64 protein-coding genes and 1 tRNA gene (2 of these 65 only partly in view) are annotated in these 54,066 nt (G+C 65.6%); 48 read left to right on the top strand and 17 right to left on the bottom strand.

Annotated features, from left to right (window positions below):
* The 20 genes from U1839_RS06200 to U1839_RS06105 form a co-directional block, all read left to right on the top strand.
* Positions 1 to 421, top strand: partial view of a replicative DNA helicase gene (locus U1839_RS06200; RefSeq protein WP_332802786.1) — the final stretch only. The gene continues 1,019 nt to the left of window position 1, outside the view; the window shows 421 of its 1,440 coding nt (coding positions 1,020–1,440); its start codon lies off the left edge, out of view; its stop codon occupies positions 419 to 421.
* Positions 414 to 1,187: a YdaU family protein gene (locus U1839_RS06195; RefSeq protein ID WP_332802785.1), complete on the top strand. Its 774-nt coding sequence runs from the start codon at positions 414 to 416 to the stop codon at positions 1,185 to 1,187. Before U1839_RS06200 ends, U1839_RS06195 begins: the two co-directional genes overlap by 8 nt.
* Before the next feature lie 185 nt (positions 1,188 to 1,372).
* Positions 1,373 to 2,170, top strand: coding sequence for a hypothetical protein (locus U1839_RS06190; RefSeq protein ID WP_332802784.1), 798 nt, complete (start codon positions 1,373 to 1,375; stop codon positions 2,168 to 2,170).
* Complete coding sequence (locus U1839_RS06185; protein ID WP_332802783.1) at positions 2,167 to 2,739, top strand: hypothetical protein; 573 nt, start codon at positions 2,167 to 2,169, stop codon at positions 2,737 to 2,739. Before U1839_RS06190 ends, U1839_RS06185 begins: the two co-directional genes overlap by 4 nt.
* 137 nt (positions 2,740 to 2,876) lie before the next feature.
* Positions 2,877 to 3,050 carry a hypothetical protein gene (locus U1839_RS06180; protein WP_332802782.1) on the top strand — a complete coding sequence of 58 codons (174 nt, stop codon included), beginning with the start codon at positions 2,877 to 2,879 and terminating at the stop codon, positions 3,048 to 3,050.
* A 15-nt stretch (positions 3,051 to 3,065) separates the two neighbouring features.
* Positions 3,066 to 3,353 (top strand): hypothetical protein, encoded by a 288-nt coding sequence (locus tag U1839_RS06175; protein WP_332802781.1) that lies wholly within the window; start codon positions 3,066 to 3,068, stop codon positions 3,351 to 3,353.
* A 119-nt stretch (positions 3,354 to 3,472) separates the two neighbouring features.
* On the top strand, positions 3,473 to 3,739 hold the full coding sequence (locus U1839_RS06170; RefSeq protein WP_332802780.1) for an HNH endonuclease signature motif containing protein: 267 nt from the start codon (positions 3,473 to 3,475) through the stop codon (positions 3,737 to 3,739).
* Positions 3,740 to 3,833: 94 nt separating this feature from the next.
* Complete coding sequence (locus U1839_RS06165) at positions 3,834 to 4,211, top strand: hypothetical protein (protein ID WP_332802779.1); 378 nt, start codon at positions 3,834 to 3,836, stop codon at positions 4,209 to 4,211.
* Positions 4,174 to 6,042 carry a terminase large subunit gene (locus U1839_RS06160; RefSeq protein WP_332802778.1) on the top strand — a complete coding sequence of 623 codons (1,869 nt, stop codon included), beginning with the start codon at positions 4,174 to 4,176 and terminating at the stop codon, positions 6,040 to 6,042. The genes U1839_RS06165 and U1839_RS06160 overlap by 38 nt, the downstream gene beginning before the upstream one ends.
* Positions 6,039 to 7,313, top strand: a complete 1,275-nt coding sequence (locus U1839_RS06155; RefSeq protein WP_332802777.1) for a phage portal protein — start codon at positions 6,039 to 6,041, stop codon at positions 7,311 to 7,313. The genes U1839_RS06160 and U1839_RS06155 overlap by 4 nt, the downstream gene beginning before the upstream one ends.
* Positions 7,310 to 7,909, top strand: a complete 600-nt coding sequence (locus U1839_RS06150; RefSeq protein WP_332802776.1) for an HK97 family phage prohead protease — start codon at positions 7,310 to 7,312, stop codon at positions 7,907 to 7,909. Before U1839_RS06155 ends, U1839_RS06150 begins: the two co-directional genes overlap by 4 nt.
* A 65-nt stretch (positions 7,910 to 7,974) precedes the next feature.
* Positions 7,975 to 9,258, top strand: a complete 1,284-nt coding sequence (locus U1839_RS06145) for a phage major capsid protein (protein ID WP_332802775.1) — start codon at positions 7,975 to 7,977, stop codon at positions 9,256 to 9,258.
* A gap of 64 nt (positions 9,259 to 9,322) precedes the next feature.
* Entirely contained in the window at positions 9,323 to 9,592 is a 270-nt protein-coding gene (locus U1839_RS06140; RefSeq protein WP_332802774.1) for a hypothetical protein, read from the top strand.
* Complete coding sequence (locus U1839_RS06135) at positions 9,592 to 10,170, top strand: head-tail connector protein (protein ID WP_332802773.1); 579 nt, start codon at positions 9,592 to 9,594, stop codon at positions 10,168 to 10,170. The genes U1839_RS06140 and U1839_RS06135 overlap by 1 nt, the downstream gene beginning before the upstream one ends.
* Positions 10,171 to 10,172: 2 nt before the next feature.
* Complete coding sequence (locus tag U1839_RS06130) at positions 10,173 to 10,502, top strand: phage head closure protein (RefSeq protein WP_443030578.1); 330 nt, start codon at positions 10,173 to 10,175, stop codon at positions 10,500 to 10,502.
* Entirely contained in the window at positions 10,499 to 10,981 is a 483-nt protein-coding gene (locus U1839_RS06125) for a hypothetical protein (protein WP_332802771.1), read from the top strand. Before U1839_RS06130 ends, U1839_RS06125 begins: the two co-directional genes overlap by 4 nt.
* Entirely contained in the window at positions 10,974 to 11,378 is a 405-nt protein-coding gene (locus U1839_RS06120; protein ID WP_332802770.1) for a DUF3168 domain-containing protein, read from the top strand. The genes U1839_RS06125 and U1839_RS06120 overlap by 8 nt, the downstream gene beginning before the upstream one ends.
* Before the next feature lie 66 nt (positions 11,379 to 11,444).
* Entirely contained in the window at positions 11,445 to 11,885 is a 441-nt protein-coding gene (locus tag U1839_RS06115) for a phage tail protein (RefSeq protein ID WP_332802769.1), read from the top strand.
* Positions 11,885 to 12,178, top strand: a complete 294-nt coding sequence (locus U1839_RS06110; RefSeq protein WP_332802768.1) for a hypothetical protein — start codon at positions 11,885 to 11,887, stop codon at positions 12,176 to 12,178. The genes U1839_RS06115 and U1839_RS06110 overlap by 1 nt, the downstream gene beginning before the upstream one ends.
* Positions 12,162 to 12,572 (top strand): hypothetical protein, encoded by a 411-nt coding sequence (locus U1839_RS06105; protein WP_332802767.1) that lies wholly within the window; start codon positions 12,162 to 12,164, stop codon positions 12,570 to 12,572. Before U1839_RS06110 ends, U1839_RS06105 begins: the two co-directional genes overlap by 17 nt.
* A 115-nt stretch (positions 12,573 to 12,687) precedes the next feature.
* On the opposite strand, the gene U1839_RS06100 is transcribed toward U1839_RS06105, so the two are convergent.
* Positions 12,688 to 12,981, bottom strand: coding sequence for a hypothetical protein (locus U1839_RS06100; RefSeq protein WP_332802766.1), 294 nt, complete (start codon positions 12,979 to 12,981; stop codon positions 12,688 to 12,690).
* A 27-nt stretch (positions 12,982 to 13,008) separates the two neighbouring features.
* Between U1839_RS06100 and U1839_RS06095 the strand changes: the two genes are divergently transcribed.
* The 13 genes from U1839_RS06095 (at position 13,009) to U1839_RS06035 (ending at position 26,251) form a co-directional block, all read left to right on the top strand.
* Entirely contained in the window at positions 13,009 to 15,594 is a 2,586-nt protein-coding gene (locus U1839_RS06095; protein ID WP_332802765.1) for a hypothetical protein, read from the top strand.
* Positions 15,591 to 16,244: a hypothetical protein gene (locus U1839_RS06090; protein ID WP_332802764.1), complete on the top strand. Its 654-nt coding sequence runs from the start codon at positions 15,591 to 15,593 to the stop codon at positions 16,242 to 16,244. The genes U1839_RS06095 and U1839_RS06090 overlap by 4 nt, the downstream gene beginning before the upstream one ends.
* Positions 16,241 to 16,870: a hypothetical protein gene (locus tag U1839_RS06085; RefSeq protein WP_332802763.1), complete on the top strand. Its 630-nt coding sequence runs from the start codon at positions 16,241 to 16,243 to the stop codon at positions 16,868 to 16,870. Before U1839_RS06090 ends, U1839_RS06085 begins: the two co-directional genes overlap by 4 nt.
* A complete protein-coding gene (locus U1839_RS06080; RefSeq protein ID WP_332802762.1) occupies positions 16,870 to 17,265 on the top strand; it encodes a DUF6950 family protein in 396 nt (131 codons plus the stop codon). Before U1839_RS06085 ends, U1839_RS06080 begins: the two co-directional genes overlap by 1 nt.
* Positions 17,262 to 19,511: a phage tail protein gene (locus U1839_RS06075; protein ID WP_332802761.1), complete on the top strand. Its 2,250-nt coding sequence runs from the start codon at positions 17,262 to 17,264 to the stop codon at positions 19,509 to 19,511. Before U1839_RS06080 ends, U1839_RS06075 begins: the two co-directional genes overlap by 4 nt.
* 12 nt (positions 19,512 to 19,523) lie before the next feature.
* Positions 19,524 to 21,296, top strand: coding sequence for a hypothetical protein (locus U1839_RS06070; protein WP_332802760.1), 1,773 nt, complete (start codon positions 19,524 to 19,526; stop codon positions 21,294 to 21,296).
* 82 nt (positions 21,297 to 21,378) lie between these two features.
* Positions 21,379 to 21,738 (top strand): hypothetical protein, encoded by a 360-nt coding sequence (locus tag U1839_RS06065; protein ID WP_332802759.1) that lies wholly within the window; start codon positions 21,379 to 21,381, stop codon positions 21,736 to 21,738.
* A complete protein-coding gene (locus U1839_RS06060; protein WP_332802758.1) occupies positions 21,735 to 24,386 on the top strand; it encodes a hypothetical protein in 2,652 nt (883 codons plus the stop codon). The genes U1839_RS06065 and U1839_RS06060 overlap by 4 nt, the downstream gene beginning before the upstream one ends.
* Entirely contained in the window at positions 24,383 to 24,709 is a 327-nt protein-coding gene (locus U1839_RS06055; RefSeq protein ID WP_332802757.1) for a vacuolar protein sorting family 37 protein, read from the top strand. Before U1839_RS06060 ends, U1839_RS06055 begins: the two co-directional genes overlap by 4 nt.
* Before the next feature lie 18 nt (positions 24,710 to 24,727).
* Positions 24,728 to 25,294, top strand: coding sequence for a D-Ala-D-Ala carboxypeptidase family metallohydrolase (locus U1839_RS06050; protein ID WP_332802756.1), 567 nt, complete (start codon positions 24,728 to 24,730; stop codon positions 25,292 to 25,294).
* Positions 25,291 to 25,632, top strand: coding sequence for a hypothetical protein (locus tag U1839_RS06045; protein ID WP_332802755.1), 342 nt, complete (start codon positions 25,291 to 25,293; stop codon positions 25,630 to 25,632). Before U1839_RS06050 ends, U1839_RS06045 begins: the two co-directional genes overlap by 4 nt.
* Before the next feature lie 80 nt (positions 25,633 to 25,712).
* Positions 25,713 to 26,027, top strand: a complete 315-nt coding sequence (locus U1839_RS06040) for a hypothetical protein (RefSeq protein WP_332802754.1) — start codon at positions 25,713 to 25,715, stop codon at positions 26,025 to 26,027.
* Positions 26,024 to 26,251 carry a hypothetical protein gene (locus tag U1839_RS06035; protein ID WP_332802753.1) on the top strand — a complete coding sequence of 76 codons (228 nt, stop codon included), beginning with the start codon at positions 26,024 to 26,026 and terminating at the stop codon, positions 26,249 to 26,251. The genes U1839_RS06040 and U1839_RS06035 overlap by 4 nt, the downstream gene beginning before the upstream one ends.
* Before the next feature lie 551 nt (positions 26,252 to 26,802).
* Here the strand turns inward: U1839_RS06035 and U1839_RS06030 are convergent.
* Entirely contained in the window at positions 26,803 to 27,063 is a 261-nt protein-coding gene (locus U1839_RS06030; protein ID WP_332802752.1) for a hypothetical protein, read from the bottom strand.
* Positions 27,064 to 27,436: 373 nt separating this feature from the next.
* Complete coding sequence (locus U1839_RS06025; RefSeq protein WP_332802751.1) at positions 27,437 to 27,649, bottom strand: hypothetical protein; 213 nt, start codon at positions 27,647 to 27,649, stop codon at positions 27,437 to 27,439.
* 286 nt (positions 27,650 to 27,935) lie between these two features.
* Between U1839_RS06025 and U1839_RS26785 the strand changes: the two genes are divergently transcribed.
* Positions 27,936 to 28,190 (top strand): DUF6894 family protein, encoded by a 255-nt coding sequence (locus U1839_RS26785; RefSeq protein ID WP_443030577.1) that lies wholly within the window; start codon positions 27,936 to 27,938, stop codon positions 28,188 to 28,190.
* Between the two features lie 529 nt (positions 28,191 to 28,719).
* On the opposite strand, the gene U1839_RS06020 is transcribed toward U1839_RS26785, so the two are convergent.
* Both U1839_RS06020 and U1839_RS06015 read right to left on the bottom strand, forming a co-directional pair.
* The gene (locus U1839_RS06020; protein WP_332802750.1) at positions 28,720 to 29,124 is read right to left on the bottom strand and encodes a hypothetical protein; all 405 of its coding nucleotides are present in this window, start codon (positions 29,122 to 29,124) and stop codon (positions 28,720 to 28,722) included.
* Positions 29,125 to 29,353: 229 nt separating this feature from the next.
* On the bottom strand, positions 29,354 to 29,638 hold the full coding sequence (locus U1839_RS06015) for a hypothetical protein (RefSeq protein WP_332802749.1): 285 nt from the start codon (positions 29,636 to 29,638) through the stop codon (positions 29,354 to 29,356).
* 61 nt (positions 29,639 to 29,699) lie between these two features.
* Here U1839_RS06015 and U1839_RS06010 point away from each other — a divergent pair, with 61 nt between their 5' ends.
* The gene (locus U1839_RS06010) at positions 29,700 to 30,206 is read left to right on the top strand and encodes a helix-turn-helix domain-containing protein (protein ID WP_332802748.1); all 507 of its coding nucleotides are present in this window, start codon (positions 29,700 to 29,702) and stop codon (positions 30,204 to 30,206) included.
* Here the strand turns inward: U1839_RS06010 and U1839_RS06005 are convergent.
* The gene (locus tag U1839_RS06005) at positions 30,203 to 30,895 is read right to left on the bottom strand and encodes a hypothetical protein (protein WP_332802747.1); all 693 of its coding nucleotides are present in this window, start codon (positions 30,893 to 30,895) and stop codon (positions 30,203 to 30,205) included. The genes U1839_RS06010 and U1839_RS06005 overlap by 4 nt on opposite strands.
* A 355-nt stretch (positions 30,896 to 31,250) precedes the next feature.
* Here U1839_RS06005 and U1839_RS06000 point away from each other — a divergent pair, with 355 nt between their 5' ends.
* From U1839_RS06000 to U1839_RS05985, 4 genes are all read left to right on the top strand, one after another.
* On the top strand, positions 31,251 to 31,583 hold the full coding sequence (locus U1839_RS06000; RefSeq protein WP_332802746.1) for a hypothetical protein: 333 nt from the start codon (positions 31,251 to 31,253) through the stop codon (positions 31,581 to 31,583).
* On the top strand, positions 31,583 to 32,080 hold the full coding sequence (locus tag U1839_RS05995) for a hypothetical protein (protein WP_332802745.1): 498 nt from the start codon (positions 31,583 to 31,585) through the stop codon (positions 32,078 to 32,080). The genes U1839_RS06000 and U1839_RS05995 overlap by 1 nt, the downstream gene beginning before the upstream one ends.
* A complete protein-coding gene (locus U1839_RS05990; RefSeq protein ID WP_332802744.1) occupies positions 32,080 to 32,298 on the top strand; it encodes a hypothetical protein in 219 nt (72 codons plus the stop codon). Before U1839_RS05995 ends, U1839_RS05990 begins: the two co-directional genes overlap by 1 nt.
* Positions 32,299 to 32,446: 148 nt before the next feature.
* Positions 32,447 to 32,695 carry a hypothetical protein gene (locus U1839_RS05985; RefSeq protein ID WP_332802743.1) on the top strand — a complete coding sequence of 83 codons (249 nt, stop codon included), beginning with the start codon at positions 32,447 to 32,449 and terminating at the stop codon, positions 32,693 to 32,695.
* A 58-nt stretch (positions 32,696 to 32,753) separates the two neighbouring features.
* Here U1839_RS05985 and U1839_RS05980 read toward each other — a convergent pair whose 3' ends face one another.
* Together U1839_RS05980 and U1839_RS05975 are read right to left on the bottom strand one after the other, a co-directional pair.
* Entirely contained in the window at positions 32,754 to 33,077 is a 324-nt protein-coding gene (locus U1839_RS05980; protein ID WP_332802742.1) for a hypothetical protein, read from the bottom strand.
* A gap of 292 nt (positions 33,078 to 33,369) precedes the next feature.
* Positions 33,370 to 33,455: transfer RNA gene (locus U1839_RS05975), tRNA-Tyr, on the bottom strand.
* 127 nt (positions 33,456 to 33,582) lie between these two features.
* Between U1839_RS05975 and U1839_RS05970 the strand changes: the two genes are divergently transcribed.
* The 3 genes from U1839_RS05970 to U1839_RS05960 all read left to right on the top strand — a co-directional run bounded on the left by U1839_RS05970 (position 33,583) and on the right by U1839_RS05960 (position 36,929).
* Positions 33,583 to 35,193, top strand: a complete 1,611-nt coding sequence (locus U1839_RS05970; RefSeq protein ID WP_332802741.1) for a M20/M25/M40 family metallo-hydrolase — start codon at positions 33,583 to 33,585, stop codon at positions 35,191 to 35,193.
* Positions 35,194 to 35,433: 240 nt separating this feature from the next.
* Positions 35,434 to 36,180: a 23S rRNA (guanosine(2251)-2'-O)-methyltransferase RlmB gene (rlmB, locus tag U1839_RS05965; RefSeq protein WP_332802740.1), complete on the top strand. Its 747-nt coding sequence runs from the start codon at positions 35,434 to 35,436 to the stop codon at positions 36,178 to 36,180.
* Positions 36,180 to 36,929: a hypothetical protein gene (locus U1839_RS05960; RefSeq protein WP_332802739.1), complete on the top strand. Its 750-nt coding sequence runs from the start codon at positions 36,180 to 36,182 to the stop codon at positions 36,927 to 36,929. The genes rlmB and U1839_RS05960 overlap by 1 nt, the downstream gene beginning before the upstream one ends.
* A gap of 212 nt (positions 36,930 to 37,141) precedes the next feature.
* Here the strand turns inward: U1839_RS05960 and U1839_RS05955 are convergent, their stop codons facing one another.
* Positions 37,142 to 37,459: a 2Fe-2S iron-sulfur cluster-binding protein gene (locus tag U1839_RS05955; protein ID WP_332802738.1), complete on the bottom strand. Its 318-nt coding sequence runs from the start codon at positions 37,457 to 37,459 to the stop codon at positions 37,142 to 37,144.
* A gap of 66 nt (positions 37,460 to 37,525) precedes the next feature.
* Between U1839_RS05955 and U1839_RS05950 the strand changes: the two genes are divergently transcribed.
* A complete protein-coding gene (locus U1839_RS05950; protein ID WP_332802737.1) occupies positions 37,526 to 38,143 on the top strand; it encodes a DNA-3-methyladenine glycosylase family protein in 618 nt (205 codons plus the stop codon).
* Between the two features lie 108 nt (positions 38,144 to 38,251).
* On the opposite strand, the gene U1839_RS05945 is transcribed toward U1839_RS05950, so the two are convergent.
* From U1839_RS05945 to U1839_RS05935, 3 genes are read right to left on the bottom strand one after another with little or no spacing between them, the layout of a single operon-like run.
* Positions 38,252 to 39,115: a lipase family protein gene (locus U1839_RS05945; protein WP_332802736.1), complete on the bottom strand. Its 864-nt coding sequence runs from the start codon at positions 39,113 to 39,115 to the stop codon at positions 38,252 to 38,254.
* Between the two features lie 15 nt (positions 39,116 to 39,130).
* Entirely contained in the window at positions 39,131 to 40,528 is a 1,398-nt protein-coding gene (locus tag U1839_RS05940) for a M20/M25/M40 family metallo-hydrolase (RefSeq protein WP_443030576.1), read from the bottom strand.
* 58 nt (positions 40,529 to 40,586) lie between these two features.
* Positions 40,587 to 41,000, bottom strand: coding sequence for a DUF2147 domain-containing protein (locus U1839_RS05935; protein WP_332802735.1), 414 nt, complete (start codon positions 40,998 to 41,000; stop codon positions 40,587 to 40,589).
* A gap of 65 nt (positions 41,001 to 41,065) precedes the next feature.
* Here U1839_RS05935 and mtnP point away from each other — a divergent pair, with 65 nt between their 5' ends.
* Positions 41,066 to 41,941: an S-methyl-5'-thioadenosine phosphorylase gene (mtnP, locus tag U1839_RS05930; protein WP_332802734.1), complete on the top strand. Its 876-nt coding sequence runs from the start codon at positions 41,066 to 41,068 to the stop codon at positions 41,939 to 41,941.
* Positions 41,942 to 41,946: 5 nt separating this feature from the next.
* Positions 41,947 to 43,248 carry an Nramp family divalent metal transporter gene (locus U1839_RS05925; protein ID WP_332802733.1) on the top strand — a complete coding sequence of 434 codons (1,302 nt, stop codon included), beginning with the start codon at positions 41,947 to 41,949 and terminating at the stop codon, positions 43,246 to 43,248.
* Between the two features lie 131 nt (positions 43,249 to 43,379).
* Here the strand turns inward: U1839_RS05925 and U1839_RS05920 are convergent, their stop codons facing one another.
* The 4 genes from U1839_RS05920 to U1839_RS05905 are packed head-to-tail and all read right to left on the bottom strand — an operon-like array spanning position 43,380 to position 50,035.
* Positions 43,380 to 44,204, bottom strand: a complete 825-nt coding sequence (locus U1839_RS05920) for an HpcH/HpaI aldolase/citrate lyase family protein (RefSeq protein ID WP_332802732.1) — start codon at positions 44,202 to 44,204, stop codon at positions 43,380 to 43,382.
* Positions 44,201 to 45,646 carry an efflux transporter outer membrane subunit gene (locus tag U1839_RS05915; RefSeq protein ID WP_332802731.1) on the bottom strand — a complete coding sequence of 482 codons (1,446 nt, stop codon included), beginning with the start codon at positions 45,644 to 45,646 and terminating at the stop codon, positions 44,201 to 44,203. Before U1839_RS05915 ends, U1839_RS05920 begins: the two co-directional genes overlap by 4 nt.
* Positions 45,643 to 48,822 carry an efflux RND transporter permease subunit gene (locus U1839_RS05910; protein ID WP_332802730.1) on the bottom strand — a complete coding sequence of 1,060 codons (3,180 nt, stop codon included), beginning with the start codon at positions 48,820 to 48,822 and terminating at the stop codon, positions 45,643 to 45,645. Before U1839_RS05910 ends, U1839_RS05915 begins: the two co-directional genes overlap by 4 nt.
* Positions 48,823 to 48,829: 7 nt before the next feature.
* The gene (locus U1839_RS05905) at positions 48,830 to 50,035 is read right to left on the bottom strand and encodes an efflux RND transporter periplasmic adaptor subunit (protein WP_332802729.1); all 1,206 of its coding nucleotides are present in this window, start codon (positions 50,033 to 50,035) and stop codon (positions 48,830 to 48,832) included.
* 267 nt (positions 50,036 to 50,302) lie between these two features.
* Between U1839_RS05905 and U1839_RS05900 the strand changes: the two genes are divergently transcribed.
* Both U1839_RS05900 and U1839_RS05895 read left to right on the top strand, forming a co-directional pair.
* On the top strand, positions 50,303 to 52,027 hold the full coding sequence (locus U1839_RS05900; protein ID WP_332802728.1) for an ATP-binding cassette domain-containing protein: 1,725 nt from the start codon (positions 50,303 to 50,305) through the stop codon (positions 52,025 to 52,027).
* A gap of 70 nt (positions 52,028 to 52,097) precedes the next feature.
* Positions 52,098 to 52,376 carry a PqqD family protein gene (locus U1839_RS05895; protein WP_332802727.1) on the top strand — a complete coding sequence of 93 codons (279 nt, stop codon included), beginning with the start codon at positions 52,098 to 52,100 and terminating at the stop codon, positions 52,374 to 52,376.
* Between the two features lie 32 nt (positions 52,377 to 52,408).
* On the opposite strand, the gene U1839_RS05890 is transcribed toward U1839_RS05895, so the two are convergent.
* A complete protein-coding gene (locus U1839_RS05890; RefSeq protein ID WP_332802726.1) occupies positions 52,409 to 53,170 on the bottom strand; it encodes a putative 2OG-Fe(II) oxygenase in 762 nt (253 codons plus the stop codon).
* A gap of 419 nt (positions 53,171 to 53,589) precedes the next feature.
* Here U1839_RS05890 and U1839_RS05885 point away from each other — a divergent pair, with 419 nt between their 5' ends.
* Positions 53,590 to 54,066, top strand: partial view of a JmjC domain-containing protein gene (locus U1839_RS05885; protein WP_332802725.1) — the 5' portion only. 360 nt of this gene lie beyond the right edge of the window; only the first 477 of its 837 coding nucleotides appear in the window; its start codon is at positions 53,590 to 53,592; its stop codon lies off the right edge, out of view.

Here is a 54,066-nt window from a genome sequence, read left to right as displayed (position 1 = left end):
CATGTCGATGTACGAGCACGCCTCGGAGGTCAGTCGCGGCCTCAAGGTGCTGGCGAAGGATGAAGACCTTGTCGTCATGGCGGTGGCGCAGCTCAACCGCGACGTCGAGAAGCGGCCGGACAAGCGGCCGATCCCCGCCGACCTTCGCGACAGCGGCCAGATTGAGCAAGACGCCGACATTATCCTCTTCGTCTATCGCGAGGAGGAATATCTCAAACTCCAGCAACCCGACGACCCGCACAGCGCCGACTATGCCAAGTGGGACACCGACATGCGGGCGGTGAAAAACAAGATCGAGTTCATCATGCCCAAACGTCGAAGCGGGCGGACAGGCAAGGCCCTGGGCTGGTTCTTCGGCGACTATGCGGCGATCCGCGGCGCCGACTTCTATCGCTCCGGCGGGGGCGAATACCATGGCTGAATTTCCCGCCCTACCATTGTGGACCGACGCCTATCTTGGCGACACCACGCATCTCGATGCGACCGAGCACGGTGCGTATTTGCTACTGCTGATCTGCGCGTGGCGAGCGCCTGACACGACGCTGCCCGACGACGACCGCCTACTTGCCAAGTACGCCCGATGCGGCACCAAATTGTGGAAGCGACTGCGCCCGGTCATCGCGCCGTTTTTTGAGATCAGGGACGGGCGATGGAGCCAGTTGCGTCTCCTGGAGGAGAAACAATTTGTTGTCCGCAGGCGCGACAGTCAGGCGGCTAACGGGCGAGCTAGTGCATTGAAAAGAAAGGCGCGGCATTCAACCAAGCGACCAACCAAGAATCAACCAAGCGAGCAACCAACCGGCAACCACTCGGCAACCCCCACACCCATATTACCATTACCTAACGGTAATGGGCGCGATGCGCCGGTGGTTGATCCGGTGAAAGCGCTCTTTGATGCGGGCGTCGCGCTCCTGACCTCGGCGGGTATCAGCGCGAAAAACGCCCGCTCGATGGTAGGCAAGTGGCGCAAGGATCGCGGCGACGACGCGGCCATGTCAGCTATCGCCGCAGCGACCGCGCGATCGATAACGGACCCGGTCCCGTGGATCGAAGCGCGGCTGCTCTCGGCCGGCGCCACCGCAGACGAAGCGCGGGCGAAGTCGAGCGCCACAGCCGAATGGTATCGTTCCTTGGATATGGGCGGCCCGCCTGATCGGTCGGTCGTTGTCGATAGCGGGACTATTTAACAGCGAGTTGGGGCGGGGTTGAGTGAATGAGTACGTGTGACGAAAAAGCCGGCGGCAAGCCACCGAACCCGCGCAGCGAATGGGCTAGGCGGCGAATCGCCTCGCTGCCGGCGCGAGCGGTCGACCATGACGAACTCGCCGCCGCTCGCGCTGAAACGCGTCGGCGGGCCCAGCGGGCGCGCGACGTGATCGACGTCCGCGACGAGTTCGCCCCGACGCCTGAGCAAGCCGCAAAGGCCGAATATGTGAAGGCGCCCGTGTTTGATCGCGACCCGCTGACCGGGCGGGTCAGCTTGAAAGGCAAAGCGTACCAGCGCCGCGCGCGGTTCGAGACCATCCAAGGCCTTACCGTCGACCAGCTGCGCGCGCTGCGCTTCTATCGCGCTGAGTTCGACAAGTCGGAGCTTTCGGAGATCAAAAGCGGTCTGGATATTGAGGGCAAGGGGGGCGGCGGCAGTGGAGCCGAAGCCGCCATCGCGCGGATCGACGCCATCGTCGCAGCGCGTTTCCTTATCGGTTTGATCGAGGCAGGTATTCCGACCGTGCAGCTGCCGATCCTGCGCGCGGTGGCGCTCGATGATCAGGACTTCAAGACGATCGCCATCGCCATCTATGGCGGCCGCGACGTTCAGCGCATCGATACGAGCCGGCGCAAGCCGACGCTGACGACGTCGCTCGAGCCGCGATCGGGGCGACACCGGGAAAATGTCCGAGAGGAGTTCCTGCTTGCCGCGCGCAACCTCGTCGGCGCGGTCTCACCGTTCATGAGCAACGAGCGCCAGCCATCGACCGATGCGGCGCGGCGTCGCGCCGATGTCGAGTCTGAGACGATGGCCGCGGTGGTGAGTGAAGTCGGTCTACCATCCGTCGATCCGGCATTCCTTGACGAGAATGGCAGGATGCTTCCCTTCCACCAGGTGCGTGTTATTATTCTCGAACGGTTCGCGGCATCGGCGGACGAGCAAAGGCAGGGTCTCGAATGACCGTCGCATCACCCAAAGGTCTGTCGGTTCTGCGCGGTATCAGGCTTCCGCCCCGCAACGGCGCCGCACCACTAATCCTTCGAAACATTGCGATTGTCGTCGAGGTAGAATCATTGGCGCTTTCTCCATCGGGTGAATGGAGCCCGGGTTACGAGAATCGGTGCGACGCCGCGTCCATTGCCGTGTTCGGCATCACCGAGGCTGAAACAAAGCCACAATGTCCGACCCGCGAGAACTATGATTACGACGACAAGACAATCGCTTCCTTTGAGGAAGCGCTCGCCGCTTGGGAGGATTGGGAAAGGACGATCCGGTCTTACGAATACGAAATCGAGGGCGATGGTGCCCGCGCGTATTGGGGAAGTCGCAATGTCGACGTGGCCAACGGGTGCGGAGCAACGTTGCGATGCTTCAGTCGGTTCAAGCGCCAGCTGTTCGTAGCAACCAATCACTTGCTCCCTCGCGCCACTATCTTCGCGGATGCCAACGGCAAGCCTCCACCGCAGTCCGCTGAAGCATGGGGCGCTATTCTTGCAGCTGATGCGGCGAAGCGCCCGCGTAAGGGATAGAGTGGGCCTTGCGCCGGGGCACGGGAACAGGCATAAGGCGCAGCACTTGAGTTGCGCCTAGCGCAAAAAACCATGCCCGCAGGCTGACGCCGCGGGCATCCTCATTTCAGCGATGTCGAGACGGCGAGGAGCATGCGATGCCCGAGCCGTCGCACATCGCCAAGGCACAGAAGCTTCGCGCTCTCGCCGATGAACTCAATACGTTAGCTGACGCGGTCGAGCAGCCATCGCACCACATCGATCGCTCGAACCAGCTGATCGCCGAGGGCGAGCGCATTGCCAAGGCAACATGGTCGGTGTTCCGCGGCTGAGCAAGGATCCTCGCCATGCCAACAATTCTCTCCATTCTCGAAATAGTCGCGATCGGTGCGGTGGCCGTCGCGATCTATCTGCGCACCACCGTCGTCATCATGAAGGACCCAGACATGCCCGGACTCAAGCAACAGATCGCCGCGCTCGCGGCCAAGCAGACCGATCCCTCGACCCTCGTCTCGATCGACTCGTTCAACGGACTGGCCAAGCGCGTCGGTGACGTCGAGCATGCGATCGACAATACCGATCCCGATCCCGTGCCCGCGCAGGATGGCACGGTCATCGCCCAGGCGGCTGGCTAAGGCTGATCGCAATCACCAAGCCGGCGCGGTTTCAATCCTGAGCCGCGTCGGCATTGGATGAGCATATGGCTTGGCAAGGTGTAAGCCCGAATAGATCACGTGGGCGACGCTGGCGTCGATTGCGTGATCTGGTGCTCGCCGAGGAGCCGCTGTGTCGGTGGTGCGTCGAGCGTGACACGGTCACGAAGGATAGCCTCAGCACCATCTGCGACCATATCGTTCCGCTGACTGAGGGCGGCACCGACGACCGGGACAACCTCGCCGGGATGTGCGAGCCGTGCCACGATCAGAAGACCGCCGAGGAGGCAGCCCGGGCGCAGGGGCGCGCGGCGCCGACTGTGCGCCGGTGCCAGCCAGTGGGGGCGGACGGGTGGCCGACCGGGTGACCCGGGCGGGGGTGGGTGAAATCGCTTCCGGCGCGCCTGCCGGACACCGCCCCAACGCCAAATTATCGCATTCACAATTCAGACTTCGGGGGTCGTGATGCCGAAGCCGAGGCTTCCGGCGCTCAAAGCCAAGGTGATCGGCGCTGCGGCGCGCAGCCCAGGCCGGTTCAAGAAGCGCTCAAATCCGAAGACAGCCGCGCTTGGCGGGCCGCCCGTTCACCTCGATGTTTTCGCGAAGCGGGCGTGGAATCGCTTCCGGGCAGAGTTGCCGTGGCTGGTCTCGTCTGACGCCGCCGTCCTCGAGATCGCCGCCATCGTGCGCGGCAAGCTGCTGTCGGGCGACGTGCCCGGCATCACCGCGCTGAACATGTACCAATCGGTGCTCAGCAAGCTCGGAGCGACGCCGGCCGACCGCAGCAAGGTGGACGTACCGGATGACGAAGAAGCCGACGAGTTCTTCGGTACCTGCTGACCGGGCGACGGATTACGCGCTGGCGGTGACAGCCGGCGAGATCATCGCCGGTCCCCATGTCCGCAACGCCTGCCGTCGTCATCTCGACGACCTGGCGCGCGGCGGTGAGCGCGGGTTGCGATTCGACCCCGACGCCGCCGACCGCGCCATCCGGTTCTTCGAGACCCGGTTGAAATTGTCGGAAGGGCAGTTCGAGGGTCAACCGCTGCTGTTGCAGCCCAGCCAGGCGTTCAAGGTCGGCTCGATCTTTGGTTGGAAGAAGCCCGACGGCACGCGTCGCTTCCGCCGTGCCTATGTCGAGGAAGGCAAGGGCAACGGCAAGTCGCCGATCGCCGGCGGCATCGGGCTGTACGGCATGATGGCAGACGGCGAGGCTGGGGCGCAGATCTACGCGGCGGGTGCGACGAAGGATCAGGCCGGCATTCTGTTTCGCGACGCGGTCAACATGGTCGACAAGTCGCCGGAGCTGAAAAAGCGGATCAAGCCGAGCGGCGGCCCGGGGCGCGAGTTCAACCTCGCGCACCTGCCAACGGGCTCTTTTTTCCGTCCGATCAGTCGCGAGGCGAAGAAGACGGGGTCAGGCCCGCGTCCGCATTTCGCGCTGTGCGATGAGGTTCATGAGCACCCTGATCGCGGCGTCATGGAAATGCTCGAGCGCGGCTTCAAGTTCCGGCGCCAGCCGCTGCTCTTCATGATCACGAACAGCGGGTCGGACCGCAATTCAGTTTGTTGGGAGGAGCATGAGCACGCGGTCAAGGTGGCCGCCGGCAACCGGGACGCGAAGGACGACGACGCCCACTACCTGGGCGAACCCGTCGACGACACGACATTCAGCTATGTCTGCGCGCTCGATCAGGGCGACGATCCGCTGAACGACCCGAGCTGCTGGCCGAAGGCGAACCCGCTGCTCGGCATTACGATCACCGAAGAATATCTCGCCGGCGTCGTCAAACAGGCGAAGGACATGCCGGGCAAGTTGAACAACATCTTGCGCCTGCACTTCTGCGTGTGGACCGACGCTGAAACGGCGTGGATGACGCGGGCGGTGCTCGAACCGGCGCTAGTGGAGTTCGATCCGGCGATCCATCACGGCAAGCGCGCCGCTTTCGGCATCGATCTCTCTCAAACGCAGGATCTGAGCGTCAAGGCCGGCGCCGTCGAGGTCGGCAAGGTCGAAGCCGGCGAGCATATCGGCAAGCCGATCGTGGAAGCATGGATTGAAGCATGGACGCCCGGCGATACGCTCGCATCGCGCGCACTGCGCGACAAGGCGCCGTATGACCAGTGGGTCGCTGCCGGCTTCCTTGAGGCTCCGCCCGGCAGGAACATCAGTTTTCGGCATATCGCCGCGGCGATCGCGCGCGATGCCGTCGATTTCGACGTGATCGCGCTCGGCTATGACCGGTACGCCTACAAGGCCAGCCTGGCGCCGGAACTCGAAGATATCGGCGTCTCGATCGAGCAGGTTGAGCATCCGCAGGGCGGCAAAAAAAAGGGCGCCCCATCGCCCGCCATGGTCGAGGCCGCCAAATGTGAAGGCCGCGACCCCGAAGGTTTGTGGATGCCGGCATCCGTCAAGCTGGTCGAGGAAATGTTGCTCGAAGGACGGCTTCGCCTGCGCCGCAACCCGGTGCTGATCTCGGCCATGATGTCGGCCGTCTGCGAACACGACCCGTGGGGCAATTACTGGCTGTCGAAGCGGCGGGCGGTGAACAAGATCGACGCTGCCATTGCCCTCTGCATGGCGGTCGGGGTGCTGATCAGAGGGGGAGGATCCGCTGTGCCATACTCCCCTTGGGACGATCCTGCCTTCACGATGGTGCCGGCGTGAAGCTGTTCGGCATGGAGATCAGTCGCGCGCGCACCGCCGACGTCGAGCAGCGCGCGATCGCGATCACGCAAGACGCGAGCTATGAGCAGATTCTCGCGTTTTTCGGCCTTGATCCGTCGAAAATGCCGGCCGTCACCAGCCGCTCCGCACTTCGCGTACCCGCCGTCCTATCGGCGGTTACATTTCTGTCGCGGACCATGGCCACGCTTTCGCTCGGAGCCTTCCGCTCGACCGCCGACGGCCCGAAGGAGCTTGGCGGCCGACTTCAGACGCTGGTGCGGGACGCGCCGAATCCGGAATGGTCGAGCTGGAACGCGCGAGCCTATTTCTGGCAACAGGTGTTCCTACACGGGCGCGGCCTGTTCGCGATCCTGCGCCAGAATGGCCAGCCCTATGAGCTATGGCCGCTCAACACGTCGGCGGTGCGCGTGTCGATGAACGTCTTTGGCGAGAAATCGTACACGGTTACCGTCTCGACCACCCAGCCGGTGATCAAGACTTTCACCGCCGCCGACATCATCGACGTGCCCTTTATGCTCGCGGAGGACATGTGCAACGTCTTCAGTCCAGTGATGCTGGGCGAAAAGGCGATCCAGCTCGCGCTGGCGATGAACGATTACGGCTCCGCCTTCTTCGCTGGCGGCGGCGTCCCGCCCTTGGCCATGGAAGGGACGATCGCCGGGGGCAAGGAGGCTCAGCAGCGCGCGATGGCGGACGTCAGCCGCGCGATCGACGCGGCGCGCACGAGCGACAAGCCGATTTTCCCGATGCCGCCGGGCTACAAGCTCACCCAGGTCGGATACGACCCGGCAAAGGGGCAGATGACCGAGGCACGGCAGTTCCAGCTGACCGAGATCGCGCGCGTTTTCCAGATGCCGCCGGTGTTTTTGCAGGACCTCACGCACGCGACATTCACGAACGCCGAGCAGCAGGATCTCCACCTCGTCAAGCATCTCATCAGCCAGTGGGCGACGGCGCTTGAGCAGGAAATGAACCTCAAGCTGTTCGGTCAGATGAACGGACGCCGCTACGTGCGACATGATATCGACAGCCTCCTGCGCGGCGACTTCAAGACGCGAATGGATGGTCTCGCAGCCGGCGTTCAGAATGCCCTGCTCACGCCAAACGAGGGCCGGAAATCCGAAGGGCGCCCGGGGCTCCCCGGCGGCGACCATCTCCTTATTCAGGGTGCGACGGTGCCCCTCGGCAGTCAGCCGACGGTCCCCACTCCTACTCCGACGACCATACCCACGAAAGGCGGGGCGAAATGAACCGGGAAAAGCGTGCCAGCGCCCAGCCGCTGAAGGTCGAAGGCGCCGATGGCGGCAGCACGATCGTCGGATATGCCGCCGTGTTCGGCAGCCCCGCCAGCATCGGCGATATGTGGGTGGAAGTCATCGAACGGGGCGCATTTACCGAGACGCTGGCGTCGGGCGACGATGTGCTGGCGCTGTATAGCCACGAGATCGACCGACTGCTCGGCCGTAGCAGCTCCGGCACGCTACGGCTGGCGCAGGACGACAAGGGCCTCGCGGTCGAGATAGACCTCCCCGACACCAGCGACGGGCGCGACGTGGCCGTGCTGGTCAAGCGCGGCGACCTGAAAGGCATGTCGTTCGGCTTCTGCGTCACCAAGCAGGAATGGGACGAAACCATCTCGCCACCGAAGCGCACGATCATGGCTGTTGACCTCTATGAGGTGACGGTCACGGCCGACCCCGCCTATGATGACACCGAGGTGGGTATGCGCTCCCTCGAAGCTGTGCGGCGCAGCCGCCGCAGCCAGAATTTCAGCGCCGCCGCCAAGCGCGTGGCGATGAAGATGACCGTCGATCTGCGAGCCCGCGGGATGACGAGTAAAGCCTAGCGCATCCGCGCACCGGCCCAAGTGAACGCCTGCCCCGGCAGGCCTTTTCTTTGGAGAAAATCAACATGCCGACCCTTCGTGAGCTGCAGGAGCAGCGCGAAACCCTCCTTGCCGGCGCGCGCGAGCGGCTGGATCAGATCAACAACAACACCGACGAGAGCCGCACCCGCGAGCTCGAGCAGCAGCATGACGCCGCGATGGCCGAACTGGACACGCTCGACGCGCGCATCGAGCGCGACATGCGTCTCAGCGACGCCGAGCGCCGCGGCGAGCAGTTCCGCGAACAGGAACTGCGCAATCGTCGCCCGATCGCGCCGGTCAACGGTGCGCCCGGTGGCGGCAGCAATGGTGAGATCACCTATCGCGACGCTTTCCATGCCTATCTTCGCTCCGAGGGCAACATCGCGGTGCTCTCCGAGGAAGAGCGTTCGATCCTGCGCCGCGGCTTTACCGACGTCAGCCAGGAATCGCGCGCGCAGGTCACGGGCACCAATACCGCTGGCGGCTATGCGGTTCCGATCGAGCTGCAAGCCGAGATCATCAAGACGATGAAGATGTGGGGTCCGATGTACGACCCCGGCATCACGCGCGAGATGAACACCACCAGCGGCGTCGCCCTGCCGTTCCCGACCGTGGACGATACCGGCAACACCGCCGCCGGCACCACACAGGGCACCACCCTGCCTGATGATGGCAGCGGCGACGTGACGTTCGGCCAGCGCTCGCTCGGCGCTTATGCGTACGCCACCCCGTGGATCCGCGTCTCGAAGGAGTTCGCCGACGACGCCATTCTCAATGTCGAATCGCTGCTTGGCGATCTGCTCGGCGAGCGCCTGGGCCGTACCGCGAACAGCCAGTTGACCGTCGGCAGCGGCGCGAGTGCCCCGAACGGTATCGTCACCGCCGCCGGCCTCGGCCTCACCGCTGCATCGGCGACCGCGATTGCGGCCGACGAGCTGTTCGCCCTGCAGCACTCGGTCGATCCGGCTTATCGCCAGTCGCCCAAAGCCGGCTGGATGCTCGCCGACCTCACGCTGAAGTCGATCCGACTGCTGAAGGACGGTCAGGGCCGCTACCTCTGGCAGATGGGCAACATTCAGGCCGGCACGCCGAACCTGCTGCTGGATTATGCCTATCACGTGAACCAGGCGGTGCCGCAGATCGCGACGGGCAACCGCGCGCTGCTGTTCGGCGATCTCGGCAAATATATCGTCCGCAAGGTCGGTTCGCCGCTGATCGGCGCCATTCAGGACAAGGATTTCTGGCCGGGCTTCGGCATCGCCGGCTGGATCCGCTTCGACGGCAACCTGATGGACGTCGCTGCCGTCAAGGCTCTGAAGCTCGCCTAATTCTAGGGCGCGCAGGCGGGGCGGGTCGCGAGGCCCGCCCCAAGCTGCTTTCAAGGAGAATATCATGGCCGATGAAACCACGCCGGCGGCGCCCGCCCCGGCATCCGCCGACGCCCCGGTCACCCCGCCGGCCCCGCCGATCGCGGATGGCCCAGCCATGCGCGTGCGGATGCTGACCAGCATGGCCGGCCCGGATATCAGCATGTCGGTTGGCGACATCTACGAATGCGACCAGGCGGAGGCCATTCGCCTGATCGAGGCAGGCTTTGCTGCGCCCGAGGCCGATGCGCCGAAAGAGCGGGCGGTCAAGAAGGGCCCGGCGGAGACCCGCTGATGTGGCTCGCGGCGCAAACCACGGTCCAGCCGTCCGGTGACGTCGTCGCCCTGGCCGAGGCGAAAGCGTTCCTGCGCCTCGACGCCGGCTTCACCGCCGATGATGTGACGGTCGTCGGCCAAGTCGCGGCGGCGATCATGCATATCCAAAAAGAGACCGGCCTGCGCTTCCTCACCCAAACCGTCGTTCTTCGTGCGAGCGACTTCACCGACCTGATTCACTTGCCTGTCGGGCCGGTACAGTCGGTGAGTTCGGTCGAATATCTCGACAGCAACGGCATGGCGCAGATGCTCGATCCGTCGAATTATGAGCATTTCGGCGCCGATCTCGACCAAGGCGTGCGTGCCGCGTTCAATTATCGCTGGCCGGTGGTGCGCCGGGTCGCGGACGCGGTGAAGGTCACCGCGGTGGTCGGCTACGGCGCCCCGGCGGACGTACCGACGCTACTGCATCAGGCGATCATGATGCTGGCGGCCGACTGGTATGAGAACCGCGAAGACACGGTCGCCGAGCGCAGCGTGAAGCCGGAGACCATGCCGAACGGTGTCACGGCGATCCTCTCGAACTTCCGGGTGTAGGGATGCGCGCCGGTCGCATGCGGCAACGGGTCGATATTCAGGCGGCAAGCCAGGTGTCGGATGGCGCTGGCGGCGAATTGAAATCGTGGGCGAATATCGCGTCGAGCGTGGCGGCGGAGATCATCCCGCTCACCGGCGGGGAAGCTTTCCGACACGGCGTCGCGAACAACACGCAGTTCTACCGCGTGACGATGCACCACCGCGATGGCGTGACGCCGGCGAACCGGCTGGTGTGGAACGGGACGCTGCTGAACATCCGGACATGCGGCGACCCCGAGAACCGCCGCCGCAATCTGGTGATGACGGCCGAGAGCGGAGCTGGCGAGCCATGAGCGGCAAGCGATCGACGATCAAGGGAGCGGCGAGCTTCCGGCGGATGCTGAAGGCGCTGCCCGACAGCGCCAATACCCGCCTCGTCGCGTTCCTGAACAATGCCGGGCCGGTGATCGCCACGGCGATGCGCGAGAAAATCCCCGTCCTCGCGTCGCCCCGCCCGCACCGCACCGCCGGCGCCGCGCGCGACAGCATCACGTGGAAAGTCACGCCGAAGACGCTCAATCTGAAGGTCGGCGAGCTGACCAAGAAATCGATCGTGTTTTACGCGCACATTCTCGACGTCGGCCGCAAGGCGCAGACGGTGAATGTCACGCGCGGCAGCAAGGCCCCGTACACCATGCGCGTGCCGGGAATGGCGCCGCTGAACATCGTCCGGGCGACGCGCACCGCGTTCCGGGTCGATACATTGCCGGGCTACCGCACGTTGATGGATTCGATCCTGCTCGATGCGGCGAAGGGTGCGGGCAATGACTGACCTGACCGGTGCGGTGCAAAGGGCCTTGTTCGCGGCGCTGAGCCCCGTGGGTGGCCTGCCGCCTGTGTATTCCGAAGTGCCAATCGGCGCGAATGACCTGCCCGAATATCCGTTCACGCTGCTCGGCGACGATCAAGTGACGGAGGTCGGGGGTAAGGACGCATCGATCGAGGAACACACGGTCGCGATCCATGTGATTTACCAGTCGACGACGAAGCTGACCGTGAGAGCCGCTCAAGACCTCGTGAAAGGCGCGCTGCATCTCCAGCCGATAACCGCTGCCGGCGCGAAGCTATCAAATCCAACCTTCCAGAGCGGCAACCTCGTCCTGATGGACGACGGCGCGACCTACGTCGGCACCCAGAATTTCAAGCTTTTCGCGCAGCCGGCCGGCTGACGCTCCACCCCATCACCAATCACCGCCCGCGCCTCGCCAGCGCGGTTTTTCGCATGGAGAAATGACATGACCAAGGGCATCGGTAACGACTATTTTCTGTGGGTAGAGACCGCCACCCCCGACACGTACGCGATGCCGAAGGGTCAGCAGACCTTCCAGCGCAGCGGCACGCCGGACAAGGTCGACACGACCTCGAAGGACAGCGGCGGCTACAAGACGAGCCGCTTCACCTTCAAGGATTGGAACGGCAAGGTCGATATCCTGCCCGATCTGCCCGACGCGGCCGGGTATACGCGCCTCGAAACGCTGGTGCTCGCCTATCCGCAGGTTCCCTTCAAAATCCAGATCCGCAAGGGCGGCACGGCCGGCACGACCGGCGACGTCGTGTTCCAGGCGCTGGTGACCGGCGCGATGACGCAGCAGGACGCGAGCTTTAACACGCCGCTCAAGTCGTCGTTCGAGTTCATGCTCTCGACGGCGCCGACTGTTGACGCGATGGCCGTCTGATGGCGGAGATCACGCTTGGCGGGAGCGTATACCCGCTCGCGCGCCCCGACGACCTCGCGGCGCGCATCATGGCCAGCAGCGGCATCAGCTTGGCAGAGGCGCGCGTGCTGCTGGTCGGCAGCAAGCTTCCGTCGCTGCTGGCGCGCGCGGTCGTGCCGTTGGTACCGGTCGACGCGCTCGATCCCGCTCAGGTGGGTGAACTGGTCGGCTTGGGCGATATGGCGGTGATCGCCGCGGCCGTCGCTCCGTTCTACGCCGACCCGGTGGAGGTGCCGCATGTCGCTGGCGAATGAGACACGCGGCGAGCTGTCGTTGACGCTGGAAGGTGTCGAATACGGCCTGCGCCCGAGCCACGAGGCGCAGGAGGCGATCGAGACCGCGCTCGGCAAGTCGTGCGAGATGCTGGCGCTGGCGGCTGATAATGGCCGCATGACCTTGCACGAGAACGCGACCGTCGCTGGCGCGTTCCTGCGGGCATGGGGCGTCCAGGTCGGCGACAAGACGGTGGCGGCGTTCAACGACAAGCGGTTGAAGGCGGTGATCGTCGAGGAAGGCTCGATGTTGGTCAGCCGCCGGCTTGGTATCGCACTCTACATGGCGATCTCGGGCGGAGTGACCGCGACGGGGGAAGTGAAGCCGGTGACGACGACGAGCCCGTCACCGGCTCCCGACGTCGCCGCCGCTTAGCCGGCATCGCGGCGGCCGCGTTTCATTGGTCGCCCGATACCTTCTGGCGCAGCACGTCTCACGAGTATTTCGCGGCGCTTGAGGCGTGGCAGGAAATGAACAAGGTACCGACGCCCTAAACCTCCCATGCCGCCGGCAATGGTGCCAATGGCGTCCTCGGCGTGCGGCAATGGGGGCAAACGCTGGCATCGCGGGCAACGGGCTCGCGGCAGGCATCGCACGATACAAGCTCGCCGCTCTTCAAGCGCTGCGCGGTCGGATCGATACGCGGCATAACCAGCACGGCGACAAAGGCAAAGGGGCCGAACAGGAACCCCAATAGAGCCCATATCGGCACCGATCGGTTCTTCCCGGCAGCAATGGCCCCGACGACGAATGCCCAAATTACGCACCACGCTGCGATCGTCATAATACTAACCCTATTGCGGGAGGTCGCATGGCCGACGCTACCGACACCCGCGCTTTATTGCTCACGATTCAGGCGAATACCGAGCTTCTGCGCTCGAACCTGACACAAGCCGAGCGTGCGGTGCAAGAGTTCACCGCAAAGACGCAACAGCACCTCGACAGCAGCGACGCACGGTTCGAATTTTTCGGGCACTCTATCGAGCGGCTGGAGGGGCCGCTCGAGCACCTGAAACGCGTCGGTGAGACAGCGTTTGCCTTCATGCTCGGCGAAAGCCTGATCGAGAAGGGTAAACAGGCACTGGAGTTCGCGGGCAATATCGAATTTGCTTCGCAGAAGATCGGCGTCTCGACCACTTTCCTGCAACAGTTCCGATATGCAGCGAGCCAGTCGGGCGCGACGATCCTCGATACCGATGCTGCGCTCACGAAGTTCTCGCGCTCGATCGGCGAGGCGGCAAACGGCAACAAGAAGGTCATCGAGCTATTCAACCGGCTCGGCGTCCAGGTGCTGGATTCAGGCGGCAAGGTCCGCTCGGTCGAGGCGATCTTCAAGGAAACGTCCACCGCGATTTCAAAGATCCCCGACCCGGCGCAGCGTACGGCCGACACGCTAACGCTGATGGGCCGCGGCGCGAGCAACCTGATCCCGCTCATGGCGCGCGGCGCGCAGGGGTTCAACGAGTTAGCCGACGCGGCTGACCATCTCGGCATCGTGCTCAGCCCTGAGCTGATCGAGCACGCCGAAGAGGTCAACCATAAGCTCGCTGGGTTAAAGCTTATCCTCGATGCACAGATGGCATCGGCAGTCGCTTCGAACGCGTCATCGATCGAGGGCTTGGCGAACTCGCTGATTTCTCTGACGTCGGCGATATTGAAATTCCAGAGTGCGCACCCCGAAGTCGCCTTCGCGATGCTTGGAGCGGCCGGCGGCTCGCGTTTCGGCCCATGGGGCGCGGCCATCGGTGCGGTCGCAGGCGAGGCTGCAGGCCACTTTGCTCGGCAGAATGCCGACGAGCAGAATATGGATCCTCGCTTCCGGGCCCAGCGGCTGCGTGAGGCGAAGGCGAGCTATGACCTGCTGGCGCGCGATCCGAATTATCGACGCGGCGTAGCGAACCCGACGATCGATCATGCGCGTGACGAACTCGTGCACCAGATGGACCTGACCAAGCAGGCCATCGCGCTTTCGAAATCGCCAAAAAAGCCCGAAGGCGGCCTCGGTAGCGATGAAGCGGGTGACTCCAACCCCGATATATCCCACCACAAGAAGGGTAAATCCGCCGAACAGCTTGCCCGCGAAGCCGAGGCCAAACGCCAGCGTGCGCTTGCGGAAGACAGCGCCTTTGACCGCGAACTGCGCTCGGCGCAGGTGGCATATCAGCACGCCGAGGCCGCGCTCGCCGACACCGCGCAGAACCAGCTGCGCGCCGAACTGGCTTCGCTGCAGGATGCGCTGATCACGCGCCGCGACGAGATCGACAACCAGCTATCGGCCGGCAAGATTTCCAAGGTGCGGCGTGACCAGCTTGTCGCGATTCTCGATGCGACCGAGGCTGACCAGGAAGAGCTTGCGCGGCGCAAGGAGCAGGCGCGACTGTTGAGCGAAAAGCTCGCGCATGACCAGCTTGAGGTTCAGGGTCAGGTCGAAATGCTCGGCCTCGACGAGCGGCTTGCGTACACCCGCAAAGAGCGCCTGAAAATCGAGCTAAAAATCTTGGAGCTTCAGGAGGAGCAGGCGCTTCGCGAGCAGCAGAAGATTATTGATGACCCGACCAGCACGGCGGCGCAGCGGCAGGACGCGCAGACGCGGCAAGGCCAGGTCAAGGATCAGTACGGGAAGGCGCAGGAAGACACGCGCCGCCAGAACGCCAGCCCGATCGACTCCTACAAGGATCAGTTGAAGCGCGACGTCGGCGACATGAACGATGCGCTTCAGTCGGTTGAGGTCGACGGGATAAAGGGCATTCAGGACGGCCTCATCGGTATCATCAACGGCACCGAAAGCGTCGGTTCGGCCTTCAAGAAGATGGCCGATCAGATCATCGCCGATCTCATAAGGATTGCCGCCGAAAAGCTGATCCTGTCGGTGCTCGACAATATCGCCGGCCTCGCTGGAGGCGGTTCGGTTGGCGATGGGAGCCACGATATCAGCAATGGGGCAAAGGGCTTCGCGGACGGCGGGATCCCCGGCTATGCTGGCGGTGCGCGGGTGATCAAGGGCGCTGGCAGTGGCACCTCCGACAGCATCTTGGCGCTGCTCGGCGGACGCAAACTAATCCGCGTGTCGAACGGCGAGTCGATCAACACCGCCGAATCGACGCGCCGGAACTGGGCACTGATCGACGCCATGAACCAGGGGCCCCTTCCCGGCTTCGCGTCGGGCGGCATGCCGAGCGCTCCGCGCGCACCGTCGCTGCCGAACATCGCCGGCATGGGTGGCGGTGGGGCGATCCAGTTCAACATGCCGATCAGCATCAACGCGCCTGGCGCCGACCCCGCCGCGCTCAAGCGCGTCGAGGACTCGGTCGACCAGCTGCGCTCCGAGGTGCCCGCGACCGCGATCCAGGCGGTAGCTGAGGCGAAGAGCCGCTTCATGTTTCGAGATGGCCTGTGACGTCGATCGTTTTTCCGCGCCCGATCATCACCGGCGGCATAAAGTCGTCATCGCTCGATCCGAACCGGATCGACTACCTCTCGCCAACCGCAGGGGGCCGCGTTTTCTCGGTGACGGCTGGGCAGCCACTGTGGTCGATTTCGCTCACCTATGCCAACCTGATGAGCGAGGACGCCTTCGCGCTGAAGGCATGGGTCGACAGCCTCGCCGGCTCGCAGCGGCTGATCTTCGCCTTCGATCCCGACCGCCAGATACCGCTGTTCCACCAGGGCGGGCGCCCCTTCGTCGACGCGCCCACATCGTGGGCGCAGACGATCGATGGCAGCGGCCTCGCATTGCTCGCATTGACCGGCCTGCACCCCGGGCAGGTTGTCTCGGTCGGCGATTATGTCGGCTTTGCGTGGGGCGCGAGCAAGTTCACGATGGTGCGCGCGCTTGAAACCGTGACCGCCAATTCGGGCGGGACGGCAGGCTTCGCGATCGAACCACCCGTGCCCACGCTCAGCGTGCCCTCAGACGCGACGACGACGCTACGCCGCGCGGGGTGCCTGATGCGCCAGGACACCAGTCAAACGAAACTGCCCGATATCGACCTCGGCTTCATGCCTGCGGGCGCGCGGATCGTTGCTGTCCAGGACCTTATCTCGTGAAGATTTTCACCGATGCGGCGATGGCGGCTTTCGCCAACGGCACGGCGCAGGTCGGCGGCGCCGTCATCATCACCTGCGATCCGCCCGTCAAGGTTTGGTCGGGCTATGGCCAGTTGACGATCGGCGCCGATACTTACGACGGCATTGGCGACCGCGCGCTGGCGCAGAATAGCAGCGCGTCGCTCGGCGGTACCGCCCAGGCGGTCACGCTGGCGTTATCGGGGGTCGATCCCGATCTTCTTCCGCTGCTCGACGCGGCTGAGCTTCAGTCGGCGCCGGCCGTACTGACGCGGCTCGTGTTCGACGGCAGCGGGACCACGCTGCTCGACCATCACGTATTTACACGCGGCCAGGTCGACCAGTTGAACATCGAGGAGACGCCGAAGGGCGAGGCAACGATCACACTGACGATCGAGGGCGCGGCGCGCGGGCTCGGTCGGCGTGGCGGGCGGATGCGCACCGACGCCGATCAACGGCTGATCTCGGCGACCGATGGCGGCATGAAGCATGTCAGCTATGCGGCGGCGAAGACATTGTATTGGGGCGGGCAAAAGCCATCGACGGTCGGCAGCACCTTCGGCTCGATCTTCTCCACCGTCATCTCGCCGAAGTTCGCGACCGCCTGATGGTCCGCGACTATGAAGCCCTCCACCGCTATCTAGCGGAGCGCTCGCTGATGCCGCTCGCCTGGGGTCGGGACGGCAACGACTGCATCAGCCACGGCGCTGGCGCTGTGCGTGTCCAGAACGGCCGCGAGCTTCTGGATGGGCTCAACTGGACCAGCGCGATCAGCGCCGGCCGGATCATCGCCCGCGAGGGCGGGCTCGAGGCGATGATCTCGACACGGCTCCGCGCCATCGCGCCGGCGCACGCGCATCGCGGCGATATCGGCGCGGTACCGGGTGACCAATATCTCGGCGGGCTGGCGATCGTCGTCGTCGACGGTGCGCTCCTCGTCGGACCTGGCGGAATGCGGCTGGCGCGGCATGCGATGACGCTCGCCTGGGGCATTGATCCGTGAGCAAGCTGGTCAAGATCATCGCCGCCGCGGTGCTGATCGTCGTCGGCGTCGTGACCGGCAATTTCCAGTTGATCCTGGACGGCGTGCTGCTGCTCGGCTCGGCGCTGCTGACACCGGGCAACAAGCAACAGGCGCGCCAAGCCGAGACGACGTCGCTGCAGCTCGGCGAGGTGCCCCGCCAGGCAGTCTTCGGCGAGGCGTTGATCGGCGGCAGCCTCGAAGATGCGTTCAACTATGGCGGCCAATACGGCACCGACTGGGAAGTGTTGCCGATCGTCCTGGCAGACCATTATTGCGAAGAACTGATCGGATTCTACGCCAACGACCAGTTCGTCGCCTTCACCGGCAACGGTATGGTGCCGGGCTACAACAACCAGTTGTCGGTCACCTTCTACCCAGGCACGGAGGGCCAGACGGCCGATCCGACGCTGACCGGCCATGGTGACTGGACCTCGGCCGACCGGCTCACCGGGCTGTGTTACGTCGTCGTCGCCTACAAGGCCGATGACGAAAAGAACAAGAACCCGATCTGGACCGCGGGCCGGCCGCGCTTCAGCTGGTTGCTCAAGGGGAAGCGCTGCTACGATCCGCGCAAGGATTCGACTGTCGCGGGTGGGTCAGGCGCGCACCGGTGGGCTGATCCCTCGACATGGGAGTGGACCGATAACCCGATCGTCATCCGCTACAACTGGGTACGTGGTGTCTATGCGTGCGACCGGGTCGGGCAGCCCGATATGCTGCTAGTCGGCCGTGGCCTGTCGGCGATCGAGGCGCCGCCCGAGAATGTCGCATGGCGCGCCAACATCTGCGACGAGATGGTCGCGCTGGCAGCAGGCGGGAGCGAGAAACGTTACCGCTTCAACGGACTGATCAAGGCCGACGAAGTCTATCTCCAGACCGAGGAGCGCTTCGCCGCGGCATGTGCCGGCGTGATCAAATCGCCGGAAGGTAGCGTCGAGGTCGACCCAGGCCATGCCGTGACGCCGAGCTTCTTCATCACCGATGCCGATTTCGTGACAAAGAAGAAGCGCACCTTCGCGGCCTTTCGCAGCAAGGCCGACACGCAATGGGTCAACACGATCATCCCGCGCTATGTCGAGCCGAACCAGAAATGGCAGGATCATGCCGCGCCGATCCGGCGCGTCTATGCCGATGTCATCGCCGATGGCGGGCCGCGTGAGGCGACTCTATCGCTGCCCGACGTCACCTCGGGCACGCAGGCACAACGCTGCGGTGAGATCGCGCGTCGCATGGGTCGCCTCAAGCGCACCGGAGGCGGTACCTTCGGGCCGCTGTATATCGGGGTCGAGGAGGGCGACTGGGGCGTCCTGACGTCGACCAGGTTGACCAAGGGCCTTCCGGTGGGCGTTCGCGCCGAATCGATGCTGCTCGACCAGAGCTGGCAGAACAGCCTGCAGTTGCGCGAGATGGTGGCGAGTGTGTTCGACTGGTCGACGGCCGACGAGATCGCCGAAGGCGCGGTGGCGACGGCGAACCCGGTGCCGGTGTTCGGCGGCGCGCCCGACGTCGCGGAATGGGCGGTCGCCGGTGGTGTCGTCGCCGGTGAAAATGGCGCGGTGCTGCCGGCGATTTTCCTGACCGGCGGCGCCCTCGACCCGTATGCGACGTCGCTGATCGTCGAATATCGCACTGTGACGGTTGATCTGTACGAGACCGGCCTGCCGGTGCTGACCGTCACCGGCGGCCTGACGCTGGCGGAGGCCGATCCCGGCCCGTGGATTGCGGAGACGCCAATGTCGCCGGCGACGACAGCGTACACGCTACGCGGCCTCGCGGCTGGGCAATTCTACCAGGTCGCGGTCAGCTACCTTGTGCGCGGCACGGTCGGCGACCGCCTGATCCTTGGCCCGGCCCAGGCCGGGGCGATGGCGGTCGCGCGGACCTGTTATGTCATCGTCGGCTATGATGGCGCTATCCCGTTGTCGAGCGACGGCACCAACATCTACGTCACCGCCTTCGACGCGGTGCTCGACGATGCGCGGCCGATCAGCTTCCCGGCCGCGACGGTCGCCGGGCTGACCAACAGCACGAAATATGGCGTGTTCTGGAACCTGACGGCCGGCGCCTACGAGGCCGAGTTATCGCCGGCGCTGATCCGTAAGGCGTCGTCGGATTATGTGTTTCTCGTCTGGCAGGCGACCTCGAATGGCGCCGGCACCTATCCGTCTTCGCCACCCGATCCGCCCGGTTTCGGCGGCTACGGCCCGCGCGAAGCACTGCCCTAAAAGGATTTGACGATGCGAATGATGACCTGGCTCGCCGCGACGATCGCGGCCGGGCTGCTGGCGTGCGCGCCACAGGCCGCACCGGCGCAGAAGATCAGCGACATCCCGGCCGCGACGACGCTCGGCGGTACCGAGCAGCTGCGCGGTATCCAGGGCAGCGGCTGCCTGACCCACACCACGCCGTGCCTCGATGTGCGCGTTTCGGCTGCGCAGATCGCGACCTATGCCAATGCCAGCCTCGACGCGAAGCTGGTCGCGATCGCCGGGCTGTCGCCGTCGGCGGACACCTGCTTCTATTTCACCAGTTCCACAGCGGTTGCGACCTACAGCTGCCCGTCGTTCGGGCGGTCGGTGGTCAATGCGTCGAGCGCGTCGACGGCGCGGACGACGCTTGGTGCAGCGGCATCGGGCGCGAACGGTGACATCACCTCGCTGACCGGCCTGACGACCGCACTGCCGCTCACCGAGGGCGGTACGGCTGCGACGTCGGCAAGCGCGGCGCGCACCAGCCTTGGCCTCGCGATCGGCGCCAACGTCCAGGCGTGGGACGCCGACCTCGACGCCATCGCGGCGCTCACGGGCACGAACACGATCTATTACCGCTCGGCCGCGAACGCATGGTCGCCGGTGACGATCGGCACGAACCTGACCTTCAGCGCGGGTACACTTGCCGCGACGGGTGGCGGAGGTTCCGGCACCGTCACCAGCGTATCAGTTGCCACTGCCAATGGCGTCTCAGGCACCGTGGCGACCTCGACGACGACGCCGGCCATCACGCTCACCCTGGGTGCCATCACGCCGTCGAGCGTTGCAGCCACGGGGACCGTCGCAGGGTCCAATCTGTCCGGCACCAACACGGGCGATCAGACGATCGCATTGACCGGCGATGTGACGGGAACAGGAACAGGCTCGTTCGCTGCGACCATCGCCAGCGGCGCCGTCACGCTCGCCAAGCAGGCGAACATGGCGACGGGCTCGGTCGTCTACCGCAAGACTGCGGGCGGCGGCGCGCCCGAAGTGCAGACGCTCGCGACGATCAAGGCTGACCTCGGCCTGGCGGGGACGAATAGCGGCGACCAGACGGCGATCACCGGCAACGCTGGCACGTCGACCAAATGGGCGACCGCGCGCAATCTGTCGATGACCGGCGATGTCTCATGGACGCTTACCGGTGTCGACGGCTCGGCAAACGTCGGCAGCACGGCGACGCTGGCGACGGTCAATGCCAACATCGGATCGTTCGGCTCGGGCACCTCGATCCCCAACTTCACCGTCAATGCCAAGGGGCTAGTCACAGCGGCGGGCGCCACGACGCTGACGGCGGCAGCGATCTCGTCGTCATCGGTGCCGTGCAAGTCCGCGGTGGCGGCATCGGTCACCGGCACGGTGATCGAGACGACGCTGGTCACCTGCACGATCCCCGCGAACGCGATCGGGCCGAACGGGCAGGTCGAGATCATGACCCTGTGGTCGACCACCAACAGTGCCAACACCAAGACGCTGCGCGTGAAATTCGGCGGGACGGCCTATTACAATTCCCCGGTGACAGCGACGTTGAGCGCGAATGCGGTGACACGGATCGCGAACCGGAACGCGACCAACTCGCAGGTCGGTTTCCAGGCCATTGCCACGGCCGGTGTCGGCAATGGCGGCGCGAACGCCAATACGACGTCGGCGGTCGATACCACGGCCTCGGTCAACATCGATTTTACTGGGCAGCTCACCAACACCGGCGAGACGATCACGCTCGAAAGCTACCTCGTGCGCGTGACCTACGGCGCGTGATTCCTATTCTCACCGAAAGGTCACTCACATGAACGTAGCTCAAGGGGCGGATATCTATGCTTTCCGCGCGGATCCATTTGATTTGCAGATCGCATTCTTCGGTGCTGACCTGACCGGGGTCGCGCTCTCTTTCGCGGTCAAACTCGCTCGCGATGTGCCGAGCAGCGCGCTGATGACCCTGACCAACGGCAGTGGCATCGCAGTAATCGACGTCGCGACCGATGCCGATGGCACGCCGTACAGCACGCTTCAGCTACAGATGACCAAGACTGCCTTCATGGCGGCGTTCGCGGCCTATCCGGCGGCGGTTCCGGGCGGCGCTGCGCTGTTCGCCTATGACCTGCAATGGACACCGCCCACCGGACTCGTCGCACCGGCCACGCCGCTCGAAGAGACGATCCTGACCGGCAACCTCTTCATCCAAGGGAGCGTAAATTCGTGACCGACCTCGAAATCCAGTTCATCGGCCCCGACGCGCGCGCCGCACTGGCGGCAGCCCGCCGCGCTGAAACCGCTGCCGGTACCGTCGGCGGCGCCGTCACGGCGGTCACCAACGCCGAGGCGACCGCGCTCACCGCGATCGGTGGCGCGCAGACGACCGGCGTGGCGGCAGTCAACACGGCCGGGGCGGCGGCGGTCGCCACGCTCACCGGCCTTGGCGGCGGCGCGAACTATGTCGTCGATGGTCTTGGCCGCAAGAACCTGATCGCAGACCCGCGTTTCACCGAAACAACGGCCTCAGGCTATCTGAACTCGCTCGACAGCTATTTCCTGTTCGAATCCGGATGGATCTTCGAAGCACCGACGGGCACCAATCCGTATTCGGACTGCCAGCAGGCGCGCAAGCCGTCGTCGAACTTCACCCTCTACGCAGCCGCGTTGATGGACAACCTCGGTCTCATTACCGGGGACGTGTTCCGCTTCGGCATGGAACTGCAGCAGAGTGGCACGGCGGCCGTCTCGGTTACCGGACAGTGGCGCCAACGCGACGGCACCTATGTTGGCAGCACCGTTACGTTGCTGTCGGCGGTCACGCCAGGCACGGCCGGCGCTGCCTATAATCCAGCCGTCAACCTGACCGTCCCTGCAAAGGGCGCGCGGCTCGATCTTACCTTCCAAACCACAGACGACCTTATCGTTCGCTCGATTTGGTCGCATCGCGGAACCGTCCCCGCCCGCCCGGTCGATGCGCGCCCGATCCCCGATGCAATGGGCCGCATGCAGCGCCTCGAAGCGCAGTCGCTCGGCAAGAACAACATTGCCTTGAAGCGTGTCGATATCACGCAATCGGGCACCCGCACGGTGACGGTGGACACCACTTCGGTGTCGCTGGCGCTGTCGGCGACGACGGGCGGCTACGGTGCAGTTTGCACTGCATCGTCCAGCACGAACCCGTTCAACGCGGTGCAGCTACCGCTTGGCCTGCAATGGTTCACCGGCAGCGGCTACAGCCCACCCTCACGCATCTATGCTATGGTGCGTTCGGCTGGCGCGAGCGAGAACCCGGCGACGGATGGTTCGCTGATCGCCGAGGGTTATATCGACGTCGATCCGTCATCTGGAACCCTCGGGACGGAGCATATCCTGCTCTACAGCCCCGCGACGGGCCTGCCGGTCACCGTGACGCAAGCGATGCTCGGGACGCGCTACTTTATCGCCTATTACGGCGTAACGGCAGCGAAAACCCCGGCGATCGGCATCTACAATTCTCAAGGTGTTATGGCGGCGCGCGACAGCACCTATAACAGCGGGCTTGCCTATCAGTTCGCGGCGACGAACCCGCGCACGAATGGCTGGTCGACGGGCGATCAGCCATGTGCATTGCGGCAGGTTATGCTTACCACGCCGACCGAGGTCTATGTCGCCTCGCCGGCATTTGCAGCTCAGGTCGCCAGCTTCACCGATGAGCCGCCTTTGATCATCGCTTGCCCGCCCAAGGTCTATGCGATCGTCAATCAGCAAGTGAATATCTACTACGACAACTTCATGCAGCGCCCGCTGCGCACGGCGAACATCAAGACGATATTGGGCTTTTCCGCACCGACCACGAACGACGGCCCGCAACAGGAGCGCGTGACGCTCACGCCGACCTCGGCCGGCACGTTCCCGCTGACGATCGCGGCCTATCGCGGCGATATCTTCTCCAGCCAGGTATCAACGTCGTTCGTCGTCTGCGCTGCGAGCGCCACAGCGGCGACGCGCAAGTGCCACTTCATCGGTGACAGCCTCGTCGCCAATGGCGGCATGCTGACGCAGCTTCTTGCCCAGTCGGCGGCCGACGGCGTGACGACCATCACGCTCATGGGAACGCAAGGAACGACGCCGATCAAGTTCGACGCGGAGAGTGGGCAGTCGCTTGGCCAGTTCCTCACCGCGACCTATCGCAGCGGCGCGACCAACCCGTTCTATAATCCGGGAACTAGCCAGTTCGACTATGCCTATTACCTGTCGAGCACCTCACAGACGGCGCCGAGCTACTTTTTCATCGAAGGTGGCCAGGTCGATGTGGGCGCGGCGGCCACGGACAGCGGTGCGCAGATCAGCGCGACCGCCTATGCGGCGACGGTCGAGACGATCATCACGTCCGTTCGCGCGGCTGCACCAAGCTGCAAGATCGTCGTCTATACCGCGACATGTGGCCCGCGTGACGGGCAGGATGGCCAGATGGGCCAGAGTTACGGCCCTGCATGGCGCGCGCGTCGCAACTGGATGATTCTCGCGCAGAAGCAAATCACGCAGTTCTCGGGGCGCGAGGCGAGCGGTATCTATGTCACCGCGACCGGCGTCTCGGTCGATCCGGACACCGGCTGGCCGCTCGGCGCGCCGGGCCCAAAGAACGCGTCGATCGTCGCGGGGGTCACGTTCGCGACCTATGCGGGGATGAACCTCACCCAGGGCGACGGCACGCTCGCCAAAGTGACCGACATCAGCGGTTGGTTCGTGAAGGTCGGGCCGAGCGGCTCCGGATACTGGCGTGCTGCAGGCGATCGCGACGGCATCGTACGCCGCTACACCGATACGATCCACTATGCGAACGGCTGCTATCAGGTAGCAGCGCAGAACCTCGCGCTGGTGAAGAACATCGGATGAGCGCGCCACATGTGCCCGGGCTTTCCGGTGGCGCACTCGCCGGAGTGATCATGGCGTCATGGGGCGCCGCGACGGTGTTCTGGATGGGCATCGGCGCCACGATCTGGCGCATGTTCTTCGAACCGCGCCTGAAGGACATGAAGGCGCAGCTCGCCGACGAACGACGGCGGTGTGATGAAGAACTCAGGGAATTGCGCGACCGGGTGAAGCAGCTCGAGACGATGCTGCTGCTCTATGGCCCGGCCGCGCTACGCCAGCAGATGCAAGCGGCGCTCTCCGAAAAGGAAATGGAGATCCGCGCGATCGGGAAAAGCTCCGAATAGAGCCGGTGCGGGGGCGCCATGGACAAAATCACCGACGAGCCGCTCGATGATCTCGACGCGGGCGTGATCGCGCTCGCCTGGATCTACCGCGCGGCCGCTCAATCAGAAGGAAACCCGACGATGACGACGCAGCTTTCGCGCCACTTCACGCTTGAGGAATTGACGCGCAGCGACACGGCGGACGCGCACCACATCGCCAACACGCCGCTCCCGGCGCACCGCGCCAACATGACCGCCTTTCTCGCGCCCGGCCTCGAACAGGTCCGCGAGATCGTCGGCAACGTGCCGGTCAACGTCCATGACGCCTATCGCTGCCCGGCCGTCAACAAGATGGTCGGGGGCACGCCGACCAGCGCCCACCCGCTCGGATTCGCGGCGGACATCGACGTGCCCGGGCAGACACCGCTCGCCACCGCCCGTCTGATCGCCGCGGCGATGAAGGCCGGAAAGATCAAGATCGACCAGCTCATCCTCGAAAGCGGGCGCGGCACCGTCCACGTCAGCTTCGATCCGCGGGCGCGTGGGATGATGGGGCATCAACCCGGCGTCGCGGGGACGCCGATCGACTGGAGTTTTTTCAAATGACCAGCAACCGCGAACAGCTCATCGCCTACCTCGCCACACTCGCCGCGCTGGTGATCGTCTTCACCATCGCGATCGTCGCCGGAGGCATCTCGCCGGGCGTGGCTGGGCACATCGAGGTCTACGGCCTCGGCACGGTCACCGGCGGCCTGATCGGTCTCCTGCGCCTGCCGTCAGTGCGCAATCCAGTCGGCATCACCGATAGCGGCGATGTGAACGTCACCGCCGCAGTGCCGGCACCAGACGCGGCGCCCGATGCGCCTGCCGATGCTGTCGCACCTGCACCGCATGCTCCGGCCACCGCGACCCCGGTGCCGGTTGCCGCTCCCCCGGGTCAATAATGAAAGACATCACCATGCGATATCGAATGCTCGCGCCATTCCTGGCGCTCGCGGCCCTATCTGCCTGCTCCCTGCCTGGGATGTTCGCCGCGCCCGGCGCGTTGCCCGCGCCGGTGACCGTCGCCAACAAGACGACGCTCGACGAGAATGCCGCCATCGGCTTCGATTCGGCGATTGAGGCAGCGGCCGATCTGGCGACACTCGCGGTAAACGCGCACGTCATCAAGCCATCGCAGCTTCCCGCGTTGCGCGAGTTGAGCCGCAAGGCGCGGCTCGCCGTGGCTGCGGTCCACTCGGCCTATGGGTCGGGCAATGCCGAGACGATCGCCGCAGCGGTGGCCAATGCCCAAAGCGCGATCGACGACATCCGTGCCATGGCGAAAGGACAATCGTGACGAACCTACCGACCCTCACCCAGGCGCTGGACGCCATCGGCTCGCTGACCGGCAATTCCGCCACGATCAAGTCGGCCGAGAGCCTGGTGCACATCGTCACCGGGCTGTTCACGCACCCGACCGATCAGGCAGCGCTCAAGACGAAGTTCGCCGAGGTCGAAGCGTCCGCGCTGTCGGCGCTCGACCGTCTCGACGCGGCGATCGACGTGGCCGAGACGGGGTGACCATATTGCCAACGCCGGCAAGATAGCGACAATCTCCGAGTTATTCAGCGCCGGGGACCTTCGGGTCTCCGGCGTTTTGCGTTCAGCAGATGGTTTTCCTTATTTCCAGTCGGGTTTGGTGGCGATCGCCGGTAGAAGATTGCCGGGGCACGGGCTGCCATCGGTGCCCGTGTGGTTGCGGGGCGTTCTGAATCGCTGGCCATCGACTATCGACCAACAGCCGCTCCCGCATCTCCCGCATACCGAGCATGTCGCCCAGCATCGCATCCATGTGCGCTCGTTATCCGACAGAGGTGTGTGGCTGGTCGTCTTCATCAATCCTCCACCACCGCGCCCAGCTTAGGCTCCGGCAAGCGCGGGAATAGGGCAAGGAGACGCCGCCCATGCACTGACAAAACGATCAAGCCGGCCATCGCGAACGAATTGGTTGAGGTACCGATCGGGCTGGCCGATCATGCGCGACAGCGCCGCGAGCGACGTCGGGCGCGCTGGCGCAAGTTCTTTCAGGCGCTGACATGCGTCACGGGAGCCGGCATCGATCGGCGGCGGCCTCATATAGCCTCGCCGGGATCGCTTCGCGCAGCGTCGATTAGGCGCGGCCACGCTTCCTGTATTGAGACGGGTAGATCGCCGCATTCCGCGATCATCCATGTGGTCGGGGAGCGCATCGCTCTCAACAGTTCGTCGGCATCGCTGGCGAACGCCTGCCACCCGACCCATGTTTCGCCGGCCGCCTTGCCCTCACCGTGGCATAGCTCGTCAGGTTCGCGGCCCTCACGTTCGCAGAGGAAGCGCGCGACGCGCTCGACCATCGTCCCCAAAATGCGCATCCCCACCAAGCCGGGTTGCCGCAGCGCCTATGCGGGAGGCTAAGGCGCTGCGACATGCCTATGCTAATCTGGTACGATCGTGCGACGCAAGGAACTGATTTCGAGACTGATACGCGAGCAGCGAGACCTGCGCGTGCGTCCGAATTGAACCAATGAAAGACTGGCGCGTTACTATCGGACCATGGAACCCCAACTCGCCCCGGCCTGACGGCTGGGGCTTTTTTTGTGTCGCGTTGGAATGATACCCGATGTCGATCAAGCACTAGCGACTTGACCCCTCTTCCCTTCGACGCCAACTTGAGGGGGGCGTCGCGACTCGCAAGCTGGGCAGTTTTGTTTGGCGCAACGCTACCGATCAGCCTGCCACATAGGGATAAGTCGCGCGCGCGATCTCGACCGCCTTGGCGATTGTGTCGAGCTCCTCCGCGCCGCCCGACGGATGCACCGCCCAGTTCGACCTCACATTTTTAGCTACGGGCAATTTCTCCACGGGACCGGTGACCTCGCGCCACCGCGCATCACTGCCGCCCGCCGCGCCAACGATTATGGCGACCAGGATGTCGGTCAACTCGGCCGGCGTCGGGACACTGCTCATGCTCGCACTCATCGCGGCCTCATCCGGACGAGGGTCGCAAGAGCCGCGCCGTCCACCGCACCTAATACCACGCCGATCGCCGGGCTGTGAAATGCCAATCCGACCACCGCGCCAATTGCGGCGCCTGAGGCGATGATAATTGCTGTCTTCACTGGCTTGCAGCACCCCACTCGTTCTGGGATCTGTATACGTGTGTGACCCAACATCGGTATGCAAACCGGGTTAACGACCGATCCGCTGCAATTTCTATAACACGGCGGTGCCAAGATTCTTCTTCCATGTCGTACACGACACGTCGTCGCTCACAGATGAGCATGGGACCATACTGCCAAATCTGGAGGCGGCGCACAAAGAGGCCCGCAAGATTCTTGGCGAGATCCTCGCGGATGAATTGCGGAGCGCGGTAGACCTCATCCGCCTCACGATTACGATCGATGACGCGGGCGGCCATAGGGTCGGTGAGACCAAGACGGTCACGACCGTGACCACGACGACTGGTCCGCTCGCGGGGTGACGAACAAGCCCGGCTGGTTGGGCCGGGTTTGTCACGGGCTGGCCACGCCTGCAAGATTCCGTGAAGAGCGAGCGCGACCAATCAATTCGGCGATGTAGCGTGATGCGTCATCGCCATACTCGCACTCGATCGCGAGCGCTTCAGTCCATCGTGCTTGATCCGGACACATCGGCGATGATGCCGGCACAGATAGGCCCGAAAGTCGCTTGCGCGCATCAGCCGGCGGCATATCATCGCGCCGTTGCGGTGCATGACAGACTCCCCGTACCTCGTCACAGATGTCCGGTCGTCTCCTTAGGCAATCATGCACCGCAGCACCCATGGGCTCGAACCGAAAACGTCTTGGCACGGCAGATCAATCGCTTAAGGTTGGACGGCCGCGCTGGCTTCTACCAGTGCGGCGCCGCAACGATGATCCCTCTCGAGCTATTGTTGCGGGAGCAGGGGCTGGCTTTCGCGACCTCAACGCGCGATCGCCCGGTCCCTGCTCGCTCGGGCTAATCTGAATATTTTGTCATTGGACGGACGCTCACGAGCGAATAGCATCCCCTCGCCGATTAAACGGCTCGAGGGGATGCACGATGAACCGGAAACTGTTGCTCGCGGCCGGGGTCGCAATCTTTTTCGCCACGCCTGCGCTCGCCGCCGCGCCGTGCAAGGACGTCCACGGGAAGTTCGTGAAATGCCCGCCGCGCGCCGTGTTGGTGTCGAAGCCCGCGCCGGCGGCCAAGCCCACCACCGTTCGCTGCAAGGACACGCATGGCAAGTTCATGAAGTGTCCGCCCGCTGCCGCCGCTAAGCCTACGGTGACGCGATGCCGTGATGCGAAGGGGCGATTCAAGAAGTGCTGAGCGCCGCTGACGAGCCCCCGCGCGAGCGAGTCACCATCGACATCGCTTGCGCCATTACCGGCCTGTCGCGTCGATCGCTTCAATCTCTATCGAGCTGCGGCAAGGTGCATGGCGCCGCGAAACTCGGCCATCGCTGGACCTATAATGAGGCGCGCTTGCGTCAATGGGTTGCCGACCAAGAAGCCGCGGCAGCTTTGGGTCGAGCGCCCCGGCGATCGCTGGCCGGGCGTGTGATTACCCGGAACGAGCGCGAAATCTTGCGACGCTACGAGGAGGCTCTTTCGCGACGGCGATAGCATCGCAAGGCGGTAGCTAGAGCAGGTGTTCAAGCCGATCAAAGGCGCGCTCCGCCTCAGTTCGGCGATCACCTTGAGACAAGCTTGGTTGGTCTCTCCGCCAGTCATTCGGCAAACCGGCAATTTGATCTAGGCCCTCATCTATGGCCTTGCGGTCCCAACGATCCTGGCCGCCGAGCTTGACCGGGGCGGGCAATCGGCCGATCGCAACCTCTTGGACGAACTTCGCAGGGGCCAAGCCGCAGTAGACGGCGGCGGTCGAGCGGCGCATCATGCGCGGCCATTGTGCGATGACAGTCATTTTCACTCCATGTTGACTGTCTCACTATACCGCGCGCCAGCGACTGAGCCATAAGCGACCGATGAGACCCGACGAATCAAAGCGCTACATCAGCTTTTCGCCGCATCCACTCGATGCACTGTACGGCCGCATTACACGCAAGCATGAGCAAGGCGGAACGCTTCAGCTCTCACCCGAAGATCTCGATTGGTTCGTGGTGTCAGGTGCATATGCGGCGCTGCTACAGGCCGTCGCACGCGAGCGCTTCGCTGTAGCGGCTGCGCGCATAGAGGCGCGCGGCGGCGACTTGAGCTTCCTTACCAAAGGAGCGACGGATGCGGTCGAGCCGGCGCCCGACGCAAGCAAAATTGAGGACACGGTCGCGCCGGAACCAGCCCCGACACCACCGGTATTTTCCGTGAAGATGCTAGCGGCGCGGTGGGGGGTAAGCACCGGGTCAGTCTACACCCTGATGAAGTCAGGCGAGCTTCCGCACTTCAAGCTGGGCGGTCAACTCTATCGGATCACTCGGGAGGCGGTCGAGGCGCATGAGGAAGCGCAACGTCATCAGGCGATGCGGCGGCGCTAGCCTGCGATCGGCAGATCCATACGTCGCGCTAGCTCAGTGGCCTGAGCGATCGTCAGCCAGCTCGGCGGGATCACCGCGCCGGGCGTATCGCGACACATGCTGACCATCTTGTGGATGTCGGGGATATACTCATCGTGACGTTCCATTTTCGGGCTCATCACGCTCTTGGATGATCGAAAGGCCTTCACCGCCATCACGTCGACCGGCTCGTCGGCGACCCACCAATCTGCAGGATCGTCGCCCGCGTCGACCGCGGATTGATTGAGCGCTGCGCCCTCGGCAGTGTGATAGCCAGCGTGTTCAGGCCAGTACGTGACCGCAATGTCGGACGGGAGGAAACCCAACGCCACGCGGTTCAGCGCGATCACGTGCGACATGCCCTCCGGAAAATCGATATCGATCCGCTCACCCGTCTCTTTATGCACGCCGTAGAAGACCGCCTGGACCAAACACCGCGGGACATCGATCCGCGTCGTGAACCACGCGAGCGGCGGGAAATCTTTCATCGCCCGACGGATCAGAACATCCGAATTGATCCTGCCGAGCTTGGGGTGGAAGACTGACTCCGACGCACCCTCAAGCTGGATGACGCCAGACATCCAGATGAGGTTGGTGCGCAACGTGCTGGTATGGTGCCAGACGATCGGTTCTTCATTGAGCCGCCCTCGTTTCGCCTCACCCATCATCATATCCCCTACGATAGTCCACCATATCGGGCTGGCGCTCGAGGAGGGCAAGGGCGCGCGGAAGCCTCCCCGGGAAGGGATGACTTGCGCTTGATTCTGGATGGGGGCATGTTGCCCAGTGGGTGTGGAAGCCCGGACCGAGATAGGCACTCGTCCCGTTGGCGCGGGATAATTGCCGAAATGTAAGAGCGAGGATTGGCGTCCTTTGCTCACCGACACCTTATGTCGGGAGCGGGCGCCATACAATACCCCTTTTGGGGGAAAACGCTCGAGCGGTCTCTCGGCCGACTTCCACCTCCCGGCACCAGGTCCGTCACCTGGAATTGGCTGTGGAAGGCCAAAACCGAGAGTACAAAACATGCAGACCTTCAGGACGAATTCGCCCGGCACCCCCTCACGTCGCAGCATACTCGGCGCAATAGCCCTCGCGCCCGTCATCGCGGCGCCGGCCGCCGCGCATGTATCGCGCGCCCAGACGCACGCCGAGAAGTTCCTGGATGCCATGGAGGTCCTCCACCCGAACGGCAGACTGGCGGCGCAGCGAGCGATCGACGCCGGAATGTCACCATCGTCGTTCTCTACCGGCATCTTCTTTTTCGCGAAGGACGTGCCGCCTGATTATGTGCCAGCGCTGATCTTCAAGACGGAAGGCGGCTATCGCAGTTTTCGCCCGCGCGGGGAGGACAACTGATGGCCGCCGCGACACGTCGCGCCATGCTCGCCGCGACGGTCACCGCCGCTGCCGCAGCGCCCGTCCTGCCCGAGCGTGCGAAATGGGACCGTCGCCTCAAGTGCTACACCATCCTGAAGGCGCTGGCGGACGCCGACGACAAATTCGGGCTGTTGGCGGAAGCATGTGAGGTAGGCGCGGCGGCGCGGTATCAAATGGAAGCCGATCACGGCACTTGGGCGCGCGCCGTGGCGCATCCGGTCGCGGGCAAGCAGTGCGAAGCGATATGTGAAGCCGAGTACGCGGCCAGCGACGCGCATTATCGCGACTATATCATCCCGGCCGACAAGGCGGCGATCCTGCTGGCACTGACGCCGGCGCCAGACGTCGAGGCGGCGGTGTTCAAGATTGCCATGATCAAGGAGGAATCGCTCGATAACCATGCGTGGTTGAAGCGGCATCCGATGGAGATCGTTCGCGAGGACATGGCGCGGTTGCGCCGCGGGGAGGTGCGGTGATGGCCGAGATCATCCCATTCCCCGCCGCGCGCTATTTCCGGTCGGCCGAGCTCGTCACCGCACTCGGTATGCTCGAGCGGTTTGATAGCGCGGTTCCAACTGGCGACCCCGTCGTGGACAACTTGGCCGAATTTCACCGGCAGATATGGGAGGAAGAGCTTGTCCGCCTCGGCGGCGGCACGATTGCGATCCTGAAGCCTGACACTGGCAAGGTGTGAGCATAGTTCGGGCCTACAAATTCCGCCCGTAATCCTTGATCCGGCCGTCGCGAGACATGGCTCGGTTGCGGGGTGTCTTACAACCCTTCCCGGCCCGGTGCGATCGGGCCGGCTTTTCAGGGGTACCCATAATGCCTATTCCCGAGGGATGTCCGCGCTCGACCGTCTCGCGAATCTTCCCAACTGGCCAGCGCGCATGACGGCCCCAGTCGCCGCCGCTTACATGGGCGTGTCGCCGACAACCTTCCGAAACAGATTTGGCGAGTTCGGCGTGAGGGAGGGAGCGAACCTGCTGTGGGCGAAGCGGCAGCTTGACCACCTCGTCGCCATTCAGTTCGGGCTGCCGGCGGACGGGTCGGCAATCAAGCGCCCGAACAGCTGCGATAACCTCTTGTAGAGAGGCACGTCTCAGCCGGCCGACTTCCGAGTGCCTATCGTCGGCTGCCAGCGCGGCTTCAATCGATGAACTTGCGCTGCTGTATGAGCTCGTTCGTCCAGGAGAGCAGGAGGCAAATCCCGTTGTTCTCGATGCCCCACTTTCTGCGCTCCTGGCCCGCGTACCCGCCGAGGATATCATTCAGGCCATCGTTAATCTCGCGATCGCTGCGGCCGCGATGCAGGCTGAGGTCGAGGCGGGAGAAGCGTTGGGCAAGCCATGGAAAAAGGTCACCGTCAGCGATGTGCTGCTCGACATCGTCGATTGTCGTGCCTTCGTGGGCACCGCTGTCGATCAGGGCGCTCAACTCCAAAATCAGCAACGTCAGATCGACCAGTTTCATCGCACGCCTCCCGCCGCAGCCTTGCGTACACCTATTGCTTCTTCGGGTCCAAGCGTCGGGATCGTCCGTCAGCAAAGGCACTGCGACTCAATCGCCGCCGTGCGGAGCCACGCGGAGTCCCTGACACGCAAACATGTACGATCGTGTACGCGGCATGTACCTAGGACACGCCGAGAGCGCTGGACAATTGGCGGAAAACTGCGGAAATCGGCGGAACTCAACGGAAATGGGGCAACCCAAACATTGAGCCGCGCGCATCCGAAGAAGTCCCGATATTTCGGTAACTTAGAGTTGGTGGACAGGGCTGGATTCGAACCAGCGTACGCTTGCACGGGCAGATTTACAGTCTGCTGCCTTTAACCACTCGGCCACCTGTCCAGATGAGCCGCCAAAAAAGCGAGGCGGTCCCATGCCGAGCGGGGGGCCGCGTGTCAACGGCTTGCGCCGCGCCGCGCGCACGAATAGCGCAGGGACAACGCCACGCCGTCCCCCGGGAGGACCCTCCATGCGCCGTCTGCTGCTCGCTTCTGCTGCCCTTGTCGCGCTCGCCGTCCCGGCGTTTGGCCAGTCGGTCGACCGCAACCAGGTCAACCGCATCATCGATGAGGGCACGACCCGAAGCCAGGTGATGCCGATCGCCGAGCACCTCGCCGACGTGATCGGCCCGCGCCTGACCAACTCGCCGCAGATGCGCCAGGCGGAAGCCTGGACGATGGCGAAGTTCGGCGAATGGGGCCTGAAGGCGGTGCACCGCGAAGGCTTCGACTTCGGCCGCGGCTGGTCGATCGAGCGGTCGAGCGTGCGCATGGTGTCGCCGCGCCCGATCCAGCTGACCGCGATCCCGATCGCCTGGACGCCGTCGACCGGCGGCACGATCTCCGCGCCGGTGATCGTCGCGCCGATCAAGCGCGAGCGCGATTTCGACAAATGGCGCGGCCAGCTGAAGGGCAAGATCGTCATGGTCACGCTGCCCGACACCGGCTCGGAGCCCGGCGAGGGCGCGTTCAAGCGCTATAGCGCCGACGATCTCGGCAAGCTCGACCAGTATCAGCAGCCAACCTACGACCCCGCCGCCGCCGATCGCCGCGTCAAGCGGCTCGACTTCGCCAAGAAGTTCGACGCCTTCCTCAAGGCCGAGGGTGCGCTGGCCTATGCCACGCAGTCGCGCTCCGACGGCAAGCTGGTGCATGGCGAGGGTTATCTGTTCGGCGTCGGCGACACGCCGAGTGTACCGGGGGTCGAGATCGCGGCGGAGGATTATCGCCGCCTCGCCCGACTCGCCAAATCGGGCACCGCGCCGACGGTCGAGATCGATACCGTCGTGCGATACGACGACAGCGACACCCGCGCCTATGACATCATCGCCGAAATCCCCGGCACCGACCCCAAGGCGGGTTATGTCATGGCCGGCGCGCATCTCGACAGCTGGGTCGCCGGCGACGGCGCGGCCGACAATGGCGCCGGTAGCGCGATGGTGATGGAGGCGGCGCGGATCATCGCCGCTACGGGCGTGCGGCCGAAACGCACGATCCGCTTCGCTTTATGGGCCGGCGAGGAGCAGGGCCTGCTCGGCAGCCTCGCTTATGTCGAGAACCACCTCGCGACGCGCGGCAACCCCAATGACCCCAAGCAGACCGGGCTTGCGCTTTACATGGGCTGGTCGAACCGCTGGCCGATCACCCCGCGTCCCGGCTGGGGCGATCTCGCCGCCTATTTCAATCTCGACAACGGTTCGGGCAAGGTGCGCGGCATCTATGTCGAGAACAACCAGGCGGTGGTGCCGATCTTCCGCGAATGGCTCGCGCCGTTCGCCGCGATGGGCGCAAGCAACGTCGTGATCCGCAAGACCGGCGGCACCGACCACGTCTTCATGCAGGCAGTCGGCGTGCCCGGCTTCCAGTTCATCCAGGACCCGCTGGACTATGACAGCCGGGTGCACCACACCTCGATCGACACCTTCGACCATCTGAAAGGTGCCGACATGCGCCAGGCGTCGATCATCCTGGCATCCTTCCTGGTCAATGCGGCCAATGCCGAGCGCGCCCTGCCGCGCCCGCCGCTCCCGACCCAACCCGTGGTAACCGATCCCTATGCGTACAGCGACGACGATGAATAGCAGCGCCCTTAAGCTCCTCCCCGGCACGGGGAGGGTGTTCAAGCTTTGGCTTGCCCCCGGCAAGCCAAGATCATGTTCGGGGAACATGATCTCACTTGAACACGCGCGCTTCTTCAGCGCGTGGTGGAGGGGCTTGGCGCGCGTTTCCGGTGCACCGCGCTCCAAGCCCCTCCACCAGCTTCGCTGGTCCCCCTCCCCGTGCCGGGGAGGAACTGGAAGCTTCGAAAGGTCACCCTTTTAATGGCCCGCCGCGGACACCGCCCATCTCAATCCCAGGCCGGCCGCCCGCGCTTCTGGGGTCGCCACGCCGTCACGGCAGCGCTGGCCAATCCCGAGCGCGTCGTGCGCAAGCTGTGGGCGACGCGCGAGGCGCTGGCGGGGCTCGACATCCCGCCGGTGATCCCGATCACCTTCGCCGATGTCACCGACCTCGCGCGGCTGGTGCCGTCCGACGCGCCGCACCAGGGCCTCGTCGCCGAGGTCGATCCGCTCGAGGATGTGTGGCTCGGCGACCTGCTCGAACAGGGTGCCGGCGACAAGCGCTCGCTGGTCGTGCTCGACCAGGTCACCGACCCGCACAATGTCGGCGCGATCCTGCGCTCGGCCGCTGCGTTCGATGCGCTCGGCATCGTCACGCAGGACCGCCATGCTCCGCCCGAATCCGGCACGATCGCGCGCTCTGCCTCGGGCGCGCTCGAACTCGTGCCCTGGGTGCGCGTGGTCAATCTCGCCCGCGCGCTCGAGGAGATCGCCGAGGCCGGTTTCTGGCGCATCGGCCTGGCCGGCGACACGCAGCAGACGCTGGCCGAGGCGATCGGCGAGGCGCGCATCGCGCTGGTGCTAGGCGCCGAGGGCGAAGGCCTGCGCCACAACACCGCCGAGCATTGCGACCAGCTTGCGCGCCTGCCGATCTCGCCTAAGGTGGAGAGCCTGAACGTGTCGAATGCGGCGGCGATCGCGCTCTATGCGGTGTCGATTCGGGGCTGATGGCCGGGGGTAGCGCGATGGGTCGGTTGTTCAAGGCGGCGATGGCGCTGTTGCTGCCTTTCGCGCTCGCCAGTTGCGTGCTTGCACCGGGCAAGTTCGTCTCCGTGCTGGAGATCGACGCCGATCATCATTTCAGCTTCAGCTATGTCGGTGAGGTCTATGCCATCGACATGGGCGACGAGATGAAGGGCCTGGGCGACACGCCCGCCGACAAGACCGACCCGAGCAGCGACGACGGCACCGACAGCCCGACCGTGCGCCCCGCCGCGCTGCAGCAGGAAGGCAAGGACGATTCTGCGGCCAAGAAGGCGGCGACCGACGCGCGCAACCGCGAGATCGCCGCGGCGCTGTCGAAGGAAGCGGGCTACCGCAAGGTGAGCTATGTCGGCGACGGCAAATTCCAGATCGACTATGCCGTGTCGGGCACGCTCGATCACGCCTTCGTCTTCCCCTATAATCTCGATGCCGAGGCGGTGTTCCCGTTCGTCATCGTCGAGCTGCGCGCCAACGGCACGGTTCGCGTCAAGGCGCCGGGCTTCGCCAATGACAGCAGCACCAAGAACGTGCCCGGCGCAGGCCAGCAGACCAGCAAACTCGACGGCGTCTTCACGCTCGACACCGACGCCGAAATCGTCAGCCAGAACAATGAGGACGGCACGACCGCCGGCACGCCGGGCCGCAAGACGATCGTGTGGAAGGCAACCCCGCTGACCAAGGATGCGCCGACGGCGGTGTTAAGGTTGAAGTGAGCCTTGTTTCCCTCGCCCCTGGACAGGGGAGAGGGATACCGCAGCTTGGCAGCTTGCTGCCTAGCGGAGGTTGGGAGAGGGGTTGAGCGGTCCGCAGGACCGCGCGGCGCAAGTGCGCCGCACACCCCTCTCCCAGCTCCGACTATGCCCGCGTGAAGGACGCGGACCAAGTCTGCGCAACCCTCTCCCCGTCCGGGGAGAGGGAGCAACAATCAATCCTCGGCGGCGACCGTCACCTTCATGCCGTCCAGCGCGTCGCTGAACGCGATCTGGCACGACAGGCGCGAATATTCGTCGCGGTCGCTGGTCGAATCGAGCAGGTCGTTCTCGTCCTCGCTCATTTTCCGCAGTTTGGCCGCAAATTCCGGAGCGACATGGACATGGCAGGTGGCGCACGAGCAGCAGCCGCCGCACAAAGCGAGCACCTCGTCGATTCCGGCGTCGCGGATCACTTCCATCACCGAAAGGCCCACCTCGCCCATGATCTCGCGTTCTTCCCCATCGCGGGTCACGACGATAAGCTTCGGCATCAAATTGCTCCTACATTGTCGCGGCCGCCATGCCGTCCGGCGCGGCATGAATCAAGGAATCTCCACATGGGCCTGAGCGCCGATCAACTGCGCACCGCGCTCGACGACCTTGCGGCACGCGAACCGGCCTTCGCCACGGCGCTGACGCGCGCCGGCTATCCCGAACCGCGCATCCGCGAGCGCGGTTATGCCACGCTGCTGCGCACGATCGTTGGCCAGCAGGTCAGCACCAAGGCCGCCGAGAGCGTGTGGCGCAAGCTGGAGGGCATTGTCGGCCCGCTCACCGACCCCGGCAACATCGCGCGGGCGAGCGACGAGCAGCTGCGCGAGGCGGGGCTGTCGCGGCAAAAGGCGAGCTACGCCCGCAGCCTTGCCGAGGAAGTGACGAGCGGCCGGCTCGACCTCGATCAGTTGCCCGCAGACGACGAGGACGCGATCGCCGCGCTGGTCAGCATCAAGGGCATCGGGCGCTGGTCGGCGGAGATCTACCTGCTGTTCGCCGAAGGTCGCGCCGACATCTGGCCCGCCGGCGACCTCGCGGTGCAGATCGAAATCGGTCGCATCCTCGGCCACGAGGCGCGCCCGTCGGAAAAGCTGACCCGCGAGCTTGCCGAAGCGTGGCGCCCGCACCGCGGCGCGGCGGCGATCTTCGCCTGGCATCATTACAAGATCGAGGTGATCTGAGCGGCCCGGGACGGGTGACATAAGTCGGCGTATGGGCGCCGGCAGCACGGGCGGATTGCCGCGAGTTTCGCGCGCGTCAGTGTTGGATAATATTGTCAGTTGGCGCCCTCACGGCCCGACCCGCTTCCCCAGCACCGCCGCGACATAGTTGATCGGGGCGTGGTCCGCCCCGGTGCGCAGCCAGACATGGCCGCGCCGTGGCCCGGATCGGTGGAGATAGGCGAGGTCGCCGATGAGCCGGTCGACCATCCGGCCGAGCAGGCCGGGCGGCGGCGAGTGTACCGTGCCGTGGCGATCAACATAGTGCATCTTGGCGACGTGTCGAAACCAGATCGGTGGCGGCAGGTTGGTGACGAAATCATAGCAGCCGACATAGCGCCGCACCGCGCGACCGGCGAAGGCGTGCGCGAAAGCGCGGCCGCCGACGCGCGGCGAGCCGAAAGTGACGAGTTCTGCATCGGGATGGAGCCCGGCCATCAAGGTCGCCATCGCCGCACCAAGGCTGTGACCCGTGACAATCAGCGGACCCGCAGGCTGCGCCGCGAGCCAGCCGTCGATCGGGGCGCGCAGGCTGTCATAGGCGCGCCAGAAGCCGCGATGGACGCGGCCGACGCCCGGCCAGGGTCGCGGCAGGAACTGCGCGTCGTCGATCAGATCGCCACGGTCGTCGGCCTGGGTGCCGCGAAAGGCGACGAAGCGGCGCCCGGCAGCGTCGCGCGCGCCAAATGCATAGAGGCCCGGCCCGGGCTTGCCGCTGGTGCGGGGCACGAAGAACAACTGTATGTCGCCGTAACCGGCCGCCGCCAGCGCGATGCGTAGCTCGGCCTCGGCCGCCGGGTCGCTTTCGGCGCGGACATAAGCGAGCCGGGCGAGTTCGGCGCAGCGCGCGTCCACGCTCCAGCTTGCATCGACCGGCAGCGCCGGCCGGCTCTCGGGCCGGAACAGCGCTGCCTCGGTCGAATCATAGTCCACGCCGCGCGTCGCGGCCTATTTCGACAGGTCCGTGAAAAGCGACAGATAATAGGTGATCGCCGGCGCGATGTTGGAGACGGCGGTGCGCTCGTTCAGGCCGTGGCTGAAATCGTCCGAATCCTTGCTGAAGGTCGGGCTGGCGCCATAGCTCGGGATGTTCTTGTTGCGGAAATACATGCTGTCGCTGGCGCCCGATGCCATGCTCGGGAAGATGGGCACGCCGGGGCGGATCTTGCCCATTGCCTTGGTCACGGCGGCGATGAAGTCGGGGCGCATCGGCGAGGCGTCCGACGGCAGCGAGCCTTCGGTGACATCCCTGATCTTGACCGCCGGGTCGGCGGCGACGCGTTGCAGCTCTTCCATGATCTCGGGCAGCTTGTGGCCGGGGAAGATGCGGCAGTTGATGTTGGCGGTGGCGCGCTGCGGCAGCGCGTTGAGCGCATGCCCGCCATTGACCATCGTCACCACGCAGGTCGTGCCGATCTTGCCGACGGTCGCGGGATTGGCAGTGAGCGTGGCAATCGCCGTCTTGTCGGTCGGGTCGGCGGCAAAGGCCTTCATCGCCGCGCCGATCGCCGGATCGCCATAGTTGGCGGCTTGGGCGAAATAGGCGCGGGTCAGCTCGCTGACTTCGGGCTTGAACTGATATTGGCCGATGCGGACGAGCGCGGCGGAAAGCTGGTTGATCGCGTTGACCGGGCGCGGCGCCGAGCTGTGGCCGCCGGGATTGGTGACGCTCAGCTCGAAATCGGCATAGGTCTTCTCGGCGCCCTGCCAGGTGAAATAGAGCGCCGCGCCGGTCTTCTCGTCGAAGGTGCCGCCGCCGCCATCGATGTTGAGCACGAGATCAGCATTGGCGAGCTTGTCGGCGATCATTCCCGAGGTCTTCATCACCGTTTCCTCGTCACCCGAAAATTCGATGACGATGTCGCGGCGCGGCTTGTAGCCCGAGCGGCGCAGCTCGATCAGCGCGGCGATCGCCATCGTGCCGTCGAGCTTCATGTCGGTCGCGCCGCGGCCGTAAAGATAGCCGTTCTCGACCACGGGGGTGAACGGGTCGCGCTGCCAGTCGGCGGGCTTGGCCTCGACCACATCCATATGGCCCGAGATGACCAGCGGCTTGAGCTTGGGGTCCGACCCATGCCAGCGCGCGATGAGATACGCGGTGTCGTCGACCGGGGTGATCTCGACATCGCCATCGGCGAAGCCGCCGGCGACGAGCGCGGCCTTGTAGAGCGCGGCGACCTGCGGCGTCTGGTTGCCGGGGCCGCGCACCGAGCGCAGCGCGATCGCCTGCTTCGCCAGTTCGAGCGCCTGCGCCTCGGCCTGGGGATGACCCGCCGGCGCGGCATGCGCACCCGCCGCCGCCATCACCGCCACCGCCGCGAAACCCGTCATCATCTTGCGCATCATGTCCGCCCCTTGTCGTCAGCCGACGACCGTAGAGCGATTTGCAACTTAGTGAAATGCGTTACGGCGCACGGCGCCACACCTGGTCGCGGCAGATGAAGAGATAGGCGCAACCATGCACCGCGAGCGTCCCATCGGCGTTGCGCGACAGCGTGCCCTTGACGAAGAGGCCGTCTTCCGGGCTGTAGAGCTTGCCCTGCCACTTGTCGCCGCGCTCGGCGAGATTGAAGATCACCGGCAGGCCGACCAGCGGGCGCTGGCGCTGGGCATGGTCGGGGTTGTGGATATCGGTCGTCGGCGGGTTCTTCACCCCCGACAGGATCCTGATGATATGGCCGCACATCGATGCGCCGCACGGCGCGATTTCGACCAGCGCCTTGGCGTCCTTGGTGATCCAGCGCCCGATGATCGGCGCGGCGGCTTGCGCGGGTACGGCAAAGAGAAGCAAGAGCAGGGCGGCAGCTGCGATTCGCATCAACGGTTTATCCTGGTGGGTTCGGGCGATGGAGATTGGCGAGGCGTGTGCTTGGAGGCTCAGCAATGAAGGACAGGTGGACGATCGGCATTATCGGCGGCTCGGGGCTCTATGCGATAGTTACGCTCGAGCGCCCCGAATGGCGCCATATCGCGACGCCATGGGGCGAGCCCTCCGACGCCGTGTTGTGCGGATCGCTGGGCGATGTCGACCTGGTATTTCTCCCCCGGCACGGGCGCGGTCATCGCATATCGCCGTCGGAAATCAACTTCCGCGCCAACATAGATGTGCTCAAACGTGCCGGATGCAGCGACATTCTCGCCATCTCGTCGATCGGGTCGCTGCGCGAGGAGCTGCCCCCGGGGCATTTCGTCGTCGTCGACCAGTTCATCGACCGTACCGTGGCGCGCCCGGCGAGCTTTTTCGGCAGCGGCATGGTGGCACATGTCTCGATGGCCGAGCCGGTCTGCGCGCGGCTGTCGGGCATCGCCGCCGATGCCGTCCGCGCAGCGGGAGGTTCGGTCACGCAGGGGGCGACCTATCTGGCGATGGAAGGTCCGCAATTTTCCAGCCGCGCCGAAAGCCTGCTCTATCGTAGCTGGGGTGCCGATGTGATCGGCATGACGGCGATGCCCGAGGCGAAGCTCGCGCGCGAGGCGGAACTTCCCTACGCGCTGATCGGTATGGTCACCGATTATGATTGCTGGCGCGACGAGGGCGCGCCTGTCGAGGTGAGCGAGGTGATCGCGCAGATGCATGCCAATGGCGAAATCGCCCGCCGCACGGTCGCCGCCTTCGTCGCCGCGCCGCCGGCGGTGCGTGCGCCCTCGCCGCTCGATACCGTACTCGACCATGCGCTGATCACCGCGCCCGAGGCGCGCGACCCGGCGGTGCTGGCGCGGCTCGACGCGGTGGCCGGCCGCGCGCTGGGGACGCGCTGATCGCGATGGCGTCGGTTCCGCGTCCTTCGCTGGCCGAAAGCTATCGCAGCGTCGCGGTGCCGCTGGGTCGCGGGCGTTTCTGGGCCAAGCTCGCGGCCTTTTCCGGCCCCGGCTATATGGTCGCGGTCGGCTATATGGACCCAGGCAACTGGGCGACCGACCTCGCCGGCGGATCGGGCTATGGTTACGCCCTGCTCTCGGTCATCCTGCTGTCGAACATCATGGCGATGGTGCTGCAGTCGCTCGCCGCGCGGCTCGGCATCGGCACCGGACGCGACCTCGCCCAGGCGTGCCGCGCCTGGTATCCGCGGCCGGTCACGATCATCCTCTGGGTGCTGTGCGAGATCGCGATCATCGCCTGCGACCTTGCCGAGGTGCTCGGCACGGCGATCGCGCTCAACCTGCTGTTCGGGCTGTCGCTGGTCGCGGGCGTGTGCCTGACGGGGTTCGACGTGCTGCTGATCCTCGGGCTGCAACGCTTCGGCTTCCGCAAGCTCGAGGCGTTCATCATCGTACTGCTGGTGGTGATCGCGGGCTGCTTCGCCTATGAATTATGGGTCGCGCGGCCCGACCTGGCGGGCATCGCACAGGGGCTGATCCCGCAGGCACGGATCGTCACCGATCCGGCGATGCTGTACATCGCGATCGGCATCCTTGGCGCGACGGTGATGCCGCACAATCTCTATTTGCACAGCGCGATCGTCCAGACGCGGGCGAGCGGCGAGGACGATGCCGGGCGGCGCGACGCGTTGCGTCATGCGACGATCGACAGCAATATCGCGCTGAGCTTCGCGCTGTTCATCAACGCGGCGATCCTGATCCTCGCCGCCGCCGCCTTCCACCGCAGCGGGCACAGCGACATTGCCGAGATCGGCGACGCCTATAAGCTGCTCACCCCGGTGCTCGGCGCCGGTGCGGCGAGCGTGGTGTTCGCCGTCGCGCTGCTCGCATCGGGGCAGAATTCGACCGTGACGGGGACGCTGGCCGGGCAGATCGTCGCCGAGGGTTTTCTCGACCTGCGCTTGCCAGTGTGGCTGCGGCGGATGGCGACACGGCTGCTGGCGATCGTGCCGGCGGTGATCGTCGTCGCGATGTCGGGCGACGTCGGCGCGACGCGGCTGCTGGTGCTGAGCCAGGTGATCCTCAGCCTGCAACTGCCGTTCGCGGTGGTGCCGCTGGTCGCCTTCACCGCGAGCCGCGCCAAGATGGGCGCGCTGGTCAGCCCGGTGTGGCTGCGGATCGCGGCGTGGACGATCGCGGCGGTGGTGATCGCGTTGAACCTGACGCTGCTGGTCGGGTTCTTGTAGGCGCTGCCCCCTCACCTTCCCCGGCGAAGGCCGGGGTCCAGCCGGGGAACGAAAATGATACCCATTGCGTGTCGGCACCGTGACCTTCCCAACTGGGCCCCGACCTTCGTCGGGGAAGGAAAGGGAGTAGGTCAGCCCAAACCGATCACCCGCCGCGCCTGTTCGAGGTGCAGACGCTCGACCATCTCGCCGCCGAGCTGGATCGCGCCCTTGTCGGCATGTTCGGGCAGCGCGAAGGCGGCGATGACGCGTTCGGCCCAGGCGATGCGCTCGGCCGAGGGCGCGAAGGCGGCGTTGGCGATGGCGATCTGGCTGGGGTGGATCAGCGTCTTGCCGTCGAAGCCGAAGCGCGCGCCTTGTGCGCATTCCGCCGTCAGCCGATCATCGTCGCCGATCGCGTTGCACACGCCGTCTAGCGCGATCAGGCCATGGGCGCGCGCGGCCGTCACGATCGCAACGAGATGCGGCTGCAACGGCAGCCGGTCGGCGCCCGGCGTGCAGCGCATGTCCTTGGCGAGATCGTTGGGGCCGACGATCAGGCAGCGCAGATCGTTCGCCCTCGCCGCCGCGACGATCGCCGGCAGCGCGAGCATCGCGGCGCAGCTCTCGATCATCGCCCAGAGCGGCACCGGACCGAGCAGCGCGCGCGCCGCGGCGAGATCGTCGGGGCTCGACACCTTGGGCAGCAGGACGGCATCGAAGCCGGCGCCGGCTGCCGCGCGGCAGTCCTCGGCACCCCAGTCGCCGTCGAGGCCATTGATGCGCAAAACCAGCGGGCGGGCGCCGAATCCGCCCTCGCGCGCGGCGCCTACCGCTTGGTCGCGCGCGCCGGCCTTGGCCTCGGGCGCGACGGCATCCTCGAGATCGAGGATGATCGCATCGGCGGCGAGCGTGCGCGCCTTTTCGATCGCGCGCGCATTCGACGCCGGCATGAACAGCGCCGAGCGCAGGCTCATGGATTCACCGCCGCGCGGGTCGGCGCGGGCGCATCTTCCCACCCGCCGCCCAGCGCCTTGAACAGGCTGATCTGCGCGTCGGCCACCGCTGCATCGGCGGCGGCGCGCGCGGCGCGCGCATCGGCGCGGTCGCGCTCGGCCGAGATCAGCAGCAGGAAGCTGTCGGCGCCATAGTCGAAGCGCAGTTTCGACAGCCGCGCCGCCTCGCTGCTCGACTGTTCGGCGCGCGCCAGCACGGTGTCGCGGTCGAGCGCGCCGGCATAGCGCGCCAGCGCCTGTTCGGTTTCGCGCAGGGCGCCGAGGATGGTGCCGTCGAAGCGTGCGAGCTGCGCATCGGCATCGGCGCGCGCCTCACGCACGCGGGCGCGGGCGACGGTGAGGTTGGGGAAGTTCCACGAGATCAGCGGGCCGACCGAATAGGAAAAGCTCGATCCCTTGAACACGTCGCCGGCCTTGGGCGCGCCGAAGCCGATGCTGCCGAGCAGCTTGATCGACGGGAAGAGATCGGCAGTCGCGACCCCAACGCGTGCTGTGGTTGCGGCCAGCGTACGTTCCGCCGCACTCACATCCGGCCGTCGCGCGAGCAGCGCGGCGCCGTCGCCGACCGGCAGCACGACCTTCAGTCGCGGCGGCGCGGTGCAGGCATCGGCGGCGGGGTCGACCTGCTCAGGCGGCCGGCCGGTCAGCACGGCGAGCGCATAGAGCGAGACGCGGCGCTCGGCCTCGAAGGCCGGGATCTGCGCCTGGGTCTGGGCGAGCAGCACATCGGCGCGCTGGACGTCGCGCAGCGTACCGCGACCAGCGTCGAACAGCGTTTTGGTCAGGTCGAGCGTCTTGTTCTGCAGCGTGACGCTGTCGGTCGCGACCGCCTTTTGCGCGGCATTGCTGCAGGCCGTGACATAGGCACGCGCGGTTTCGGCGGCGACCGACACGCGCGCCGCGTCGAGCTGGGCCTGCGCCGCATCGGCATCGCCGCGCGCCGCCTCGATCGCGCGCGTCACGCCGCCAAACAGATCGACCTCGTAGGAGGCGTCGAAACCGAGCTGGAAGAAGTCCCCTTCGACCGCGCGCGACGCGCCACTCTGCGTCGCGTTGACGCGGCTGCGGCTATATTGCGCGCTGTTGCCCGTGGTCGGCAGCCGCGCGCCGCGCTGTTCCGACAGCACCGCGCGCGCCCGCGCCAGGCTGGCGGCGGCGACGCGGATGTCGGTGTTGTGGGCGAGCGCCTCGCTCACCAGCCGGTCGAGCGCAGGGTCGTCGTACAGCCGCCACCAATGATCGGGCAGCGGCGTCGCGTTCGCGGCGGTCGTCGCGCCGCGATCGACGAAGGCTCCGCTCGCCACGGCGGGGGTCGCGGGACGGCTATAGTTCGGCCCGACGACGCAGCCCGACAGCAGCACGGCCGCGCTCAAGGCCGGAATGTGGGCGATCGCGCGCTTCATGCGGGCACCTCCGCCGTCTCGGGCGCCGGATCGCGCGGCCGACGCTTGATCTTCGCCGCGATCCAGTCGCCGCCCTTACGGCTGAGGACGTAGAAGGTCGGCGTGAACAGCAGGCCGAAGGTCGTCACGCCGATCATGCCGAAGAACACCGCGACGCCGAGCGCGCGGCGCATCTCGGCGCCCGGGCCGGTGCCGATCACCAGCGGCAGCGTGCCGAGGATGAAGGCGATCGAGGTCATGATGATCGGGCGCAGACGCTGTTCGGCGGCGTGTTCGGCGGCGGCATGGAGTTCCATGCCGTCGAGCTCGTTCTGCCGCGCGAACTCCACGATCAGGATCGCGTTCTTGGCGGCGAGACCGATCAACACGACGAGGCCGATCTGGGTCAGGATATTATTGTCCATGCCCATCAGATCGACCCCGACGATCGCCGCCAGCAGGCACATCGGCACGATCAGGATCACCGCGAAGGGCAGCACGAGGCTCTCATAGTTCGCCGCCAGCAGCAGGAACACGAACAGCACCGCGAGCCCGAACACCAGCACGCCGGTATTGCCGGCCTGTTGCTGCTGGAAGGCAAGCTCGGTCCATTCGAAGCTCATCCCCTTGGGCAGGATCTCGCCCGCCAGCTTGGCCATCGTCGCAAGGCTCTGCCCGCTCGAATAACCGCGCAACGTATCGCCCTGCAATTCCGCCGAAGGATAGAGATTGTAGCGCACGACGCGGTACGGCCCGCTGTCGTTCTTCATCGTCAGCACCGCGTCGAGCGGCACCATCTGGCCCGAGGCCGAGCGCGTCTTGAGGTGCCCGATGTCGGAGACCTGGTCGCGGTACGGCGCATCGGCCTGCGCCGTCACGCGATAGGTGCGGCCGAGAAAGTTGAAGTCGTTGATGTAGCTCGAACCGAGATAGGTACCGAGCGTCGAGAAGACGTTGGCCACGGGCACGCCGAGCTGCTCGGCGCGCTCACGGTCGATATCGGCGAACAGCCGCGGGGTACGCGTGTTGAAGGTGGTGAAGGCCGAGGTGATGCCGGGGGCCTGGTTGGCCTTCATCATCATGCCGAACGCCGCGCCTTCGAGCGCCTTGTAGCCGAGGTTGGAACGGTCCTCGATCAGCATCTTCCAGCCGCCGCCCGTGCCGATACCGCGCACCGGTGGCGGCGGGACGACGAGCAGCAGGCCGTCGTTGATCGAACCGAGCGCCTGGCGCAGCTGGTTGGCGACATCGTCGGCGCCCTTGCGGTCGCCATGCGGCTTGAGCGCGACGAACATCGCGCCGGCATTGGGCGCGGTCGAGAAGGTCGCACCGTCGAGCCCGGCAAAGGCGACGGTCTTCGCGACCGCCGGGTTGTTCAGCGCGACCTTGGCGGCGCGCTGGATCACATCGGTGGTGCGCTGGAGCGAGGCACCCGGCGGAAGCTGCGCGACGACGATCAGATAACCCTGATCCTGCGCCGGGATGAACCCGGTCGGGGTCGCGCCGAAGCGCCAGCCGGCCAGCGCGATCAGCGCGAGATAACAGACGCCGACCACCGCGAGCGAGCGCACCGCGCGCTTGGTGAAACGGCCATAACGCGCGCCGAGCCGGGTGAAGCCGGCATTGAAGCCGCGCGCGAACCGCGTCGACAGGCCACGCCAGCCGGGGCGCGGCTCGCCCTCGTGCTTGGGCTTGAGGATCAGTGCGGCGAGCGCCGGCGACAGCGTCAGCGAGACGAATGCCGAGATCGCGGTGGCCGAGACGATGGTCAGCGCGAACTGCTGGTAGAATTGCCCCGAAATGCCGGGGATGAAGCTGGTCGGGATGAAGACGCCGCACAACACCAGCGCGATCGCGATCAGCGCGCCCGACACCTCGTCCATCGTTTCGTGCGCGGCCTCGCGTGGACTGAGACCCATTTCCTCCATCAGCCGCTCGATATTCTCGACCACGACGATCGCGTCGTCGACGACGATGCCGATCGCCAGCACCATGCCGAACAGCGACAGGTTGTTGAGGCTGAAGCCGAACACCGCCAGCACCGCGAGGCTGCCGATAAGCGACACCGGGATGGCGATGATCGGGATCAGCGCGGCGCGCCAGCTCTGCAGGAACAGCAGCACGACCAGCGCGACGAGGATCAGCGCCTCGAACAGGGTATGCTGCACCGCCTCGATCGAGGCCTGGATATAGTCGGTCGGGTTATAGGGGATCGAATAGGTCATCCCCGGCGGGAACGACCCGGAGGCGCGGGCAATCTCGGCCTTGACCGCCTCGGCGGTGGTCAGCGCGTTCGAGCCCGGCAGCTGGGTGATCGCCAGCGCGGTCATCGGCTTGCCGCTGAGCAGCGCGTTGATGCCGTAATCCTGCGCGCCAAGCTCGATCCGCGCGACGTCGCGCAGCCGCGTCAGCCTGCCCTGGTCGTCGCGCTTGATGATGATGTCGCCGAACTGCTCCGGCGTGCTCAGCCGCCCGGTCGCCTGGATGCCGAGCTGGAAGGCGGTGCCGCCCTGGTTGAACGGCGGCTGACCGACCGCGCCGACGGCGGCCTGGGTGTTCTGCGACCGAACCGCGCCGGTGATCTCATCGACGGTGAGGTTGCGCGAGGCGGCGCGATCGGGGTCGATCCACACGCGCATATTATAGTCGCGCCCGCCAAAGATGCGCACGCCGCCGACGCCGGGGATGCGGGCGAGCCGGTCGATCATCTGCGTGGTGGCATAGTTGGAGACATATTGCTGATCGAGCGAGCCGTCGGGCGAGGTCAAGGCGGCGACGAGCAGGATGTCGGGCGAGTTCTTGAGCACCGTCACGCCGATCTGGCGGACCTGGTCGGGCAGACGCGGTTCGGCGGTCGAGACGCGGTTCTGCACCAGCACCTGCGCCTGGTCGATGTTGGTGCCCTGCTTGAAGGTCACCGTGATGGCGAGGCTGCCGTCACCGGTCGCCGAGGAGGACATGTAGATCATGCTCTCGACACCGTTGATCGATTCCTCGAGCGGCGCGGCGACGGTTTCGGCGAGCGTCTCGGCATTGGCGCCGGGATAGGTCGCGCTGACCACGACGGTCGGCGGCGCGATCTCGGGATATTGCGCGACCGGCAGCCCGGGATAGGCGACCACCCCAAACACGACGATCAGGATCGACAACACCGCCGCGAAGATCGGCCGGTCGATGAAGAAATGGGGGAATTTCATCGCCGGCTCAGCGCGCCGTGGCTTCGGACGGCGGCGGCGCGCTTTCCGGCGATGACCCGGGTGCCGTGTCGGGCGCACGCGGCTTGAGCTTCACCAGCGCGGCGACGACCGCCATGCCCGGCTGGAGCGTGGTGATCCCCTCGATCACGACGCGTTCGGTCGGCGCGAGGCCGTTCTTGATGACGCGCAGCCCCTCGACCTGCGGGCCGGTCTGGACCGGGCGCGGGGCGACCTTGCCGTCGCGGCCGACGACATAGACGATCTTGCGCGTCTGGTCGGTCAGGATCGCCTCGTCGGGGATCAGCATCGCATGATAGGTGCCCGAGCCGAGGAGCCTGGCCCGGCCGAACATGCCGGGGGTCAGGAAACCGCCCGGGTTGGCGACGACGGCATGGGCGCGGATCGTTCCCGAATTGGTGTCGATGGCATTGTCGACGAAATCCATATGGCCGTGCCAGCGATAGCCCGACTCATCGGCCAACTGGATCTCGACGGGATTGGGCGTGTTGCGCGACGAGCCGCGCTCGCCGCTGCGATCCTGGCGGAGATATTTGAGGTAGAAGCTTTCGGCGCCTTCGAACGAGAACCAGATCGGGTCGATCGAGACGACGCGGGTCAGGACGGTCGTGCCGTCCTGCGCATAATTGCCCTTGCTGACGCGGCGGTCCGACACCCGCCCGGCGATCGGCGAGCGGACGGTGGTGAAGCCGATATTGAGCGCGGCGGTGCGCGCGGTCGCCTGGGCGGCGGCGAGATCGGCGGCGGCGGTGCGCACCGCTGCCTGCTTGGTCTCATATTCTTCCTTGGCGATCGCCTGTGCCGCCAGCAGCTTTTCGGCGCGGGCGAGTTCCGACTGCGCATTGACCAGCGCAGCATTGGCCTTGGCGGCCTGCGCGCGAGCTTGGGCGAGCGTGGCGGCATAGGGACGCGGATCGATGATGAAGAGCGGCTGGCCCTGGCTGACATGCTGGCCGTCGGTAAACAGCACGCGATCGATCGTTCCCGAGACGCGTGGCCGCAACTCGACATCCTGGATCGCCTCGAAGCGGCCGACATATTCGTCCCAGTCGACGACGTCGCGCGCCAGCGGCGTCGCCACCGTGACATGCGGCGCCGGTGGCGCCTGGTTCTGGTTACCCTTGCCGCATGCGGCGAGCGTCAGCATCATCGAAGCGGCGAGTAAAACCCGCCCCCGGCCGTTGGCCTTGGTCATCAGCGTTATTCCCCGTCACGCGCCAGGTCATCGCAGCCGTCCCCCCGGTGCGCGGTCCGCCGGTCCATGCTGCGGTTGAATCGCTCCGTATGTTCGGGAAAAATGCGGTGGCCAACATCGAACCGCAAGGGCCGGTCGGCCGACCTTCCCGCAAGACATTGTTTATATGCGACAATAAACTTGATCGGCATCAAGTACCGTGCGCGGCGGCGGGGCTCTGCGCGGCTACCATTGCCGCCATCGCATCCGAACCCTAGGAGGGCGACGATGCCGAACGTCCCGCGTCTCTCCGCGATCAAGCCGTTGCTGCGGGCGACGCGTGGTTTTTTCGGCTCCTTCGCGCATTATGCCGGACTCAAGGGATGGGCAGCCGCCGCGCTGGTCGGGCTGGCTGCGATCCTCGACGGCGCGGGGTTGCTGCTGCTGATCCCGATCATCGACGCGGTCGTCGCATCACCGGGCAAACCGTCGCGCACGACGATGCTGCTCGAGGCCGCCGGCGCGCATACCCCGCTGGTGCGGCTGGCGATCATGCTCGCGCTGTTCGTCGCGCTGGCGCTGGTGCGCGCGGTGGTACTTTATGCCCGCGAAATGGCGCTGGCGCGCCTGCAGAGCGGTTTCGTCGAAAGCCTGCGCAACCGGCTGATGCGGCGGCTCGCCGGAGCGCCGTGGCACCGCGTCGCCGCGCTGCGCCATGCGCGGATCACCAGCCTGATGACCAGCGAGGTGGCGCGCATTTCCGGCTCGGCGCAATATCTCATCCAGGGCAGCGTTGCGGTGGTGATGCTGGTGGTGCAAGGCGCGCTGGCCTTTGCGCTGGCGCCGTTGCTCGCGCTCGCCACCACGCTGCTGGTGCTGTTCGGCGCGCTGCTGGCGCTGCTCGCCCAGGGACGCATTCGCGATCTCGGCGCGGGCATGGTCGGTGCCAACATCGCGCTGATGGGTAGCACCAGCGGCTTTCTCGGCGGCCTGAAGGCCGCCGCCGCGCAGAACGCGCAATCCGCCTTTGTCGATGAGTTCGAGACGATCCAGCGCGAGGTGCGGGCGCGCGGCCTGAGCTTCGCGCAACGCCAGGCATCGAGCCGGCGGATCTTCTCGATCGGCTCGGCGCTGATGGGCGCGACCGTCATCACGATCGGCTTCGCCGCGGGCGTGGCGCCCGCCGTGCTGATCACCATCGTCGTGATCTTCTCGCGCATGGCAGCCCCGGCGCAGACGCTGCAGATGGCGGCGCAGAATTTCTTCTTCGCGCTGCCGGCGTTCGAGGCGGTGCAAGCCTTCGAGCGCGAGCTTGATGGCGGCGAGTGCATGAGCGGCGTTACCGCGTCAGCCCCCTCGGGCGCCATAGAAGCGCGCCGCGTAACCTATCTCCACGATGGTGGCGGCGGCGTGCGCGATGTCAGTTTCGTCATCGCGCCTGGCAGTTTCACGGGCATCGCCGGGCCATCGGGCGCGGGAAAGACGACGCTGGTCGATCTGCTCATCACGCTGCTGCTCCCGCAGTCGGGCGAGATCCGCGTCGGCGACACGCCGCTGCGTGGCGACCATGCGATCGCTTGGCGCAACGGACTGGCCTATGTCCCGCAGGAAGGTTTCCTGTTCCACGACAGCGTGCGGCGCAATCTCAGCTGGGGATCGCCCGCGCTCGACGAGGCGTCGCTGTGGCAGGCGCTCGACTTTGTCGGTGCCGAGGCGCTGGTCCGCGCTTTGCCCGAGGGGCTGGACACCGTCGTCGGCGAGCGCGGTGCGCGGCTTTCGGGGGGCGAGCGCCAGCGGTTGGCGATTGCCCGCGCGCTGCTGCGACGTCCCCGCCTGCTGGTGCTCGACGAGGCGACCAACGCGATCGACGCGGCGAGCGAGGCGGCGCTGCTCGATCGGCTCGCGGCGCTGGAACCGCGCCCTACGATCGTGATGATTTCGCACCGCGCCGAGACCATGGCCTATTGCGACAGGGTCATCACGATCGAAGGCGGGACGATCGTCGCGCGCTAGCCCCTTGCCATCGCGGGCGAAGCGGACGAAATCTGTCCGGGCAGGGCCAGAACCGGGGCGGGGGCAAACAATGACCATCACCGACGACATGACGATTTCACAGACCGGCAACGCGCTGTCGACCGAGATTGACGGTGAGATCGTCCTGATCGGCCTTGAAACCGGACGCTATTTCGGTCTCGACGCGATCGGCACCGCGATCTGGAAGCGGATCGAGCAACCCTGTCGCCTCGACGCGCTGCTGACGGGACTGGCCGACGATTTCGAAGGCGATCCGGCGTTGATTGCGGCCGAGACACGGGCATTTCTCGAACAGCTGGTCGAACGGGACCTCGCGCGCGCCGCGTGACGGCGAATGGCATCGGCGGGGCGCGCCGTGCGCTACGCGCTGCCCGATGGCGAAGCCCGCTCCGCCAGTGCCAGCGGCACAATGTCGAAGGCGATACAGATGCGCTCCTCGTCGATGCCCATCGGCTCGGTGTCGTGGATGAAATAGCTTGGCATCAGCACGAGCGTTCCGGGCTCGGGTGCAATGAATCGCTCCTGCCAGCCGTCCGCCCCCGTTAGCCCGAGCGAAGGCCGCGGCCCCATCCGCAGCCATCCGACATTGCCGGTTTGGCGCGACGCGGGGGGACGAACGACATAATAGATTCCGCTCAGCCATCCCTCGGGATGGATGTGCGACGCGTGATACGAGGTTCCACCCGACACCAGCGCCCAGCCGGCGATCTTGAACGCGGTCGGCGCAGTGCGGACGAAAGGATGGCCGGCGCCAGCGGGAAGCGCCGCAATGTAGCGCTCGACCCGGGAGCGAATGATCTCGCGCAATTGCCATGCGGCCGGCCGCTCGGGGCGGAGGAGATCGGCGTGCCACCACGCATCGTTCATCGCCGCGTTCTTTTCCCGACCGAAATAGGTCATGCCGGCCTTGATCTCGTCGACGAGGTGCGCGTGAAAGGTGTTGCGGTCGTAGCCGGTGGGCGGCTCCACCGTTTCGCAACGCAGGAATGCGTCATAATCCATGAGGTACGCGACATCGCTGCTATTCCCGAGAATGGCCTCGGCAATCACATGCGCCGCGATGACCTGGGAATACATCACCCCGCGTGTGAGAAGGGCATCGGTACGCGCGCGCAGCGCCATTGCCGCGTCACGCTGCGATTGCCCGTTTTGACAGGCCAAATCAGGATAAGCGCAGGGCTTTGCCTGATAGGCCCGACGCACGACGTCGGCATATTCGTCATAGGCACCCCGTTCCGCCAGCGCATCGGCCAGCGCGTACAAAAGCTCGGGTGACTTTGGTCGCTGGCTCACCGCCTCGCGCAACAGCGCCAGATGAGCCTGTTCCCGCGTCGATGGCTTCAGCATATTCTGCACGTTCCCCCCGGGCGGGCCCTCGCCATGTCACGCAGCACGATCATCCTGCGATGCGCGACATATGCGCCGAACGCGCCAGACGCATGCGTGACAGGACAAGGCATATCGTTACCATTGCCGCTGTCAAACACTCCCCTTAAGCGGGGTAGCCGAGGCGACGGACGATGATTGGGGACCTTGCAGGATTGATTGCGCCGCTGTCGGTAGACGCGTTTCGCAAGCATCTCGCGCGACGCGTACCGCTGTCACTGCACAGCGACGGCGATGTCGCGACGCTTCTCGACTGGGATGGCTTTTTCGACGCCGCACTCCGCGACGATTTTCCCGCCCGACGCCTTCGCGTGACCAAGGAGGCCCGCCTGTTGCCAACCATTTTCTATCGTCACGACGGTAAGGTGAGACGCGATGTCGTCGCCAAGGTATTGGAGGGTGGCGGTAGCCTGATCGCCTACGACTTGCACAGCTTCGTAACGGCGCTGGCGCGACTGGTCGCATCGGCCGCAGCCGAGACGGGCGAGCATGTCCTCTGCGCGGCAATCGCCGGCACCGGCGAGCACGGTGCCTTGCCGGTGCATTATGATGACGGGGACCTGCTGATCATCCAGATCGCCGGCAGCAAGCAATGGATCGTCCATGCCGATCCGATGATCGACCCGGTGGTC

Source organism: Parasphingomonas halimpatiens, assembly GCF_036663795.1.
In the GTDB taxonomy this organism is placed as follows: domain Bacteria; phylum Pseudomonadota; class Alphaproteobacteria; order Sphingomonadales; family Sphingomonadaceae; genus Sphingomonas.
The sequence above is the reverse complement of the archived record's forward strand: the minus strand, read 5'-3'. Positions and strand labels throughout refer to the sequence as shown.

What these genes read in the sequence shown, in the direction of transcription:
- rlmB (WP_332802740.1), top strand. Translation starts at nt 35,434, where the DNA reads ATGGCCCGCCGCGGACACCGCCCATCTCAATCCCAGGCCGGCCGCCCG.
- U1839_RS06045 (WP_332802755.1), top strand. Translation starts at nt 25,291, where the DNA reads ATGACCAGCAACCGCGAACAGCTCATCGCCTACCTCGCCACACTCGCC.
- U1839_RS06080 (WP_332802762.1), top strand. Translation starts at nt 16,870, where the DNA reads ATGGTCCGCGACTATGAAGCCCTCCACCGCTATCTAGCGGAGCGCTCG.
- U1839_RS05950 (WP_332802737.1), top strand. Translation starts at nt 37,526, where the DNA reads ATGGGCCTGAGCGCCGATCAACTGCGCACCGCGCTCGACGACCTTGCG.
- U1839_RS05955 (WP_332802738.1), bottom strand. Translation starts at nt 37,459, where the DNA reads ATGCCGAAGCTTATCGTCGTGACCCGCGATGGGGAAGAACGCGAGATC.
- U1839_RS06150 (WP_332802776.1), top strand. Translation starts at nt 7,310, where the DNA reads ATGAACCGGGAAAAGCGTGCCAGCGCCCAGCCGCTGAAGGTCGAAGGC.
- U1839_RS05990 (WP_332802744.1), top strand. Translation starts at nt 32,080, where the DNA reads ATGGCCGAGATCATCCCATTCCCCGCCGCGCGCTATTTCCGGTCGGCC.
- U1839_RS05890 (WP_332802726.1), bottom strand. Translation starts at nt 53,170, where the DNA reads ATGGCGCTGCGCGCGCGTACCGATGCCCTTCTCACACGCGGGGTGATG.
- U1839_RS05940 (WP_443030576.1), bottom strand. Translation starts at nt 40,528, where the DNA reads ATGATGCGCAAGATGATGACGGGTTTCGCGGCGGTGGCGGTGATGGCG.
- U1839_RS06130 (WP_443030578.1), top strand. Translation starts at nt 10,173, where the DNA reads ATGCGCGCCGGTCGCATGCGGCAACGGGTCGATATTCAGGCGGCAAGC.
- U1839_RS06000 (WP_332802746.1), top strand. Translation starts at nt 31,251, where the DNA reads ATGCAGACCTTCAGGACGAATTCGCCCGGCACCCCCTCACGTCGCAGC.
- U1839_RS06050 (WP_332802756.1), top strand. Translation starts at nt 24,728, where the DNA reads ATGGACAAAATCACCGACGAGCCGCTCGATGATCTCGACGCGGGCGTG.
- U1839_RS06195 (WP_332802785.1), top strand. Translation starts at nt 414, where the DNA reads ATGGCTGAATTTCCCGCCCTACCATTGTGGACCGACGCCTATCTTGGC.
- U1839_RS05920 (WP_332802732.1), bottom strand. Translation starts at nt 44,204, where the DNA reads ATGAGCCTGCGCTCGGCGCTGTTCATGCCGGCGTCGAATGCGCGCGCG.
- U1839_RS06100 (WP_332802766.1), bottom strand. Translation starts at nt 12,981, where the DNA reads ATGACGATCGCAGCGTGGTGCGTAATTTGGGCATTCGTCGTCGGGGCC.
- U1839_RS06185 (WP_332802783.1), top strand. Translation starts at nt 2,167, where the DNA reads ATGACCGTCGCATCACCCAAAGGTCTGTCGGTTCTGCGCGGTATCAGG.
- U1839_RS06070 (WP_332802760.1), top strand. Translation starts at nt 19,524, where the DNA reads ATGCGAATGATGACCTGGCTCGCCGCGACGATCGCGGCCGGGCTGCTG.
- U1839_RS05925 (WP_332802733.1), top strand. Translation starts at nt 41,947, where the DNA reads ATGGCGTCGGTTCCGCGTCCTTCGCTGGCCGAAAGCTATCGCAGCGTC.
- U1839_RS05970 (WP_332802741.1), top strand. Translation starts at nt 33,583, where the DNA reads ATGCGCCGTCTGCTGCTCGCTTCTGCTGCCCTTGTCGCGCTCGCCGTC.
- U1839_RS06105 (WP_332802767.1), top strand. Translation starts at nt 12,162, where the DNA reads ATGTCGCTGGCGAATGAGACACGCGGCGAGCTGTCGTTGACGCTGGAA.
- U1839_RS06175 (WP_332802781.1), top strand. Translation starts at nt 3,066, where the DNA reads ATGCCAACAATTCTCTCCATTCTCGAAATAGTCGCGATCGGTGCGGTG.
- U1839_RS05960 (WP_332802739.1), top strand. Translation starts at nt 36,180, where the DNA reads ATGGCCGGGGGTAGCGCGATGGGTCGGTTGTTCAAGGCGGCGATGGCG.
- mtnP (WP_332802734.1), top strand. Translation starts at nt 41,066, where the DNA reads ATGAAGGACAGGTGGACGATCGGCATTATCGGCGGCTCGGGGCTCTAT.
- U1839_RS05995 (WP_332802745.1), top strand. Translation starts at nt 31,583, where the DNA reads ATGGCCGCCGCGACACGTCGCGCCATGCTCGCCGCGACGGTCACCGCC.
- U1839_RS06030 (WP_332802752.1), bottom strand. Translation starts at nt 27,063, where the DNA reads ATGGTCGAGCGCGTCGCGCGCTTCCTCTGCGAACGTGAGGGCCGCGAA.
- U1839_RS05900 (WP_332802728.1), top strand. Translation starts at nt 50,303, where the DNA reads ATGCCGAACGTCCCGCGTCTCTCCGCGATCAAGCCGTTGCTGCGGGCG.
- U1839_RS05935 (WP_332802735.1), bottom strand. Translation starts at nt 41,000, where the DNA reads ATGCGAATCGCAGCTGCCGCCCTGCTCTTGCTTCTCTTTGCCGTACCC.
- U1839_RS05980 (WP_332802742.1), bottom strand. Translation starts at nt 33,077, where the DNA reads ATGAAACTGGTCGATCTGACGTTGCTGATTTTGGAGTTGAGCGCCCTG.
- U1839_RS05905 (WP_332802729.1), bottom strand. Translation starts at nt 50,035, where the DNA reads ATGACCAAGGCCAACGGCCGGGGGCGGGTTTTACTCGCCGCTTCGATG.
- U1839_RS06125 (WP_332802771.1), top strand. Translation starts at nt 10,499, where the DNA reads ATGAGCGGCAAGCGATCGACGATCAAGGGAGCGGCGAGCTTCCGGCGG.
- U1839_RS06040 (WP_332802754.1), top strand. Translation starts at nt 25,713, where the DNA reads ATGTTCGCCGCGCCCGGCGCGTTGCCCGCGCCGGTGACCGTCGCCAAC.
- U1839_RS06135 (WP_332802773.1), top strand. Translation starts at nt 9,592, where the DNA reads ATGTGGCTCGCGGCGCAAACCACGGTCCAGCCGTCCGGTGACGTCGTC.
- U1839_RS06120 (WP_332802770.1), top strand. Translation starts at nt 10,974, where the DNA reads ATGACTGACCTGACCGGTGCGGTGCAAAGGGCCTTGTTCGCGGCGCTG.
- U1839_RS06160 (WP_332802778.1), top strand. Translation starts at nt 4,174, where the DNA reads ATGACGAAGAAGCCGACGAGTTCTTCGGTACCTGCTGACCGGGCGACG.
- U1839_RS06055 (WP_332802757.1), top strand. Translation starts at nt 24,383, where the DNA reads ATGAGCGCGCCACATGTGCCCGGGCTTTCCGGTGGCGCACTCGCCGGA.
- U1839_RS06005 (WP_332802747.1), bottom strand. Translation starts at nt 30,895, where the DNA reads ATGATGATGGGTGAGGCGAAACGAGGGCGGCTCAATGAAGAACCGATC.
- U1839_RS06095 (WP_332802765.1), top strand. Translation starts at nt 13,009, where the DNA reads ATGGCCGACGCTACCGACACCCGCGCTTTATTGCTCACGATTCAGGCG.
- U1839_RS06115 (WP_332802769.1), top strand. Translation starts at nt 11,445, where the DNA reads ATGACCAAGGGCATCGGTAACGACTATTTTCTGTGGGTAGAGACCGCC.
- U1839_RS06110 (WP_332802768.1), top strand. Translation starts at nt 11,885, where the DNA reads ATGGCGGAGATCACGCTTGGCGGGAGCGTATACCCGCTCGCGCGCCCC.
- U1839_RS05915 (WP_332802731.1), bottom strand. Translation starts at nt 45,646, where the DNA reads ATGAAGCGCGCGATCGCCCACATTCCGGCCTTGAGCGCGGCCGTGCTG.
- U1839_RS06140 (WP_332802774.1), top strand. Translation starts at nt 9,323, where the DNA reads ATGGCCGATGAAACCACGCCGGCGGCGCCCGCCCCGGCATCCGCCGAC.
- U1839_RS05910 (WP_332802730.1), bottom strand. Translation starts at nt 48,822, where the DNA reads ATGAAATTCCCCCATTTCTTCATCGACCGGCCGATCTTCGCGGCGGTG.
- U1839_RS06180 (WP_332802782.1), top strand. Translation starts at nt 2,877, where the DNA reads ATGCCCGAGCCGTCGCACATCGCCAAGGCACAGAAGCTTCGCGCTCTC.
- U1839_RS06145 (WP_332802775.1), top strand. Translation starts at nt 7,975, where the DNA reads ATGCCGACCCTTCGTGAGCTGCAGGAGCAGCGCGAAACCCTCCTTGCC.
- U1839_RS06010 (WP_332802748.1), top strand. Translation starts at nt 29,700, where the DNA reads ATGAGACCCGACGAATCAAAGCGCTACATCAGCTTTTCGCCGCATCCA.
- U1839_RS05985 (WP_332802743.1), top strand. Translation starts at nt 32,447, where the DNA reads ATGTCCGCGCTCGACCGTCTCGCGAATCTTCCCAACTGGCCAGCGCGC.
- U1839_RS05895 (WP_332802727.1), top strand. Translation starts at nt 52,098, where the DNA reads ATGACCATCACCGACGACATGACGATTTCACAGACCGGCAACGCGCTG.
- U1839_RS06015 (WP_332802749.1), bottom strand. Translation starts at nt 29,638, where the DNA reads ATGACTGTCATCGCACAATGGCCGCGCATGATGCGCCGCTCGACCGCC.